Annotated in this window: 43 protein-coding genes and 4 pseudogenes; 15 read left to right on the top strand and 32 right to left on the bottom strand. The window is 69.9% G+C overall.

Features of this window, described 5'->3' with window-relative positions; translation table 11 throughout:
* Positions 1-54 precede the first annotated feature (54 nt).
* The 5 genes from AB0J04_RS25285 to AB0J04_RS25265 form a co-directional block, all read right to left on the bottom strand.
* The gene (locus AB0J04_RS25285; RefSeq protein WP_363170823.1) at positions 55-3,708 is read right to left on the bottom strand and encodes a molybdopterin-dependent oxidoreductase; all 3,654 of its coding nucleotides are present in this window, start codon (positions 3,706-3,708) and stop codon (positions 55-57) included.
* A 559-nt stretch (positions 3,709-4,267) separates the two neighbouring features.
* On the bottom strand, positions 4,268-4,777 hold the full coding sequence (locus AB0J04_RS25280; protein ID WP_363170822.1) for an O-acetyl-ADP-ribose deacetylase: 510 nt from the start codon (positions 4,775-4,777) through the stop codon (positions 4,268-4,270).
* 34 nt (positions 4,778-4,811) lie between these two features.
* Positions 4,812-6,224 carry an NAD(P)/FAD-dependent oxidoreductase gene (locus tag AB0J04_RS25275; protein ID WP_363170821.1) on the bottom strand — a complete coding sequence of 471 codons (1,413 nt, stop codon included), beginning with the start codon at positions 6,222-6,224 and terminating at the stop codon, positions 4,812-4,814.
* A 227-nt stretch (positions 6,225-6,451) separates the two neighbouring features.
* Positions 6,452-7,315, bottom strand: a complete 864-nt coding sequence (locus AB0J04_RS25270; RefSeq protein WP_363170820.1) for an inositol monophosphatase family protein — start codon at positions 7,313-7,315, stop codon at positions 6,452-6,454.
* 89 nt (positions 7,316-7,404) lie between these two features.
* Positions 7,405-9,240, bottom strand: a complete 1,836-nt coding sequence (locus AB0J04_RS25265; protein ID WP_363170819.1) for a gamma-glutamyltransferase — start codon at positions 9,238-9,240, stop codon at positions 7,405-7,407.
* A 248-nt stretch (positions 9,241-9,488) separates the two neighbouring features.
* Here AB0J04_RS25265 and AB0J04_RS25260 point away from each other — a divergent pair, with 248 nt between their 5' ends.
* A complete protein-coding gene (locus AB0J04_RS25260) occupies positions 9,489-10,157 on the top strand; it encodes a hypothetical protein (protein WP_363170818.1) in 669 nt (222 codons plus the stop codon).
* Between the two features lie 57 nt (positions 10,158-10,214).
* On the opposite strand, the gene AB0J04_RS25255 is transcribed toward AB0J04_RS25260, so the two are convergent.
* From AB0J04_RS25255 to AB0J04_RS25215, 9 genes are all read right to left on the bottom strand, one after another.
* Positions 10,215-11,732 (bottom strand): NCS1 family nucleobase:cation symporter-1, encoded by a 1,518-nt coding sequence (locus AB0J04_RS25255; protein WP_363170817.1) that lies wholly within the window; start codon positions 11,730-11,732, stop codon positions 10,215-10,217.
* Positions 11,733-11,857: 125 nt separating this feature from the next.
* On the bottom strand, positions 11,858-12,877 hold the full coding sequence (locus AB0J04_RS25250) for a TIGR03842 family LLM class F420-dependent oxidoreductase (protein ID WP_363170816.1): 1,020 nt from the start codon (positions 12,875-12,877) through the stop codon (positions 11,858-11,860).
* An 11-nt stretch (positions 12,878-12,888) separates the two neighbouring features.
* On the bottom strand, positions 12,889-14,292 hold the full coding sequence (gene hydA, locus AB0J04_RS25245) for a dihydropyrimidinase (protein ID WP_363170815.1): 1,404 nt from the start codon (positions 14,290-14,292) through the stop codon (positions 12,889-12,891).
* Positions 14,293-14,394: 102 nt separating this feature from the next.
* On the bottom strand, positions 14,395-15,237 hold the full coding sequence (locus tag AB0J04_RS25240; RefSeq protein WP_363170814.1) for a nitrilase-related carbon-nitrogen hydrolase: 843 nt from the start codon (positions 15,235-15,237) through the stop codon (positions 14,395-14,397).
* Positions 15,238-15,392: 155 nt separating this feature from the next.
* Positions 15,393-16,976 carry a PucR family transcriptional regulator gene (locus tag AB0J04_RS25235; protein WP_363170813.1) on the bottom strand — a complete coding sequence of 528 codons (1,584 nt, stop codon included), beginning with the start codon at positions 16,974-16,976 and terminating at the stop codon, positions 15,393-15,395.
* Between the two features lie 31 nt (positions 16,977-17,007).
* Complete coding sequence (locus AB0J04_RS25230) at positions 17,008-18,291, bottom strand: aspartate aminotransferase family protein (protein ID WP_363170812.1); 1,284 nt, start codon at positions 18,289-18,291, stop codon at positions 17,008-17,010.
* On the bottom strand, positions 18,288-19,130 hold the full coding sequence (locus AB0J04_RS25225; RefSeq protein WP_363170811.1) for a nitrilase-related carbon-nitrogen hydrolase: 843 nt from the start codon (positions 19,128-19,130) through the stop codon (positions 18,288-18,290). Before AB0J04_RS25225 ends, AB0J04_RS25230 begins: the two co-directional genes overlap by 4 nt.
* A 210-nt stretch (positions 19,131-19,340) precedes the next feature.
* Positions 19,341-20,735: a hypothetical protein gene (locus AB0J04_RS25220; protein WP_363170810.1), complete on the bottom strand. Its 1,395-nt coding sequence runs from the start codon at positions 20,733-20,735 to the stop codon at positions 19,341-19,343.
* 102 nt (positions 20,736-20,837) lie between these two features.
* Positions 20,838-21,131 carry a helix-turn-helix transcriptional regulator gene (locus AB0J04_RS25215; RefSeq protein ID WP_363170809.1) on the bottom strand — a complete coding sequence of 98 codons (294 nt, stop codon included), beginning with the start codon at positions 21,129-21,131 and terminating at the stop codon, positions 20,838-20,840.
* Between the two features lie 32 nt (positions 21,132-21,163).
* Between AB0J04_RS25215 and map the strand changes: the two genes are divergently transcribed.
* The gene (map, locus tag AB0J04_RS25210; RefSeq protein ID WP_363170808.1) at positions 21,164-21,934 is read left to right on the top strand and encodes a type I methionyl aminopeptidase; all 771 of its coding nucleotides are present in this window, start codon (positions 21,164-21,166) and stop codon (positions 21,932-21,934) included.
* A 387-nt stretch (positions 21,935-22,321) separates the two neighbouring features.
* Positions 22,322-24,880, top strand: coding sequence for an ATP-dependent Clp protease ATP-binding subunit (locus AB0J04_RS25205; RefSeq protein ID WP_363170807.1), 2,559 nt, complete (start codon positions 22,322-22,324; stop codon positions 24,878-24,880).
* Positions 24,881-24,889: 9 nt separating this feature from the next.
* Here the strand turns inward: AB0J04_RS25205 and ggt are convergent, their stop codons facing one another.
* The gene (ggt, locus tag AB0J04_RS25200) at positions 24,890-26,701 is read right to left on the bottom strand and encodes a gamma-glutamyltransferase (RefSeq protein ID WP_363170806.1); all 1,812 of its coding nucleotides are present in this window, start codon (positions 26,699-26,701) and stop codon (positions 24,890-24,892) included.
* A gap of 143 nt (positions 26,702-26,844) precedes the next feature.
* Between ggt and AB0J04_RS25195 the strand changes: the two genes are divergently transcribed.
* Both AB0J04_RS25195 and AB0J04_RS25190 read left to right on the top strand, forming a co-directional pair.
* Positions 26,845-27,609, top strand: a complete 765-nt coding sequence (locus AB0J04_RS25195) for a hypothetical protein (protein WP_363170805.1) — start codon at positions 26,845-26,847, stop codon at positions 27,607-27,609.
* Between the two features lie 37 nt (positions 27,610-27,646).
* Positions 27,647-27,834: pseudogene (locus AB0J04_RS25190) on the top strand (CocE/NonD family hydrolase C-terminal non-catalytic domain-containing protein); the annotation flags it as partial.
* Between the two features lie 48 nt (positions 27,835-27,882).
* Here AB0J04_RS25190 and AB0J04_RS25185 read toward each other — a convergent pair.
* From AB0J04_RS25185 to AB0J04_RS25140, 10 genes and pseudogenes are all read right to left on the bottom strand, one after another.
* A complete protein-coding gene (locus AB0J04_RS25185) occupies positions 27,883-28,626 on the bottom strand; it encodes an amino acid ABC transporter ATP-binding protein (RefSeq protein ID WP_363170804.1) in 744 nt (247 codons plus the stop codon).
* Positions 28,627-28,739: 113 nt separating this feature from the next.
* Positions 28,740-29,159: a DUF6278 family protein gene (locus AB0J04_RS25180; protein ID WP_363170803.1), complete on the bottom strand. Its 420-nt coding sequence runs from the start codon at positions 29,157-29,159 to the stop codon at positions 28,740-28,742.
* Positions 29,160-29,270: 111 nt separating this feature from the next.
* Positions 29,271-30,050, bottom strand: a complete 780-nt coding sequence (locus tag AB0J04_RS25175; protein ID WP_363170802.1) for an exodeoxyribonuclease III — start codon at positions 30,048-30,050, stop codon at positions 29,271-29,273.
* Between the two features lie 30 nt (positions 30,051-30,080).
* A complete protein-coding gene (locus tag AB0J04_RS25170) occupies positions 30,081-30,716 on the bottom strand; it encodes an MBL fold metallo-hydrolase (protein ID WP_363170826.1) in 636 nt (211 codons plus the stop codon).
* A gap of 43 nt (positions 30,717-30,759) precedes the next feature.
* Positions 30,760-32,067 carry a 4-carboxymuconolactone decarboxylase gene (gene pcaC, locus AB0J04_RS25165; RefSeq protein ID WP_363170801.1) on the bottom strand — a complete coding sequence of 436 codons (1,308 nt, stop codon included), beginning with the start codon at positions 32,065-32,067 and terminating at the stop codon, positions 30,760-30,762.
* A gap of 32 nt (positions 32,068-32,099) precedes the next feature.
* Positions 32,100-33,128, bottom strand: a complete 1,029-nt coding sequence (locus AB0J04_RS25160; RefSeq protein ID WP_363170800.1) for an IS110 family transposase — start codon at positions 33,126-33,128, stop codon at positions 32,100-32,102.
* 497 nt (positions 33,129-33,625) lie between these two features.
* Positions 33,626-33,928: a hypothetical protein gene (locus tag AB0J04_RS25155; RefSeq protein ID WP_363170799.1), complete on the bottom strand. Its 303-nt coding sequence runs from the start codon at positions 33,926-33,928 to the stop codon at positions 33,626-33,628.
* Positions 33,876-35,501 (bottom strand): serine/threonine-protein kinase, encoded by a 1,626-nt coding sequence (locus AB0J04_RS25150; protein WP_363170798.1) that lies wholly within the window; start codon positions 35,499-35,501, stop codon positions 33,876-33,878. Before AB0J04_RS25150 ends, AB0J04_RS25155 begins: the two co-directional genes overlap by 53 nt.
* A gap of 271 nt (positions 35,502-35,772) precedes the next feature.
* Positions 35,773-35,906 (bottom strand): annotated as a pseudogene (locus AB0J04_RS25145) (IS481 family transposase); the annotation flags it as partial.
* A gap of 13 nt (positions 35,907-35,919) precedes the next feature.
* Complete coding sequence (locus AB0J04_RS25140) at positions 35,920-36,903, bottom strand: NAD(P)-dependent oxidoreductase (protein ID WP_319669812.1); 984 nt, start codon at positions 36,901-36,903, stop codon at positions 35,920-35,922.
* 312 nt (positions 36,904-37,215) lie between these two features.
* Here AB0J04_RS25140 and AB0J04_RS25135 point away from each other — a divergent pair, with 312 nt between their 5' ends.
* Positions 37,216-38,013, top strand: a complete 798-nt coding sequence (locus AB0J04_RS25135) for a VOC family protein (protein WP_363170797.1) — start codon at positions 37,216-37,218, stop codon at positions 38,011-38,013.
* A 322-nt stretch (positions 38,014-38,335) separates the two neighbouring features.
* Here AB0J04_RS25135 and AB0J04_RS25130 read toward each other — a convergent pair whose 3' ends face one another.
* Positions 38,336-39,751 carry a hypothetical protein gene (locus tag AB0J04_RS25130; protein WP_363170796.1) on the bottom strand — a complete coding sequence of 472 codons (1,416 nt, stop codon included), beginning with the start codon at positions 39,749-39,751 and terminating at the stop codon, positions 38,336-38,338.
* 184 nt (positions 39,752-39,935) lie between these two features.
* Between AB0J04_RS25130 and AB0J04_RS25125 the strand changes: the two genes are divergently transcribed.
* On the top strand, positions 39,936-41,879 hold the full coding sequence (locus AB0J04_RS25125; RefSeq protein WP_363170795.1) for a hypothetical protein: 1,944 nt from the start codon (positions 39,936-39,938) through the stop codon (positions 41,877-41,879).
* Here AB0J04_RS25125 and AB0J04_RS25120 read toward each other — a convergent pair.
* The 3 genes from AB0J04_RS25120 to AB0J04_RS25110 form a co-directional block, all read right to left on the bottom strand.
* Positions 41,827-42,345, bottom strand: a complete 519-nt coding sequence (locus AB0J04_RS25120) for a transposase (protein ID WP_363170794.1) — start codon at positions 42,343-42,345, stop codon at positions 41,827-41,829. The genes AB0J04_RS25125 and AB0J04_RS25120 overlap by 53 nt on opposite strands.
* A gap of 451 nt (positions 42,346-42,796) precedes the next feature.
* The gene (locus tag AB0J04_RS25115) at positions 42,797-44,137 is read right to left on the bottom strand and encodes an endonuclease domain-containing protein (RefSeq protein ID WP_363170793.1); all 1,341 of its coding nucleotides are present in this window, start codon (positions 44,135-44,137) and stop codon (positions 42,797-42,799) included.
* Positions 44,138-44,233: 96 nt separating this feature from the next.
* Positions 44,234-44,722, bottom strand: a complete 489-nt coding sequence (locus tag AB0J04_RS25110; protein WP_363170792.1) for a hypothetical protein — start codon at positions 44,720-44,722, stop codon at positions 44,234-44,236.
* A 4-nt stretch (positions 44,723-44,726) separates the two neighbouring features.
* Here AB0J04_RS25110 and AB0J04_RS25105 point away from each other — a divergent pair.
* The 3 genes and pseudogenes from AB0J04_RS25105 to AB0J04_RS25095 form a co-directional block, all read left to right on the top strand.
* A pseudogene (locus AB0J04_RS25105) lies at positions 44,727-45,030 on the top strand (IS5/IS1182 family transposase); the annotation flags it as partial.
* A gap of 33 nt (positions 45,031-45,063) precedes the next feature.
* Complete coding sequence (locus tag AB0J04_RS25100; protein ID WP_363170791.1) at positions 45,064-45,405, top strand: hypothetical protein; 342 nt, start codon at positions 45,064-45,066, stop codon at positions 45,403-45,405.
* Between the two features lie 761 nt (positions 45,406-46,166).
* The gene (locus tag AB0J04_RS25095) at positions 46,167-47,249 is read left to right on the top strand and encodes a hypothetical protein (RefSeq protein ID WP_363170790.1); all 1,083 of its coding nucleotides are present in this window, start codon (positions 46,167-46,169) and stop codon (positions 47,247-47,249) included.
* A gap of 3 nt (positions 47,250-47,252) precedes the next feature.
* Here AB0J04_RS25095 and AB0J04_RS25090 read toward each other — a convergent pair.
* A pseudogene (locus AB0J04_RS25090) lies at positions 47,253-47,450 on the bottom strand (VapC toxin family PIN domain ribonuclease); the annotation flags it as partial.
* A gap of 263 nt (positions 47,451-47,713) precedes the next feature.
* Here AB0J04_RS25090 and AB0J04_RS25085 point away from each other — a divergent pair.
* Positions 47,714-51,091, top strand: a complete 3,378-nt coding sequence (locus AB0J04_RS25085) for a type ISP restriction/modification enzyme (RefSeq protein WP_363170789.1) — start codon at positions 47,714-47,716, stop codon at positions 51,089-51,091.
* A 35-nt stretch (positions 51,092-51,126) separates the two neighbouring features.
* Here AB0J04_RS25085 and AB0J04_RS25080 read toward each other — a convergent pair whose 3' ends face one another.
* Positions 51,127-51,357: a hypothetical protein gene (locus tag AB0J04_RS25080; RefSeq protein WP_363170825.1), complete on the bottom strand. Its 231-nt coding sequence runs from the start codon at positions 51,355-51,357 to the stop codon at positions 51,127-51,129.
* A gap of 228 nt (positions 51,358-51,585) precedes the next feature.
* Here AB0J04_RS25080 and AB0J04_RS25075 point away from each other — a divergent pair, with 228 nt between their 5' ends.
* The 4 genes from AB0J04_RS25075 (at position 51,586) to AB0J04_RS25060 (ending at position 54,512) form a co-directional block, all read left to right on the top strand.
* Positions 51,586-52,158 carry a winged helix-turn-helix domain-containing protein gene (locus AB0J04_RS25075; RefSeq protein ID WP_363170788.1) on the top strand — a complete coding sequence of 191 codons (573 nt, stop codon included), beginning with the start codon at positions 51,586-51,588 and terminating at the stop codon, positions 52,156-52,158.
* Positions 52,074-52,640: a transposase gene (locus AB0J04_RS25070; protein ID WP_363170824.1), complete on the top strand. Its 567-nt coding sequence runs from the start codon at positions 52,074-52,076 to the stop codon at positions 52,638-52,640. Before AB0J04_RS25075 ends, AB0J04_RS25070 begins: the two co-directional genes overlap by 85 nt.
* A 56-nt stretch (positions 52,641-52,696) precedes the next feature.
* On the top strand, positions 52,697-53,467 hold the full coding sequence (locus tag AB0J04_RS25065) for an aminoglycoside adenylyltransferase family protein (RefSeq protein WP_363170787.1): 771 nt from the start codon (positions 52,697-52,699) through the stop codon (positions 53,465-53,467).
* Between the two features lie 91 nt (positions 53,468-53,558).
* Positions 53,559-54,512, top strand: coding sequence for an aminoglycoside phosphotransferase family protein (locus tag AB0J04_RS25060; RefSeq protein ID WP_363170786.1), 954 nt, complete (start codon positions 53,559-53,561; stop codon positions 54,510-54,512).
* 789 nt (positions 54,513-55,301) lie between these two features.
* Here the strand turns inward: AB0J04_RS25060 and AB0J04_RS25055 are convergent.
* A complete protein-coding gene (locus AB0J04_RS25055) occupies positions 55,302-56,438 on the bottom strand; it encodes a tyrosine-type recombinase/integrase (protein ID WP_363170785.1) in 1,137 nt (378 codons plus the stop codon).
* Positions 56,439-56,754 lie beyond the last annotated feature (316 nt).

Raw genomic sequence — 56,754 nt, 5'->3', positions numbered from 1 at the left:
CACCCGGACAGAGTGCCGGACACGCGCCGCCCGGCACAGCACCCGGACGACGCGTCACATCACAACAGGGCAAACATTCCCTGCTACGGCACTAGACGATATGGAGTACAGGCGAGGCTGCAGCCGTCCCAGCACCTCGGCCCACTCCTGCGCGTCGGCACGGACGCCCGACCCGGCCGCCACGTCGACGGCCTGGCGGCCCCAGGACCACTTCGCGAGCTCGTCCTTGTTGTCGGGGCGCAGCAGTTTGCGCAGCTCGCGCGGGTCGCGGGTGCGGTCGGCGGTGAAGCGGAGCAGGGCCGGGGTGATCCGGGTGATGTCGAGGTGGCGCAGCAGGGCCTCGCCGAGGGCGATCTCGCCGACGCCGTTCACCTGCACGCGCGCGTGCGCGTCGAGTCGGGTGACGGTCAGCCACTCCGCCACCAGGTCCGGGGAGTTGAGGGGCCGGACGCCGAGCGCGTCGCCGGCCTCGTAGACGAGCGGGGTCTCGCTGTCGCGGGTGTCGAAGGTGAACCGCCGGACCTCCTTGCCGGAACCCGGCAGGCTCAGCAGCCGGTTGCCGGTGAGGCGCGCCGTGACGGGGGCGGGGCGGCGGGAGCGGGGAGGGGCGGCGGGAGCAGCCTCGGTGACGACGACGGAAGCGGTGTCCGGCACGTCGTCGGGTTCCGGAGCGGGGGCCTCGACGAGGGCCTCGGGCACCAGTTCCGTGGCTTCCTTCAGGGCCGTGACCACCTGGTCGAGCCAGGCCTCCGCCTCCGTCTCGTAGTCCGGTTCGCAGTCGGTGCGCGGGGCCAGCCGGACCGCGCCGAGCTCGTCCAGCCGGTCGTCCAGGCGGCGGCCGTGTCCGCAGAAGTCGTCGTAGGAGGAGTCCCCGAACGCGAGGACGGCATAGCGGCGGCCTTCCAGGCGGCCGGTGCCCAGCTCGGCGAGGCCGTCCCAGAAGCCGGCGCCGTTGTCCGGGGCGTCGCCGTCGCCGAAGGTGCTGGTGATCAGCAGCAGGTCGGCGCCTGCCGGCAGGGCGGCGGGGTCGGCCTCGTCCATGGCGACGAGGGAGGCCGTGTGGCCGCCCGCGGTGAGCCGCTCGGCGGTGGCGGCGGCGAAGTCCTCGGCGTTGCCGGTCTGCGAGGCCCACAGGATCACGACCCGCCGGGTCGGGGTCGGGTCCGGGGCCTGCGAGGGCGGCGCGGCGGCGGTCCGGGAGTACATGCCGGCGAGGGTGCCGTTGACCCACAGGGCGTGCTCGGGGCTGAACGGCGCGTCCGGCGGCAGGACGGGTACGCCCGGGGCGCCGGCCGGGATGCCGGCGAGGAAGCCGACCAGGTAGCGCCGTTCCAGCTCGGTCAGGACCGGCGGCGGGCTGGGCTCCAGGCCGAAGACGGCGACCGCCGAGGACTGGAGGGAGGCGGATCGGAGCGAGGCGGACTGGAGCGAGGCGGACTGGAGCGAGGCAGGCTGGACGGCGGTGGGGACGAGAGCCGCCGAGGACTGTGCGGCCCGGGTCTGTCCGGCCGGGGTCTCGGCGGTCGGAGCATGGACGGTAACCGGTGTCGACACCTTCGTCAGCGAGACCGCGCACACCTTCAGCTCGGGCTGGAAGGACAGCGGGTCGACGGCGTCGCTGGTGACCGCGTTGACGCTGAGGTACTCGCCGAAGAGGTCGTTCCAGTGGAACGGCGCGAAACAGGAACCGGGCAGAACGCGGTCGGTGACGACCGTCGGCAGCACGGCCCGCCCGCGTCGTGAGGCGACCTCGACGGAGTCGCCGTCGGCCAGGCCGAGCGCGGCCGCGTCCTCGGGGTGCACCTCGACGAACGGTCCGGGATCGAGCTTGTTGAGTTTGGCGACCTTGGCGGTCTTCGTCAGGGTGTGCCACTGGTGCTGGAGGCGGCCGGTGTTCAGGACGAACGGATAGTCGTCGTCCGGCATCTCGGCGGGCGGAACGTGCGGACGCGCGTGGAACACGGCGCGGCCGGAAGCCGTGGGAAACGTGAGGGAACCGTCTTCGTTCACGTAGCGGATCAGGTTGCGGTCGGGCCCGTCGGCGGTGGCGGACGGCCACTGCACCGGGGTGTCGCGCAGCCGCTCGTATGTCACTCCGCGCAGGTCGTAGCCGGTCTGCGGGTTGTGGGCGCGCTTGATCTCCTCGAAGATCTGCTCGGCGCTGTCGTAGGAGAAACCGTTCTCGTAACCCATCGCGCGGGCGACGGCCGCGATGAGCCGCCAGTCGGCTAGGGCCTCGCCCGGCGGGTCTGCGGCGGGTCGGGCGAGGGTGAGGTTGCGCTCGCTGTTGATGAGGACGCCTTCGGTCTCCGTCCACAGGGCGCCGGGCAGCACGACGTCGGCGTAGGCGTTGGTCTCGGTGTCGGCGAAGACGTCCTGGGTGACGACGAACTCGGCGGCCTCCAGGCCCTCGATGACGGTCCTGCGGTTGGCGACGGAGGCGACCGGGTTGGTGCAGATGATCCAGCAGGCCTTGATCTCGCCGTCGGCCATCTTCCGGAACATCTCGACGGTGCCCTTGCCGACGCCGTCCGCCCGGATGGCGCCCGGCTCGAGGCCCCACAGCCGCTCGACGAAGGCGCGGTCGGCGTCGACGAGGACGGAGCGCTGGCCGGGGAGTCCCGGCCCCATGTAACCCATTTCCCGGCCGCCCATGGCGTTGGGCTGGCCGGTGAGGGAGAAGGGACCGCTGCCGGGGCGGCAGATCGCGCCGGTGGCGAGATGCAGGTTCACCAGGGCGTTGGTGTTCCAGGTGCCGTGCGTGGACTGGTTGAGGCCCATGGTCCAGCAGCTGGTCCACTCCCCCGCCTCGCCGATCAGCCGGGCGGCCTCGCGCAGGTCGGTCTCCGGGATGCCGGTGAGCTCCGCGACGGTCGCGGGCGGGTAGTCGGCGAGGAACTCCGGCATCGCCTCCCAGCCCTGGGTGTACGCGGCGACGAAGTCGGGGTCGGTGTGGCCGTTCTCGTGCAGGAGATGCAGCAGACCGTTCAGGAGAGCGAGGTCGGTACCGGGCTTGACCTGGAGAAACAGATCGGCCTTCGCGGCCGTGGCGGTACGGCGCGGGTCGACGACGATCAGCTTGGCGCCCGCCTTCACCCGGTCCATCATCCGCAGGAACAGGATCGGATGGCAGTCGGCCATGTTGGAGCCGATGACGAGGAAGACGTCCGCCTTGTCGAGGTCCTCGTAGGAGCCGGGCGGGCCGTCGGCGCCGAGAGACAGCTTGTAACCGGTTCCGGCGCTTGCCATGCACAGCCGGGAGTTCGACTCGATCTGGTTGCTGCGGAGGTAACCCTTTACGAGCTTGTTCGCGAGGTACTGCGCTTCGAGGCTCATCTGGCCGGAGACGTAGAGGGCGACGGCGTCCGGGCCGTGCTCGTCGACGATCGCGCGCAGGCGTCGGGCCGTCTCGGCTACCGCCGCGTCCACGGGTGCGGGCTCGGGCTCCTCGCCGCGGTCCGGGCGGACGAGGGCGGTGGTCAGCCGACCGGGCGCGGCGAGCATGTCGGCGGTGGTCGCGCCCTTGGTGCACAGCCGGCCGAAGTTCGCCGGGTGCTGCTTGTCGCCGACGGCTTTCAGGACCGTGCGGCGGCCGTCCGGTCCGCGGCCGATGTCGAGGACCATGCCGCAGCCGACGCCGCAGTACGAGCAGACCGTGCGCACCTTCGTCTCGGTCGCGCTGTCGGTCCGCGGGTCCGGCACGGCCACGGGCGCCCCTTTCGTTCTGCCGTCCTGCTGACGATCGGCCTGGTGAGAGCCTCTGCAAGCCTCTGTGACGGTACGAACCGCGCATTACACAGGTGTCTCCCGGACCGGCCACCAGGAGTTAACCCCGGCGCACAGCGCGGCCCTGCCGAGTGTGAGCGGGCACGTTCCGCTCCGCAGACAGGAAGGCTACCTGGGCGGGGCGGACGGGGTTCGGGACCGAGGACGGGCCCGCCGGGGCCGCGCGGAGGGCCGGGGGCGGCGGGGCCGGGAGGGGCGGCTGCGCGTGGGCGGGGTTCGGGACTGGGGATGGGCGGGCGGCAGTCGTACGGGGCCGGGGCTGTGGGGCGGCGGGCGGGGCTGTGGGCGGGACTGTGGGGCTGCGCACGGGCGGGGGCTGGGCGGGGCGGGACTGTGAGCCGCACACGGGCGGGCTGCGGCCGAGCGGGACTGTGAGGGCCGCACATGGGCGGGCTGCGGCATGGCGGGACCGAAAGCGGCGGCGGCTGCGGTACCTGGGTACTACAGCCGCCTCGTCCTCCTGGCCGTCGTGCGCGTCCGGTCAGCCGATGCGCTCGGCGAACGCCGCGTAGGCCCCTTCGTCGAAGAGGACGAAGGTGACCTCCTCCACGGAGGTCCGCGTCGCCCGCACGGTCTCCACCGCGATCCGGGCGGCGTCGTCCATCGGCCACCCGTAGATGCCGGCGGAGACCGCGGGGAAGGCGACGGTGCGCGCGCCCAGTTCGTCCGCGACCCGCAGCGACTCCCGGAAGCAGGAGGCCAGCAGCTCCGAGCGGTCCTCGCCCGCGCTGTAGACCGGGCCCACGGTGTGGATCACCCAGCGCGCGTCCAGTTCGCCCGCCGTCGTGGCGACGGCCTGGCCGGTGGCGAGACCCTTGCCGTGGTGCGAGGCGCGGAGCCGACGGCAGTCGGCGAGGATCGCGGGGCCGCCCCGGCGGTGGATCGCGCCGTCCACGCCGCCTCCGCCGAGCAGTGAGGAGTTGGCCGCGTTGACGATGGCGTCCACCGACTGCCGGGTGATGTCGCCCTGGACGAGCGTGATCGTGGTCATGGCTGTGTGTATAGCAACGGGACCGGCCGACCGCTCAGCTTTGTCGCCGCAGTCTGCGCCATACGGCCTTCGCCGCGTTGTGGCCCGACATGCCGTGCACGCCCGGGCCGGGCGGGGTGGCCGAGGAGCAGATGAAGACGGCCGGGTGCGGGGTGGCGTACGGGAAGGCGGTCAGCTTGGGGCGCAGCAGGATCTGGAGCCCGGAGGCCGCGCCGGAGGCGATGTCCCCGCCGACGTAGTTGGCGTTGCGGGCGGCGAGTTCGGCGGGTCCCGCGGTGGCGCGGGCCAGCACGCGGTCGCGGAAACCCGGGGCGAAACGCTCCAGTTGGCGTTCCATGGCGTCGGTGAGGTCGCCCGTCCAGCCGTTGGGCACATGGCCGTACGCCCAGAAGACGTGCTTGCCCGCCGGGGCCCGGGTGGGGTCGACGACGCTGGGCTGCACCGTGATCAGGAAGGGCCTGTCGGGTGCCCGGCCTTCCCGGGAGGGGGCGCGCAGGGCGGCGCCGATCTCCGCGCTGTCCGCGCCGATCTGCACGGTGCCGGCGGTGCGGGCCTGCCTCGCGGTCCACGGGACCGGGCCGTCGAGCGCGTAGTCGATCTTGAAGACGCCCGGTCCGTACTTGTATCCCGCGTAGTGGTCGCCGAAGCCGGCGATGCGGGCGAGGGCTGTGGGCGAGGTGTCGAAGACGTAGGCGCGGGCCGGCGGCAGGTCGTCGAGGCGCTTGACCTCGTAGTCGGTGTGGATACTGCCGCCGAGATCCTCCAGGTAGGCGGCCAGGGCGTCCGAGATGGACTGGGAGCCGCCGCGGGCCACCGGCCAGCCGCGGGCGTGTGCGGCGAGGGCGAAGACCAGGCCGACGGCACCGGTGGCGAACCCGCTGAGCGGGGCCATCACATGGGCGACGAGTCCGGCGAAGAGGGTCTTGGCCGGTTCGTCGTGGAAGCGGCGGGTGAGCCAGCTGGAGGGGGGAAGGCCGACCAGGCCGAACCGGGCCAGGGTGACCGGGTCGCGCGGGAGCGCGGTGAGCGGCAGCGACATGAAGTCGCGGGCCAGGGTGTCCCACTTGGGCAGGAAGGGCTCGACCAGTCGGCGGTACGCGCCCGCGTCCCGGGGCCCGAAGGAGGCGGCCGTCTCGGCGACCGACCTGGACAGCACGGCGGCGCTGCCGTCGGGGAAGGGGTGCGCCATGGGCAGCTCGGGGTGCAGCCACTCCAGGCCGTAGCGCTCCAGGGGCAGGGCGCGGAACGCGGGCGAGTTGATGCCGAGGGGGTGCGCGGCGGAGCACGGGTCGTGGCGGAAGCCCGGCAGGGTGAGTTCCTCGGTGCGGGCTCCTCCGCCCACGGTGTCCCGCGCCTCGAAGAGCGCCACGGAGAAGCCGCGTCGGGCCAGCTCCACCGCCGCGGTCAGCCCGTTGGGCCCCGCTCCCACCACGACCGCATCGAGCATCGACGGCACTTCGACCCCTTCGTCAGCCGGTGACCTCCGTAGACCGGTGGCCCCCGCAGTCAGGATATGCCGGGGGTACGACAACGCCTGCGGCGCGGGGCCGGGAACCGGCCGGTCCGCCCGCGGCGCTCAGCCTCGATGCCCGCATCGCCCGGCACGATGCCCGCACGACACCGCACCTCATCGGATCACATCCGATCACAGCGCAGCGCATCGCATCGCATGGCTCAGGCGATGTCGCGAAGCCGCTCGGCGCCCGAGAGGAGTCCCGACACCCTTCGGGCCGTCGCCGCGTCCCGGGCCGCCGTGAAGGGCAGGACGTTGCCGCCCGTGATGCGGAACGGCTCGCCGGTGAGGGTGAGGTGGGCGCCGCCCGCCTCCTCGACCAGCAGCAGTCCGGCCGCGTGGTCCCAGGCCAGGTCCCAGGAGAAGGCCGTGGCGTCCAACTCACCCCGGGCGACGGCGAGATACTCGAGCCCGGCGGATCCGCACGCGCGCGGTGCGACTCCGTCCGTCCACAGCGCCAGCAGGGCGCGCTTCTCCGCTTCGGTCGTGTAGTCGGGGTGCGAGGTGGCCACCGTCAGGCCGCGGCCCGGCTCGGGCGGGCCGGCGAACAGCCGCTCGCCGTCCAGGAAGGCGCCGCCGCCGCGGACGGCCGTGGCCAGTTGGTCGCGGGCCGGAGCGTACGTCCAGGAGGCGAGCAGGACTCCGTGGCGGACGAGCGCGACCAGGGTGCAGAAGCCGTCGTCACCGTGCACGAACTGCCGTGTCCCGTCGACCGGGTCGACGATCCAGACCGGCGCGTCGCCCTGTATCGCCTCGTACGTGGCCGGGTCGGCGTCCACCGCCTCCTCGCCTACGACGACCGAGCCGGGCAGGAGGGCGGCGAGGGCATTGGTGAGGAACAGCTCTGCGCCCCGGTCGGCGTCCGTCACCAGGTCGTGCGGGCCGCTCTTCTGGCCGACCTCGTGCGCGGCGAGCTGCCGGAAGCGGGGCATGATCTCGGCCGCGGCGGCCCCGCGGACCGCCTCCTCCACGTCGACCGAGCGGCGGGCGAGAAACTCGTCGATGGTTTCCTTGTCTTCGATCATGCCTCCATGAGAGCACGCCCCACTGACAATCCCCACCCGCCGGGTGCATCACGGGTGGAATCGGGATGAAGAACCGGAACTCGCACCCGTCAGCGGCCCACCGCGTATCCCTGCATCCCGCGCGGGTTCGCGGCCGCGAGCAGGATCCCGGTCTCCGGGTCGCGGGCGACCGCGCACAGCCGGCCCTCGGACCACGGGTCGCCGACGGTGACGTCATGGCCGCGCCGCCGCAGCTCCTCCACCGTCTCCGCCGGCATGCGGGACTCCACGGTGACGCTGCCCGGCCGCATCCCGCGCGGGTAGAAGGAACCGGGGAAGGAGTCGTTGTGCCAGTTCGGGGCGTCGATCGCGCCCTGGAGGTCGAGGCCGCCACGCACCCGCGCGCGGAGGGCGACGGCGAGGAGGAAGTGCAGCTGCCACTGGTCCTGCTGGTCGCCGCCGGGGGTGCCGAAGGCCAGCACCGGCACCCCGTCGCGCAGCGCGATCGAGGGGGTGAGGGTGGTGCGGGGGCGCCGGCCCGGCGTCAGCGAGTTCGGCAGGCCCTCCTCCAGCCACGTCATCTGCAGCCTGGTGCCGAGCGGGAAGCCCAGCTCGGGCACGACCGGGTTGGACTGGAGCCAGCCGCCGCTGGGCGTCGCCGCGACCATGTTGCCCCAGCGGTCGACGACGTCGAGGTGGCAGGTGTCGCCCCGGGTGACCCCGTTCGCGCCGACCTCCGGCTCGCCCGGCCCGAAGGACGCCGGGCCCCGGGCGACCGTCGGCTCGCCCGCGCCCATGGGGCTGAAGCCGAGGTCGTCGGCAACCGCCACGCACGCGTGCGTGCTCAGCCGCGGGGCGCGCCCGCCGGGGCTGCCGGGCCGCACCTCGTACGAGGCCTTGTCGCCGATCAGCCGCCGCCGGTCCGCGTTGTAGCCGGCGGCGAGCAGCTCGCCGAGCGGGACCTCGGCCGCGTCGCCGTACCAGGCCTCGCGGTCGGCCATGGCGAGCTTGCAGCCCTCGACGAGAAGATGGACGTAGTCGGCGGAGCCGTACGCGGGCAGCTCGGCCGGGAGCAGCGCGAGCTGCTGGAGGAGGGCGGGGCCCTGACTCCAGGCGCCCGCCTTGCACACGGTCCAGCCGTTCCAGTCGTACGTCGCGGGCGCCTCGTAGGACGCGGACCAGGCGGCGAGGTCGGCGGCCGTGAGGGTGCCGGTGTGCCGCTCGCCGCTGGTGTCCAGGGTCGGCCGGGCGGCCTGCCGGACGAGCGCCTCGGCGACGAACCCGGTCCGCCACACCTGGCGCGCGGCCTCGATCTCCGCCTCCCGGCCGCCGGCCCCGCCCGCCCCTGCGCTCTCGGCGAGCAGCCGCCGCCAGGTGGCGGCGAGGGCCGGGTTGCGCAGCAGCTCGCCGGGGCGGGGCGACCGCCCGCCCGGCAGGTACACCTCCGCCGAGGAGGTCCACTCCGTCTCGAACAGTTCCCGTACGGCCTCGACGGTCGCGCCGACGTTCTCCACGGGCGCGTGCCCGTGCTCGGCGTACCCGATGGCGTACTTCAGCACGTCGCCGAGGGACTTGGTGCCGTGGTCGCGCAGCAGGAGCATCCAGGCGTCGAACGCGCCTGGCACGGCGGCGGCGAGGGGTCCGGTGCCGGGGACGAGGTCCAGGCCCAGCCCCCGGTAGTGCGCGACCGTCGCGCCCGCCGGCGCCACGCCCTGTCCGCACAGCACCCGCACCTCGCCGCCGGCCGGGGCGAGCAGGATCGGGACCTCGCCGGCCGGCCCGTTGAGGTGCGGTTCGACTACGTGCAGCACGAAGGCGCCGGCCACGGCCGCGTCGTAGGCGTTGCCGCCGTCCTCCAGGACGGCCATCGCCGACTGGGAGGCCAGCCAGTGTGTGGAGGACACCATGCCGAACGTTCCCTGGAGGGTGGGTCGGGTGGTGAACAAGGCGGGCTCCTCACTGCGCGGCGGCCGATCTCGTGATCGTACGTACCTACCCGCTCCCCTTGCCATGGCGCCTCTCGTCCGCTCTATGTCCGGTGAAGAACCCTGATGTCCCGGTAGGTTCAGGCCCCTTCGTCACCGCGCCGCCACGGAGCGAGTTCACACTTCCGCCCCACAGGGAGTCGTGTGACACTGGCGTCTCCTGTCCGCACTGCGGACTCCGTCCGCACCGTCCCCCACGAAAGTGCGCCGTGCGCTCTCTCCCACTGCCGCTCGCCCTCACCGCGCGTCTGACCCCGGTGGTCGTGCTCGCCTGTGCGGGCTGGGCGATGTCGTCCGGCCCGCTGACCGACAAGCAGGACACCGCGGCCAAGGACACCCAGAAGACCCAGACCGAGAAGTCGTCCGGCCCGTCCTCCACGGCCGTCTCCAAGACCTATGCCGCCGCGCCCGCCCCCTGCACCGGCGTGGCCGCGAAGACGATCGCCTCGCTCGTGCCGGGCGCCAAGGCGGCCGGCAAGGAGATCCCGTCCACGGACACCGAGCTTCGCCGCACCTGCTCGTGGAACGCGCTCAAGGGCTACGACTACCGCTGGCTCGACATCTCCTTCGAGATCGCCGAGTCGGACGACGCGGCGACGAGTTCGTACAAGGAGCGCACCGGGGAGAAGAGCGGCGGCGGTGCGGTGCCGGGGCTCGGCGACGCGGCCTACTCCGTGGTGAACCTGACCACGGAGGACAAGCAGCAGACCCGTGAGGGCGTCGTCATCGCCCGGGTGTCCAACGCGCTGGTGGTCGTCAACTACAACGGCAGCGACTTCGAGACGAAGAAGGCGCCCACCACCGACGAGATCAACAAGGGTGCGATCAAGGCCGCGAAGGAAGCGGTGGCCGCACTGCAGAACAGCCGGAAGAGCTGACGGCCGGGACACGAAACGGCCGGAGGAGCGCTGTTGCTCCTCCGGCCGTTTCCCGCGTCACGTGTCCGAACGTGTCAGACGCATCAGGACGAGGTACAGCGCCATCGAGGTGCCGAGGCCGACGGCCCAGCCGTAGTCGGCGAGGGGTTCCAGCGCCGGGATGGGCCGGCCGTCGATCAGCGGCTTGAAGGTGGCGCCGCCGACGGCGAGGACACCGCCGGTGACGAAGGCGACCACGGCCCGCCAGTTCCAGCCGCCGTCGTACCAGTAACGGCCGCCCTCGCGATACAGGTCGGTCAGGTCGAGCTTGCCGCGGCGCAGGATCCAGTAGTCGGCGATGAGGATGCCGGCGACCGTGCCCAGCAGACCGCCGACCAGGCCGAGCCAGGTGAAGATGTAGCCCTGCGGGTCGGAGTACAGCTTCCACGGGAAGATCACCACGCCGAGCACGCAGGTGACGAGTGCGCCGGCACGGAAACTGATCTTCCGCGGCGCGATGTTGGAGAAGTCGAAGGCCGGCGAGACGAGGTTGGCCGCGATGTTCACCGACAGGGTCGCCACCAGCACGGTCACCAGCGCGAACAGCAGGCCGAAGACGTTGTCCGTCTTCGCGGCGAGCTGTACCGGGTCCCAGATCGTCTCGCCGTACACGGCCTGCGATCCGGAGGTGACCATCACCGAGAGCAGCGCGAAGAGCGTCATGGTCGTGGGGAGACCGAGAGCCTGTCCCCAGGTCTGCGCTTTCTGCGACTTTCCGTACCGGGTGAAGTCCGGGATGTTCAGCGACAGCGTCGACCAGAAACCGATCATGCCCATGAGAGACGGCCAGAAAAGTTTCCAGAAGTCGCCGCCCCAGCCCAGCTTGGAGGGCTGGTCGAGCAACGGGCCGAAACCGCCTGCCTTGTTGCTCATCCAGATCAGCATGACGACCGCGCCGACGAGGACGAAGGGCGCCGCCCAGTTCTCGAAGCGGCGGATGGTCTCCATGCCCCGGTAGATGATCGCGACCTGGATCGCCCAGAAGATCGCGAACGACAGCCACATCGTCCAGGCGTAGCCGCCGATCTTCCCGGCGTCGCTCCAGCCGTTGCCGATCAGCTTGCCGGCGAGGAAGTAGATCGCCTCACCGCCGATCCAGGTCTGGATGCCGAACCAGCCGCAGGCCACCAACGCCCGTACGACGGCGGGGAGGTTGGCACCTCGGATACCGAAGGAGGCCCGGGCGAAGACCGGGAAGGGGATGCCGTACTTCGGTCCGGCGTGCCCGGTGAGCAGCATCGGGACCAGCACGATCAGGTTGGCCAGGGCGATGGTGAGCACCGCCTGCTTCCAGTCCATGCCGACGGCTATCAGACCGGAGGCCAGGGTCCACGACGCCGTGTTGTGGGCCATGCCGACCCACAGCGCGGAGAAGTTGTACGTGGTCCAGGTGCGCTTCTCCACGGGGACGGGAAGCAGGTCCTCGTTGGCGTAGGGGCCGCTGGGCTGCGGCGAACCAGGGGCGATCTCCACCCGGCCGTCGGCGAGGGTGACTTGGGAGGTCGGCGGTATGGCCGTGGGAGCGGTGTCGGTCATGGGCAGGCCAATCAAACGAGGGGCGGATCCGGAAAGGCCGTGCGGGGTCTCCGGCCCCCTCCCCCGGGACACCGGGAGAGAGGAGAACTGGAGTGGGGGGATGGGGAGTCGATCCGGGGGACGGGTCAGCCGTTGACGGCGGGGATCACCGTGGTGCCGTACGCGTCGATGACCTTCTCCTGCGCGTCGTGCATGTCGTAGACGGCGAACTGGTCGACGCCCAGCTCACGCAGGGCGTTCAGTTTCTCGATGTGCTTCTCGACCGGTCCGATGAGGCAGAACCGGTCGACGATCTCGTCGGGCACGAAGGCGGTGTCGGGGTTGTCGCTGCGCCCGTGGTGGGAGTAGTCGTAGCCCTCGCGTGCCTTGATGTAGTCGGTGAGTTCGTCGGGCACGGCGGCGGAGTGCTCGCCGTACTTGGACACGAGGTCGGCGACGTGGTTGCCGACCATCCCGCCGAACCAGCGGCACTGCTCACGCGCGTGGGCGATCGCCTCGGGCGAGTCGTCCTCGGTGACGTACGCGGGGGCGGCGACGCAGATCTTCACCTCGGACGGGTCGCGGCCGGCGGCGACGGCGGCGTCCTTGACGGCCTTCACCATGTACTCGGTGAGGTACAGGTCGGCGAGCTGGAGGATGAAGCCGTCGGCCTCCTCGCCGGTCATCTTGAGCGCCTTGGGGCCGTACGCGGCCATCCAGACGGGAAGCTTCGCGTCCTCCTTGATCCAGGGGAACTTGACGACCGTGCCGCCGAGGTCGGCCTCCTGGCCCGAGCCGAGCGCCCTGATGACCTTCATGGCCTCGCTGATCCGGGCGAGCGTGTTCGGGGCGCGGCCCGCGACGCGCATCGCGGAGTCGCCGCGGCCGATGCCGCAGACCGTGCGGTTGCCGAACATGTCGTTGAGGGTGGCGAAGGTGGAGGCGGTGACCTCCCAGGTGCGGGTGCCCGGGTTCGTCACCATCGGGCCCACCGTCAGCTTGCTGGTGTTGGCGAGGATCTGGCTGTAGATCACAAACGGTTCCTGCCAGAGCACCGCGGAGTCGAAGGTCCAGCCGTAGGTGAAGCCGCTCCGCTCGGCGCGCTTCATCAGGCTGACGACCTTCGAGGCCGGCGGGTCGGTCTGCAGGACGAGTCCGAAGTCCATGAGCGCTGCTCCTAGTTGAGGTACTGACAGGTGGAGCGCGGGGTGTAGATGCCGTGGCCGGCGTGGCCGGTGTACTCCCGCTCGGTGATGACGAGTTCGCCGCGCGAGAGGACCGTCTCGACGCGGCCGGTGAGCCGCTTGCCCTCGTACGCCGAGTAGTCGACGTTCATGTGGTGGGTCTCGGCGGAGACGATCTGCTCGGCGTGCGGGTCGTAGATGACGACGTCGGCGTCGGCGCCGGGGGCGATGGTGCCCTTCTTCGGGTACATGCCGAACATCCGGGCCGGGGTGGCGCAGGCGATCTCGATCCAGCGGCGGCGGCTGATGTGTCCGTCGACGACGGCCTGGTGGAGCAGGTCCATCCGGTTCTCGACGCCGGGAAGGCCGTTGGGGATCTTCGAGAAGTCGCCCCGGCCGAGCTCCTTCTGGCCCACGAAGCAGAAGGGGCAGTGGTCGGTGGAGACGACCTGGAGGTCGTTCGTCCTGAGCCCCTGCCACAGCTTGGCCTGGTGCTCCTTCGGTCGCAGCGGTGTGCTGCACACGTACTTCGAGCCCTCGAAGTCGGGCTCGGCGAGGTTGTCCGTCGACAGGAACAGATACTGCGGGCAGGTCTCGCCGAAGACGTTCAGCCCCTCGTCGCGCGCCCGCGCCAGTTCCGCAACCGCTTCCATCGCCGATACATGCACCACGTACAGCGGCGCCCCGGCGACCTGCGCGAGCTTGATGGCGCGGTGGGTGGCCTCCGCCTCGAGCAGCGCCTTGCGCACCTCGCCGTGATAGCGGGGATCGGTCTCGCCGCGCGCCAGCGCCTGTTCGACCAGGACGTCGATGGCGATACCGTTTTCCGCGTGCATCATGATCAGTCCGCCGTTGTCGGCGGAACGCTGCATGGCGCGCAGGATCTGACCGTCGTCGCTGTAGAAGACGCCCGGGTAGGCCATGAACTGCTTGAAGGAGGTCACGCCCTCCTCCACCAGCAGGTCCATCTCCTTGAGCGTGTCCTGGTTCACGTCGGAGACGATCATGTGGAAGGCGTAGTCGATCGCGCAGTTGCCCTCGGCCTTGGCGTGCCAGGCGTCCAGTCCCTCGCGCAGGCTGTGTCCGACGCTCTGCACGGCGAAGTCGACGATGGTCGTCGTACCGCCCCAGGCGGCCGCCCGGGTCCCGGTCTCGAAGGTGTCGGAGGCGAAGGTGCCGCCGAACGGCAGCTCCATGTGGGTGTGGGCGTCGACCCCGCCCGGGATCACGTACTTCCCGGTCGCGTCGATGACCTGCTCGGCGCTCCAGGCCTCGGCGGCCGAGGTGCCGGAGGCGGCGAGGGCGGCGATACGGCCGTCCTCGATCAGGACGTCGGCGTGGATCTCGTCGGACGCGGTGATGACGAGACCGCCGCGGATGATTTTACGGCTGCTCATGTTCCGGCTCCGGAGAGGTAGTTGGTCGGGTGCGGGGGGGTGGGGGCTGGTCGCGCAGTTCCCCGCGCCCCTGGGTCGGTCGAGTGCGGGGAACTGCGTTCATCACGGAGCCGTGAGCGGGCCGTACGCCTCCGGGCGGCGGTCGCGGTAGAACTGCCAGCGGTCGCGGACCTCGCGCAGCTTGGCCATGTCGAGGTCGCGGACGACGAGTTCGGTCTCCTTGTCGCTCGCCACCTCGCCGACGAACTGAGCCTCCGGGTCCACGAAGTACGAGGTCCCGTAGAAGTCGTTGTCGCCGAGTTCCTCGACGCCGACCCGGTTGATCGCGCCGACGAAGTACTCGTTGGCGACCGCCGCGGCCGGCTGTTCCAGCTGCCACAGGTACGCGGACAGGCCGCGCGAGGTCGCCGACGGGTTGAAGACGATCTCGGCGCCCTCCAGTCCCAGCGCGCGCCAGCCCTCCGGGAAGTGGCGGTCGTAGCAGATGTAGACGCCGATCTTTCCGACAGCGGTATCGAAGATCGGCCAGCCGACGTTCCCCGGGCGGAAGTAGAACTTCTCCCAGAAACCCTTTACCTGCGGGATGTGATGCTTGCGGTACTTGCCGAGGTACGAGCCGTCCGCGTCGATCACGGCGGCGGTGTTGTAGAGGACGCCCGGCTGCTCCTCCTCGTACATCGGCAGCACCAGGACGATGCCGTGCTCCCTGGCCAGCGCCTGGAAACGCTTGACGATCGGGCCGTCGGGAACCTGCTCCGCGTACTCGTAGAACTGCGGGTCCTGGACCTGGCAGAAGTACGGCCCGTAGAACAGCTCCTGGAAACACAGGACCTGAGCACCCTGCGCGGCCGCGTCGCGGACCGCCTGCTCGTGCACCTGGATCATCGATTCCTTGTCGCCGGTCCAGGCCGTCTGGAAGACGGCGGCACGGATCACTCTGCTCATCGGGACCTCCGGTCACTCGGTGTGCGAGAAGACTAGGAAGTCCGAAAACCGGCTTTGAGTTGCAGCGTGTCACGTCTGCGGGCCTTGCGCGTGCCACGGTGTCACCCTGTCGTGGACCCATGTTTCACCGCCGTTTTCCCAGGTCGTCGCATGTTTCAGGCCTGTTGCGCATCGTGCGCGAGGAGTGCGATGTGCACCGAGGCGGCCTGTTCGAAGTCGTCGAGGTCCACGCCCAGCCGCCCTTGTATCGCCTCCAGCCGGCGGTACAGCGCGGGCCGCGAGACGTGGTGGAGCTGGGCGGTGCGGGACTTGTTGCGGCCGGTGGCCAGATAGGTCCGCAGCACGGCGAGCAGATCCTCGCCGGCCGCGCACAGCAACCCGTTCAGCTCGCGCTCGGCGAAGGACTGCACATGCGGGTCGTCCCGCAGCAGCCGGATCAGGCCGCGCAGATGGACGTCCCGCAGGCGGACGACGGCCGGGAGGTCGAGGGCGGCCGAGGAGTCGGCCACGGCGTCGGCGACGTGCTGGGCCTCGCGCAGCCCGGCGGGCACGTCGTCCCAGACGATGCGCGGGTCGGCCGCCGCGACGACCGTGCGGGCCCGGCCCGACTCGGTCCGCAGCCGGGCGGCGAAGTGGGCGGCGAGCGCCTCGGTGTCCTGGTCGCGGGCGAGGCTGAGCAGTACGGCGGTGGCCCCGTCGGCGAGCTCGGCGACCAATCCGGGCAGCCCCAACAGCCGGAGCATCCGGTCGAGTTGAGCGGGGTCGCCATCGCGTACGACGAGCGGGACGAAGGTGCGCCGGTTGACGGGGAGGCCGGCCGCACGGGCCCGGGGCAGCAGTTGCCGGGCCGGCACGACCCCGGAGATCAGATCGGTGAGCAGGCTCTGTGCGGACTGCTCCTCCCAGGTGTGGGCGGAGGCGCCGCCGAGCATGCGGTGCAGGACGAGGGCCTCGGCGGCCCGGTCGGCGAGCAGCCGCCCGCCCGCGGTGTCGCCGCGGTAACCGCACAGCATGATCTGTCCCCACCGCTCGCCGCGGCCGCCCAGTTCGGCGCGGATCCAGCCGTCGCCCTCGCTGCCGCCGGCCTGCCGGGCGATGCGCTCCCAGTCCCGCAGCACGTCGTCGACCGCCGACCGCTCCCCCGCCGTCGCCAGCACGCGGTGGGCGAGGTTGGTGACGACGACGGGGCAACCGGTGTGGTGGGCGATCTCGTCGAGCAGGAGTTGCAGCGGGGCGCCCGCGGTGATGAGTCCCGTGAGCGCGGTCCGTACGGCCTCCGACAGGCTGACGGCGGCGAACTTCCGCTGGACCAGCCGGGACTGGACCTCCTCGGTCAACTCGGCGAAGGGGAACGGCCGATGGAGCACGACCATCGGCAGCCCGCACCGCTCGGCGGCCCGCCGCATCACGTCCGGCGGAGTGGGGAAGGCCCGCCCGAGACCCAGCACCACGGCGGCGGCCTCCGCCCGGTGCAGGGAGTGGATGTACTCGGTCTGCGCGCTCTCGTCACCGGCCAGCAGCACACCGGTGGTGAGGACCATCTCGCCGCCGCTGAGCATCACTCCGACGTCCGCGGCCTCGGCGACGTGCACCCAGCGCACCGGCCGGTCGAGCTGGCCGGCGCCGGCCACCACCTCGGGCTCACCCGCCAACACCCGCTCCAGAGCCAGGACCTGACGGACCGACAGGGCTGGTTCCAGAGGCTCCACGGGGCCCCAGGGCTCCAAGGCGATGGTCATGGCGATGTGTTTCCCTTGGCTCAGGCCGGCGCTACCGGGTGCTGCGCAGCGCGCTCTCGAGGATCGCGGCGCCCTCCTCGGCCTCCGCCACGGTCAGGGACAGCGGCGGGGCGATGCGCAGGGCGCTGGTGTCGTGGCCGCCGCCCTTGCCGATCAGCAGCCCGTCGGCGCGGGCCGCCTCCAGTACGGCGGACGCCCGGTCCGGGTCGGCCCGGTCGGTGCCGGGCCTGATCAGCTCGACGCCGATCATCAGCCCGCGCCCGCGCACCTCCCGTACCCCCGGATCCTGGGCGACGGCGGCCCGCAGCCGTTCGATGAGCAGGCCGCCGACCCGACGGGCGTTGCCCTGGAGGTCGTGTTCCAGCAGGTAGGAAAGGTTGGCGAGGCCGGCCGCCATGGTGATCTGGGTGCCGCCGAAGGTGGAGATGCTGTTGGCGTCCAGGCAGTTCATGATCTCGGAGCGGGCGATGACGCCGCCGATGGACATGCCGTTGCCGATGCCCTTGGCGAAGGTGACGATGTCCGGCGGACCGTTCTGGCCGTGTGCCTGCCAGCCCCAGAAGTGCTCGCCGGTGCGCCCCCAGCCGGTCTGCACCTCGTCGGCGATCCACAGGATCCCGTATTCGTTCAGCACTTCACGGAATGCCGCATACAGTCCGTCCGGCGGTGAGGTGAATCCGCCGACGCCCTGGATGGGCTCGGCGATCAGGGCCGCGGGCGGGCGGGTGTGGCCGAGCAGGTCCCGCAGGTCCGCGACGCAGACGTCGATGAACTCGGCGTCACTGAGATCGGCGAACGGGCCGCGCCCGCGTACCCCGCCGTGCACGTACAGCGTCTGGAGCGGGGACAGCGAGGTCGGCGACCAGCCGCGGTTGCCGGTGATGCCGACCGCGCTGAAGGATCGGCCGTGGTAACTGTTGCGCATCGCCAGGACGGTGTTGCTGCGCCGGTAGGTCGTGGCGAGCAGCAGCGCCGTGTCGTTGGCCTCGGTGCCCGAGGTGGTGAAGAAGACGCGGGCGTCGGGGATGCCGCTGATGTGCGCGACGCGCTCGGCGAGCTCGACCATGGGCCGGTTGAGGTAGAGCGTCGAGGAGTGCACGATCCGCCCGGCCTGTTCGCTCACCGCCTTGGTGATCTCGGGCAGCGCGTGCGCGGTCATCGTCGTGAGGATGCCGCCGAAGAAGTCGAGGTACTTGGCGCCCCGGGCGTCCCAGACGTGGCGGCCCTCGCCGTGGGTGATCTCCAGCGGCTCCTCGTAGTACAGCGCGAGCCAGTCCGGCAGGACGTTGCGATGGCGGGCGTAGAGATCACTCACGGCTGCACCAGCCCTTGGTAGGCGTCGGGACGGCGGTCACGGTAGAAGGCCCACTGCTGGCGGACCTCCTCGACCAGGTCGAAGTCGAGGTCGCGGATGAGGAGTTCCTCGTCCTTGTCGCTCGCGACGTCGCCGACGAACTGTCCGCGCGGGTCGACGAAGTAGGACGTCCCGTAGAAATCGTTGTCGCCGTACTCCTCCACCCCGACCCGGTTGATCGCGGCGATGAAGTACTCGTTGGCGACCGCGGCGGCGGGCTGCTCCAGCTGCCAGAGGTGGGCGGAGAGGCCGCGGTGGGTGGCGGACGGGTTGTAGACCAACTGGGCGCCACCCAGCCCCAGTTGCCGCCAGCCCTCCGGGAAGTGGCGGTCGTAGCAGATGTAGACGCCGACCTTGCCGACGGCCGTGTCGAAGACCGGCCAGCCGAGGTTGCCGGGCTTGAAGTAGTACTTCTCCCAGAAACCCTTTACCTGCGGGATGTGGTGCTTGCGGTACTTGCCGAGGTACGAGCCGTCGGCGTCGATCACGGCGGCGGTGTTGTAGTAGAAGCCGGACTGCTCGACCTCGAAGACCGGGACGACGACCACCATGCCGGTCTCGCGCGCGAGCTCCTGCATACGACGCACGGTCGGCCCGTCGGGCACCGGCTCGGCCCAGCGGTAGTGCTCCGGCTCCTGGACCTGGCAGAAGTAGGGAGCGTTGAAGACCTCCTGGAACCCGATGATCTTCGCGCCCCGGCGGGCCGCCTCACGGGCGTGCTCCTCGTGTTTCGCCACCATGGACTCGGTGTCGCCGGTCCAGGTGGCCTGGACCAGTGCGGCACGTACGACGTTGGCCATGAGCTGCTCCTTCGACGGTTCCGTCAGAGCCTCTACGCCCGTAGACGAAGGCCGTAGAGGGACGAAGGTAAGCCTCCGGGACAGGCTTGCCAAGACCATCGTCGTTAACCCGCGAAGTCGATCGCGTTTCACACTCTCGTGGGTTAAGTCGCGGTGCCGTACGGCCGAAGGCGTGACCCTGGTCGGATGTGCGACCGGACGTGGGGTCGGTCAGGCGGTGAAGCCGGCGACCCTGAGCGCGTGCACCAGGTCCCAGTGGCGTTCCTCCGAGACCGTGCGGGCGGCGGTCAGCAGGAGCGGGACGAGCGTCTGCGGGTCCGGGGCGACGCTGCGGGCGGCCTCCTCGGGGGTGCGGACCCGGACGTAGGCGTCGAGCAGCGCGCGGGCCTCGCGCTGGCGGCCGCCCCGGACGAGGCCGAGGACGGCCTGCCCGATCTCGACGGCCGGCCGGGCGACGCCCTGCCGCAGGATCTGCTCGCCGTCGGCCGCGCGCCCCACCGCGACCAGCGCGTCGGCCGCGGCGACGAGCCGATCGGCGGGGAGGGAGGCGGCCTCCCAGAGCAGGGTGGTCCAGTCGGCGACGAGCCCGGCGCGCTGCAGTTCGGCCGCGAGCAGCGGGATGCGGGCGGCCGGCCAGTACGCGAGCTCGACGAGCAGGGCGTGCGCCTCCCCGCTGCGGCCTTCGCCGCGCAGCCGCACCAGCCGCTCCACGACCTCGACGGTCTCCTCCCGGGCCGCCGCGTCCAGCGGCTCGCGCTGCGGCTCGGAGCGCCCCTCGGGGCGGTCGGCGGCGGCTCCGGCGAAGCGGGCGCCACGCGGGGTGCGGCGGGCGGCCGGGGCGGGCACGGGCGCCGCCGGTTCGGCGGCGGTCGGCTGGACGACGGGTGCGTCGACTTCGTCCTCCTCGGCCATGCCGGCGAACCGGGCGCTGCCGCGGCGCCGTTTGCGCTGCTTGGGCGCGGGGGCCGGGGCGGGAACCGGGGCGGGCGTCTCCTCGACGGGGGCCTCGGCGTCGACGGGGGCCGCCGCGTCCTGGACGTCGTACGCGGGGCCGGCGGCGGTGTGCGGGGCGCGCCCGGGGATCGTGGCGGACGTCGGGAGACGGTCCGACTCGGCTATCCGGTACCGGAGTTCGGCGCACCGCGCGGTGGCCCGTTCATGGTCGTCGTGGGCCCAGGCGAGGTCGAGGCGGACGGCGTCGGCCTGCTCCCGGGTGCCCGCGGAGGCGAGCCGGCGGCCCAGTTCGGCCAGCCGTTCGGCGGCGTAGCGCTGCTCGCGGAGCATGACGTCGAGCCGGTCCCCGAGGGCGTCGCGGCCGCCGGGGCGGGCGTCGTGGGCGGCGAGCGCGGCGGCGTGCAGCGGCCGGACCCGTTCCGCCTCCCGCACGGCGACCTCGGTGCCGTACTCGGCGGCGAGGTCCTGGAGCACCGCCTCCACCACGTCCCAGGGCGGTATCTCCCGTCCGTCGAGGCAGGCCTGCATACCGTCGGGATCGCGCTGCCAGAACACGGCGCACCAGCCGGCGCCCTGATCGAGGCGCGCCAGCAGTCCGTTCAGGTGGTTCGCGAACTCCCGCACCCGGCCCGGGAGTTGATCCACTGTCATCGCCCAACTCCCGCCCGACCGGAACACTCCGGCTTCGTAGAAAACACCAGTTGTGTTACAGCTGGGCTACGACGAGTTTTCAAAGCGGACGCGACGAGTTCATTACGCGATCTTGACCGAGGCAAGGACGGCGGCCTCCGGGATCGCCGCGGGCACGGGCGTGCACAGCTCCGCCAGCTCGTCCATCGACAGCCCGAGCACGCGGGAGAGCGCGGCGACGGTGAAGAACGCCGGGGTGGGCGCGCGGCCGGTCTCGATCTTGCGGAGGGTCTCGGCGGAGACGCCGGCGCCCGCCGCGATCTCGGTCATGCTCCGGCCGCCGCGCGCCGTGCGCAGCAGGCGCCCGAGCCGCTCGCCGCGTTCACGCTCTTCGGGGGTCAGTGGGGTACGCACCATGCCGTCATTCTAATACCGGTATAGTAATTGGCATGGTGGAACTGAAGACAGACGCGTCGATCGACGCCATGTACGAGGCGGGACAGGTCGTCGCACAAGCCCTGACAGCTGTGCGCGAGGCCGCCGCCGTGGGCGTCTCCCTGCTGGAGCTGGACGAACTGGCGCATGCCGTGCTGCGGGAGGCGGGGGCGACGTCACCGTTCCTCGGCTACCGCCCCTCCTTCGCGCCGACGCCCTTCCCAGCGGTGCTCTGCGCCTCCGTGAACGACGCGATCGTGCACGGCATCCCCACCGGCTACCGGCTGCGCGACGGCGACCTGCTCTCGGCCGACTTCGGCGCGCAGCTGAACGGCTGGGCCGGCGACTCCGCGATCAGCCTCACCGTGGGCAGGGCGCGCCCCGCCGACGTCCGGCTGATCGAGACCGCCGAGCGCGCCCTCGCGGCCGGCATCGAGGCGGCGGTCGTCGGCAACCGCGTCGGCGACATCGCGCACGCGATCGGCACCGTGTGCCGGGCGGCCGGCTACGGCATCCCGGACGGCTTCGGCGGCCACGGCATCGGCCGCCACATGCACGAGGACCCGGGGATCCCCAACGAGGGCCGCCCGGGCCGCGGTCTCCCGCTGCGCCACGGCATGGTCATCGCGATCGAACCGATGCTGATCGCCGGCGGCGAGGACGGCTACCACGCGGCCCCCGACGGCTGGACCCTGCGAACGAACGACGGCTCCAGGGCAGCCCACGCGGAACACACGGTGGCCATCACGGAGAACGGACCGAGGGTCCTTACAGAGCGACGCTAGTGCCGCGGCAGGCAACGTTCGCCCCGTCGCGACGCCCGGCACGCACTCTCGCCGCACCGGCCGAAAGCCCAAGTACGTCCAGTACGAGGACTTCCGGCCGGCACACCGAGAGCACCCACCGGACGCCGCTCCTTGACGGGCGAACGTTGCCTGCCGCGGCACTAGAGAAGTCCCCTTCAGGGGCGCGGGGCTGTCTCCATGTGCGGCTCCGCCGCGTGGGCGCGACCAGCCACAACGGACCCGCAGCCGCCGAACAACACCAAGCCCGAGCCCGTGCCGCGCCAACCTGCAGGACATGCCGCCCATCCCCGGGCATGCCATGGTGGTCTAAGCCCCGCAGGGACGGGCACCCGCGTTCGATCCGGTGCCCCGATCGAACGGAACGCCATGACCAACGGCTTCACCGGCCCGGAGGGCTACGGCGACCCCTTCGGTGAATTCCTGGCCCGCTTCTTCGGCGGGCCCCGCCCCGGCCCCCGCCAGATCAACATAGGCCAGCTGCTCAGCCGCCCCGCGAGGGATCTCGTCCGCGGCGCGGCCCAGTACGCCGCCGAGCACGGCAGCCGGGACCTGGACACCGAGCACCTGCTGCGGGCGGCTCTCACCGCGGAGCCGACCCGCGGTCTGCTCAGCCGGGCGGGCGCCGACCCCGACTCGCTCGCGACGGAGATCGACGAGCGGTCGGGGCCGGTGCGGCACCCGCCGGGCGAGGCGCCGCCGCCGACCTCGCTGTCCCTGACCCCGGCCGCGAAACGCGCCCTGCTGGACGCGCACGATCTGGCCCGCTCCCGGGGCGCGGGCCACATCGGCCCGGAGCATGTGCTGAGCGCCCTCGCCTCGAACCCCGACTCGGCGGCCGGACACATCCTGAACGCGGCCCGTTTCGCCGCCGCGGCGCTGCCGCCCGAGCCGCCGGACACCGCGCAGCCGGCCCGCGCCACGGACCGGCAGCGGTCCACCGGCACGCCCACCCTCGACAAGTACGGCCGCGATCTCACCGAGTCGGCCCGCCAGGGCCGGATCGACCCGGTGATCGGCCGGGACGACGAGATCGAGCAGACCATCGAGGTGCTGTCCCGGCGCGGCAAGAACAACCCGGTGCTGATCGGCGACGCGGGAGTGGGCAAGACCGCCATCGTGGAGGGGCTGGCCCAGCGGATCGTGGACGGCGACGTGCCGGACGTCCTCGTCGCCCGGCGCGTGATCGCGCTGGACCTGGCGGGCGTGGTCGCGGGCACCCGCTTCCGCGGCGACTTCGAGGAACGGCTGAACACCATCGTCGACGAGATCCGCGCGCACTCCGACCAGCTGATCGTCTTCATCGACGAGCTGCACACGGTGGTCGGCGCCGGCGGGGGCGGCGAGGGCGGGTCGATGGACGCCGGCAACATCCTCAAGCCGGCCCTGGCCCGCGGCGAGCTGCACGTCGTGGGCGCGACGACGCTGGAGGAGTTCCGGCGGATCGAGAAGGACGCGGCGCTCGCCCGCCGCTTCCAGCCGATCCTCGTGCCGGAGCCGTCCGTCCCGGACGCCCTGGAGATCCTGCGCGGGCTGCGCGACCGCTACGAGGCCCATCACCAGGTCCGCTACACCGACGAGGCGCTCGTCGCGGCCGTGGAGCTGTCCGACCGCTACCTCACCGACCGCCGCCTCCCGGACAAGGCGATCGACCTGATCGACCAGGCCGGCGCCCGGGTGCGGCTCGGCGCCCGCTCCAAGGGCACGGACGTGCGGGCGATGGAGCGCGAGGTCGAGCAGCTGGCCCGCGACAAGGACCAGGCGGCCGCCGACGAACAGTACGAGCAGGCAACCCAACTGCGGGACCGCATCGTCGAGTTGAAGCAGCGCATCGCGGCGGCGACCGGCGAGGAGGCGGCCGACGAGGGCCTCGATCTGGAGGTGACCGCGGAGGCCGTCGCCAAGGTGGTGTCCCGGCAGACCGGCATTCCGGTCGCCAGTCTCACCCAGGAGGAGAAGGACCGGCTGCTCGGCCTTGCCGACCACCTGCACGAGCGGGTCGTCGGCCAGGAGGAGGCCGTCCGGGTCGTCGCCGACGCCGTGCTGCGCTCCCGCGCGGGCCTCGCCAGCCCCGACCGGCCGATCGGCAGCTTCCTGTTCCTCGGCCCGACCGGGGTCGGCAAGACGGAACTGGCCCGTGCGCTCGCCGAGTCGCTGTTCGGCAGCGAGGAGCGCATGGTCCGGCTCGACATGAGCGAGTACCAGGAGCGCCACACGGTCAGCCGGCTGGTCGGCGCCCCGCCCGGCTATGTCGGGCACGAGGAGGCCGGGCAGCTCACGGAGGTCGTCCGCCGCCACCCGTACTCGCTGCTCCTGCTGGACGAGGTGGAGAAGGCACATCCGGACGTCTTCAACATCCTCCTCCAGGTCCTCGACGACGGCCGGCTCACCGACTCCCAGGGCCGCACGGTCGACTTCACCAACACCGTCATCGTGATGACCAGCAACCTGGGTTCGGAGGCGATCACCCGGCGCGGCGCCGGCATCGGCTTCGGGGCGGGCGGCACGGACGCCGACGAGGAGGCGCGGCGCGAGCAGATCCTGCGGCCGCTGCGCGAGCACTTCCGCCCGGAGTTCCTCAACCGGATCGACGAGATCGTCGTCTTCCGCCAGCTCACCGGTGAGCAACTGCGGCAGATCACGGACCTGTTGCTGGAGAAGACGCGTCGGCTGGTGCACGCGCGGGGCGTCACGGTCGAGTTCGGCGACGCGGCCGTGGACTGGCTGGCCCGGCGCGGCTACCAGCCCGAGTACGGCGCCCGTCCGCTGCGCCGCACCATCCAGCGGGAGGTCGACAACGAGCTGTCGCGGCTGCTGCTCGACGGGCGGGTCAAGGACGGCGACCGGGTGACGGTCGAGGTCGAGGACGGACGGCTCGCGTTCCGTACCGGCGCTGACACCGGCGAGCCGCCCGCCCCCGAACCCTGATCCGATCCGCTACGGAGCCGGATACACCACCTGCGCCGAGCCCCCGCCGCGTCGCACGGTCTCGGCGGCGGCCAGCCACTTGCCGCCTGGCAGCCGCTGGACGCCGGTCGCGGCGCCGATCTCGGGGTTGAGCTTGAACGAGTGCCCGATGGCCTCCAGTCGGGCCCTGAGGCCGCTCGGGCTCGTGTCGTTGAAGAGCGCGGGCTCCAACTCCGTCTGGGCCGCGTTGCGCTGGCTGGCACGCGGTGCGGCGATCGCGTCGACGAGCGGCAGGCCGCGGTCGAGGAACTGGGTCAGGGTCTGGAGCACGGTGGTGATGATGGTCGCGCCGCCGGGCGAACCGAGGGCCACCACGGGCTTGTCGTGCTTGTCCAGCACGATCGTCGGCGACAGCGACGACCGCGGCCGCTTGCCGGGACCGGGCAGGTTCGGGTCGTGGACGGCCGGGTTGGCGGGGGCGAAGGAGAAGTCCGTCAGCTCGTTGTTGAGGAGGAAGCCGCGGCCGGGGACGGTGATGGCGCTGCCGCCGGTCTGCTCGATGGTGAGCGTGTAGGAGACGACGTTCCCCCACTTGTCGGCGACGGTCAGGTGCGAGGTGTTCTCGCCCTCGTACGTCGTCGGCGCCGCCGTGCCGCCCGTGTTGCAGGCCGCCGGGTTGCGCGGGTCGCCGGGCGCCACCGGGCTGGTGAGGACCGCGTCGTCCTTGATGAGGCACGCCCGCGAGTCGGCGTAACTCTGCGACAGCAGCTGCTTGGTGGGGACGTCCTCGAAGGCGGGGTCGCCGACCCAGCGCCCGCGGTCGGCGAACGAGATCCGGCTGGCCTCGATGTAGCGGTGCAGGTACTGGACCTCGCTCGCCTTCGAAAGGTCCGTGTTCTCAAGGATGTTGAGGGCCTCGCCCACCGTGGTGCCACCCGAGGAGGAGGGCGCGATGGAGTAGACGCCCAGGCCCCGGTAGGAGGTCTTCGTGGGCGCCTGGACCTTGGCGCGGTAGGCCGCGAGGTCCTGAGCGGTCAGTTTGCCCGGCCGGGCGTTCCAGCCCGAACTCGGGTCCACCGGCGGGTGGTTGACGGTGGAGACGATGTCCTTGCCGAGGTCGCCCCGGTAGATCGCGTCGACGCCCTTTCGGCCCAGTTCCGCGTAGGTCTTCGCGAGGTCGGGGTTCTTGAACGTCGAGCCCACGACGGGGAGTCGGCCGCCGGGCAGGAAGAGCTTCGCGGTGTCCGGGAAGTAGCGGAAGCGGGTCTCGTTGCCGGCGGTCTGGGAGCGGAAGGTGTCGTCGACGGTGAAGCCGTCGCGGGCGATGCGCTCGGCGGGCTTCAGGACCGTGCCGAGCTTCTGGCTGCCCCACTGCTTCAGCGCCGTCGCCCAGGTGGCGGGCGCGCCCGGGGTGCCGACGCTGAGGCCGCTGCTGACGGCGTCCGCGAAGGCGAGCGGTGCGCCGTTCTCCAGGAAGAGCCCGGAGTCGGCGGTGAGCGGGGCGGTCTCCCGGCCGTCGATGCTGTGCACCGTACGGGACCTGGCGTCGTAGTAGACGAAGTAGCCGCCTCCGCCGATGCCGGCGGAGTAGGGCTCGGTGACACCGAGGGCGGCGGCGGTGGCGACGGCCGCGTCGACGGCGTTGCCGCCCTTCCTGAGCACCTCGATGCCGGCGGCGGAGGCGTCCGCGTCGACGCTGGCCACGGCGCCGCCGTAGCCGACGGCGACCGGGACCTTCTCAACTGTCGTTCCCTCGGCGGCGGGTGGCGCCGCCGCCCCCACCGTGACCACGGCGGCCGAGACCGCCAGGACGAGCAGTTTTCGCGCGACAGAGCGACCCATCCATGCCTCCAGTCCGGGACCGTCCGCGCAGCGTAACCACATTCGCGGGGCCTCGACAGCCTCCTTCCGGGCAGTGTCATACGACTGCCACACCTCGAACACGGGTACGTACCGGTCATGCTCGCCCGCTACCATGCGCGCCCATGAACGACGACGTGCGCAACATCGCCCTCGGGGTCGTCGCGGCCGGTATCAGCGCCGCGTTCGGCTGGCTCGCCCGTACCTACCTCTGGAAGCGCAGGCTCCGGCGCAAGCAGACGTTCTTCGGGCTGCCGGAGAACTCGGAGACGCTGCTCGTCGTCAACCGCGACCCGGCGTCCTCCGAGCCGGCGGTGCACCGGTTCGACGTGTTCGCGCTGCTGGAGCTCTCGGCGCTGATCAAGGACTGCGGCGCGAACGTCCAGGTGGTCACGCAGGACACGGCGCAGCAGGGTTTCGGCGAGCGCACCGAGTTCTGTGTGGGCGGCCCGTCCTCCAACCGGCGCATGATGGCGCACATGTCGGCGATGCTGCCCGGTGTGCGGGTCAACATCGACCCCGAACCGGGGCCGGACCGGGGCGCGTTCCAGATCGGCGCGGAGCGCTACCGGCTGGACCCGGGTATCACCGAATACGTGCTGCTGGCCCGGCTCACCGCAGGCCAGCGGCGCGAGGCGCGGCCGGTGTTCCTGTTCTGCGGCCAGCGGGCGATCAACAACCAGGCGGCCACCCGCTATCTGGCCCGCAACCACGAGCGGCTGGCGCGAAAGCACGGCAACGGCTCGTTCGTGCTGCTGCTGAAGGTCGTCAACTCGCAGGCCTACGGCCCGGATGTGGTGGAGCTGGTCGCCGACGTGACCCGGGCGGCCCAGGCTCCGCTGCCGCCCGCCCAGGAGGTCTCCGCCCGTTCCTCGCATCGCGCCTCCTGAGTCGCCCCGGATCCTCGTCGCCCATCGTTACGACGTGAGGCCGTTCGGTCACGACCCGGAGCTGCTCTCCACGGCCTACGACGTCCCGGCAGGGCATCGGCTCGCCCTGGTCGTCGACACGTCGACCCGCTCTGCGTGGAGCACAACCCGTCCGGCGCTCGGCTGACCTTCTCCTCGCCGGCGAACGACCCGTCGTACGTGTCGATTCCGCTGCGCGAGCAGTGATCTCCGGCCGCCGCCGGGGCGGGTGGGCTCCGTGGCCGGCACCGTCGTTCAGTGCTTGAGGATCTTGGACAGGAAGTCCTTGGCGCGGTCGCTGCGCGGGTCGGTGAAGAACTCCTCGGGGGTGCGGTCCTCGACGATACGGCCGTCGGCCATGAAGACCACACGGTTGGCCGCCGATCGCGCGAATCCCATCTCATGGGTGACGACGACCATCGTCATGCCCTCGCGTGCCAGTTGCTGCATCACCTCGAGGACCTCGTTGATCATCTCGGGGTCGAGGGCGGAGGTGGGCTCGTCGAAGAGGAGCGCCTTGGGGTCCATGGCGAGGGCGCGCGCGATGGCAACGCGCTGCTGCTGGCCGCCGGAGAGCTGCGCGGGGTACTTGTCCGCCTGGTCGGCGAGGCCCACGCGGTCGAGGAGCTCGCGCGAGCGTCTGTCCGCGTCGCCCTTCTTGCGCTTGCGAACCTTCACCTGGCCCAGCGAGATGTTCTGCAGGACGGTCTTGTGGGCGAAGAGGTTGAAGGACTGGAAGACCATGCCGACCTCGGACCGCAGGTGCGCCAGCTCCTTGCCCTCCTCGGGCAGCGGCTGTCCGTCGAGCGTGATCGTGCCGGACCGGATGGGCTCCAGCCGGTTGATCGCGCGGCACAGTGTCGACTTCCCCGACCCCGAAGGGCCGATCACGACGACCACCTCCCCCCTGCCGACGACGAGATCGACGTCCTGGAGGACATGCAGCTCCCCGAAGTACTTGTTGACGTCACGCAGCTCGATCAACGGATCGACGGCCATGCGCAGCCCTACTCACTCTCAGCTGTGTCGTGATTGCCGCAAACTATCCACATAAGGTCGGCGTTAAGGTACGACACGCACTTTTCAGTCATTAGCCTTATTTAAGACTTCTCCTAGTTCTCGGCCACCTCGGCGTACAGCTGCGACAGCTCGGGAGTCCCGGTCGCGGACCATTCCCGCCCGGCCGTGACGACGTCCACCTCCCGGCCGGACACCAGCCGGACGACCGCCTCCCCGTCGGACCGGATCGCCCAGGCCGCGCCGGGCACCGTGCGCACGACGACCGTGCCCAGGTAGAGCCCGGCGTCATGGCCGAACCAGGGCAGGCTCTCCTCGTCGTCGCGCCAGCGCGGCGGAAGCTGGTCCAACGCCTCCAACGACGCGGCCGTGTCGTCCAGTCCGATCCCCTCGCGGGCCGCGTGGGAACGCAACAGCTCGCATTCGGAGAGGAGTTCGGCGATCCCCTCGGGGTCCTCGGCCAGCACCGCCGCACGGTACTTCTTGCTCCTGTTGCCCAGGAAAGGGATGTTCATAGCTCCAGCGTGACACTCGCACCGGTGCCCGCACCACAGGCGCGCTGGCCCGCGCCGAGGGTCGAATTCCCGCCCCGGCACACGCGCCGCACCACCCGACGCGGCGAGGAGCTACACCTCCAGGTCGACCACGACCGGGGCGTGGTCCGAGGCTCCCTTGCCCTTGCGTTCCTCGCGGTCCACGTAGGCGTCCTTCACCGACTTGGCGAAAGGCTCGTTGCCGTACACCAGGTCGATGCGCATGCCGCGGTTCTTGGGGAAGCAGAGCTGGCGGTAGTCCCAGTACGTGAAGGGGTGGTCGTACTTCAGGGGGCGCGGGACCACGTCCGACAGGCCGGCCTCTCGCAGGGAGGCCAGGGCGGCGCGCTCGGCGGGGGTGACGTGGGTGAGGCCCTCGAAGGCGGCCACGTCGTAGACGTCGTCGTCGGTCGGCGCCACGTTGTAGTCGCCCATCACCGCGAAGGGCCTGCCGCCCGCCGCGTCCCCCGCGACGGCGGCCTTGAGGGCCTCGAACCACTGGAGCTTGTAGGCGTAGTGCGGGTGGTCGACCTCCCGGCCGTTCGGCACGTACACCGACCAGACGCGGACCGGACCGCAGGTCGCCGAGATCGCGCGGGGCTCGGTGACGCCCTCGTAGCCGGGGTCGCCTGGCAGGCCCCTGACCACGTCCTCGATGCCGACGCGGGAGATCACCGCCACGCCGTTCCACCGGCCCGTGGCGTGCACCGCCGCCTCGTAGCCCAGCTCGCGCAGCTGGTCGAGCGGGAACTGCGCCTCGGCGACCTTGGCCTCCTGGAGGCACAGCACGTCGGTGCCGCTGCTCTCCAGCCAGGCCAGGAGCCTCGGCAGGCGGGCGGTGATCGAGTTCACGTTCCAGGTCGCGATGCGCATGCCTCACAACCTACCGGGCGCCACTGACACTCACAGCGCCGTGCTCTCCCCCGGCGCCAGCCGCAGGTGCCGCGCCCCGCCGAGGGCGCCGATCTGGTTGTCGTAGATCGGGCGGGCGAGGTCGGTGAGGAGCGCGTCGTGGATGTCGTAGGCGCGCTGCGGCCGCACCTCGCGGACGTAGTCGATCACCTCGGAGATCTTGCTCCAGGGGGCCATCACCGGGAGCATCAGCGTCTCGACGGCCCGGTCGGGGACGGTGAGCGCGTCGCCGGGATGGAAGACCCGGCCGCCGTCGACGAGATAGCCGACGTTGGTGATGCGCGGGAGGTCCGGGTGGATGACGGCGTGCAGCTCGCCGTGGACCTGGACGTCGAAGCCCGCCGCGGTGAACGTGTCGCCGTGGCCGACGGTGTGGACGCGGCCGGGGAAGACGGCGGAGAGCTTCCCCGCGACCGACTTCAGGGTCCAGATCTCGGTGGCCGGATCGGCCTCCAGGGCCGCCCGCAGGCGCTCCTCGTCGAAGTGGTCGGGGTGCTCGTGCGTGACGAGGATCGCCTCCGCGCCGAGCGCGGCGTCCGCCTCGCTGAACCCGCCGGGGTCGAGGACGAGCGTGCGGCCGTCCTTCTCCAGGCGGACACAGGCATGCGACATCTTCGTGAGTTTCAGAGCCGTCATGGATTCCATCCTGCCCCCGCGCCGCCGGCGGGGCTCACTCGGTGGGGGTGGTCTCCTCGCGGATGATCTGCTGCGCCACCTTGAACGCGCTGTTCGCCGCGGGTACGCCGCAGTAGACGGCCGCCTGGAGCAGCACCTCCTTGATCTCGTCCGGGGTGAGGCCGTTGCGCAGCGCGGCGCGGGTGTGGAAGGCGAGCTCCTCCAGGTGGCCGCCGGCGACCAGCGCGGTGAGCGTGACGCAGGACCGGGAGCGCCGGTCGAGGCCGGGACGGTCCCAGATCTCGCCCCAGGCGTAGCGGGTGATGAACTCCTGGAAGTCGCCGGAGAAGTCGTCCGCCTGCGACAGCGCCCGGTCGACATGGGCGTCGCCGAGCACCTCCCGACGCACCTTCAGCCCCGCGTCGTACGGATCGGGGCGGCCCATGACCTGCGGCGGTTCGAGGACGGGGGCGGGCGCGATCTCCGCGATCGCCACGGGCTGCAGCGGCTGGGGCGCGGTCATGACCGCGCGGACGGGGATGCCGGGGACGGCCGCCTGCCCGGTGGTGGAGTCGTAGGCGGGCTGCCAGGCCGTGGAGAAGTGGCGGACCAGCAGGTCGGTGACGGCCGCGGGCTGCTCCACCGGAACCAGGTGGGAGGCGCTCGGTACGACGGCCAGGCGGGCGTCCGGGATGCCGGCGACCAGGGTGCGCGCCTCCGCGGGGCCGGTGACCTGGTCGTCCGAGCCGACGAGGACCAGCGTCGGCACGCCCACGAGACCGACCTCGGACCGTACGTCGAACGCGGCGAGCGCCTCGCAGGCCGCTATGTAGCAGCCGGGGTCGGTGGTGCGCACCATCTGCACCGCCCACTCGGTGATGGCGGGCTGCGCGGCCGCGAAGCCGCTGGTGAACCAGCGGTCGGGCGATGTGCGGGCGATGGGATCGAGGCCGTTCGTGCGCACTATCACGCCCCGCTGCCGGAACTCGTCGGCCGTGCCGAACCGGGGCGAGGCCGCGATCAGTGCGAGCGAGGCGACGCGCTCCGGGTACCGCAGGGCGAGTTCCACGCCGACCGCGCCGCCCAGGGCGCAGCCCGCGTAGCCGAAGCGCTGCACGCCGAGCCCGTCCAGCGTGGCGAGCAGCCGCGCGGCGAGGTCGGAGACCGAGCCCACCGGGTAGGCCGGGGCGCCGCCGTGGCCGGGCAGGTCGAAGCGGAACACCCGCCACTGTTGTGCGAGTTCGGGAACCTGGCGGTCCCACATGTGCCATGTGGTACCCAGTGAGGGACCCAAGATCAGGACCGGAGCGTCTTCTGGCCCGTCAAAGCGGTATTGCAGGGGGTTCGGTGGTGTCTCACTCACGCCCCAGACCCTCTCACGTCTCACGGACGCCCCTATAACGGGGGATGGGTGGATACCGTCCTGACCAGGTTGAAGACCTCGCGGGCGGCATATCTCTTGAGGCATCGGATGATCTCACGCCGGGTCTTGCCCTCCTGGGTGCGGCGTTCGTAGTACGCCTGGGTGCGCGGGTCGTGGCGCAGGCGGGTGAAGACGATGCGGTGCAGGGCGGCATTGGCCTGGCGATCACCGCCGTGGTTGAGCCGGCGCGTGCTCCGACGGCCGGAAGAGTACTCGATGGGGCTGACTCCGCAAAGGGCAGCAAACGACGCCTCGGTGTTCAGTCGCTCGGGGTTGTCTCCCATGGTGATCAGGAGCGTGACGGCGCTGTCCGGGCCGATGCCCACAGGTTCGAGCAGCTGTGGGGCGTGGCGTTCGACGAGCCGGGTCAGGCGTTGGTTCAGCTCGTCGATCTGAGCGGTGAGTTGCTCGATGCGCTCGGCGAGCATGCGCAACGTCAGGTGGGTGGCCTGGCCCACCGCGTCCTCGTCTGCCCCAACGTCGTACGGGGCGAGGCGCGCGCAGGTACGGAACAGCTCGGCATTGCCCAGGCTCGACAGCCGTTCCCGGAGGGCGGGGTCGGCGATGACCAGGACGGCCTTGAGCTGGTTGATCGCCTGGGTGCGGGCCTTGACTGCGGAGTCCTTGGCGAGCTTGAAGATCCGGGCACTGTGCACCGGGCCGTCGCCGGACTTGGCCCGGGCCCAGGCGCGACCGCTGAGCACGGCTCGAGCGGCGGCCTGCGCGTCGAACGGGTCCGACTTGACCAGCAGCCGGCGGGCCGAGCGGTCGGGTCGGTTCACCTCATATACCTCGACCCGCTGGGCCAGCAGGTAGCGGGACAGGCCCGCGCCGAAGGTGCCAGTGCCCTCCACGCCGGCCCGGCGCACTGTCCCCCGCTTACGGGCCCACACCAGCAGCTGCCGGTAGCCGGCCGCCGTCGCCGGAAAGGACTCGGTCCCCAAGATCTTCCCGAGCGGGGAGACCACGGCGGCGACATGCACCTCGCCGTGCGTATCCACGCCCAGGACGACCTCGCGCCGAACGGGAGGATCCGTGCTTGAGGAAGTACTGCGCTGTCGGCTCGTCATGATGGTTCGCCTCCCACGTGATGACGTGCTCCTGGGTGGATGGCACCGGCCCGCTCGGGCGGTCTGAACCGTGATGGCGCCTGGAACGCGGCAAGGCCCCTATTGGGACACGCCCGGTGGCTCGGTACCGGCAGTCGCCATCCCGCAACGGCAGTCGACAAGCCTGTGACTGGACACTTCGGTCATAGATCTCATGAGTCAGACCCCCGTCCGGGACGGCACCGCGCAACCGTCCCACTGATCCCGATACAACGGCCTGACCCGACCACAGTCGGATGGCTTCGTCCGAACCGGCGCTCAACCTGGCCTGGACGGGCTGACAATGAGATGACTCGTCGTTCACTTGCGACCGGCATTGACGGGCAGCCGTGTGGCCCGCCTTACAGGACGGTGGACACCGCTGACGGTGAGCCGAAATGTGAGGAGGCTCAGCTCGCGCAACTGCCGACGGAACCCCAGCGAAGAAAGTCCGTACCGCCGGTGCCGTCGAGGACCGCCACCGCGTACTGGGCGTAGCCCCATTCCGGCCGGGCGCGGGATTCGGTGAGGATTGACCGGCAGGCCACACCTGCGGCTATCTGCCCCCAGTCCTCCCGCGTGCTCTGGTCCCATTCGGGCTTGGTCGCCCACACGTACATCACGCCTTCGTGGGGTGCGAAGCCGATGCTGGTGTTCTCGTCACTGATGTAGCGGGGGTCGTGGAACAGCCGGGAATTGCCGTTCCACTCCACGAAAAGCTGGTGGACCGCCTCGGTTGCCACTCGGATCTCGTCCTTGTCGACACTCGGGATCTGCGCCGCCCTCAGGCCGGCTTCGCTGGGCTGCCAGTTCGGGTCCTGCCCCTGGTCGGAGGTGCTGCGTTCGACGGTCTGTGTGACGCAGCCGGTGTTTGGTGCGGAAGTCGTCTTCCCACACGATCGCGGGTGCCGTGGGGGTGGTGTTGTCCACCAGGACATACTCGTCGTACGGAAGGTCCTTGTAGATGTCCGCCATCATGCGCAGGGTGAGACAGGCATCCTTGGCCGCTCCCTGAACGACGCGTGACTCGACAGTCGGGCCGCTGATGGCGATGTAGATCTCTTTCCTCGGCTGGGCGTAGCTCACGTCGTACTGGCCGCTGTAGTCGTACTCCTCGCCGACTCCCAGAGCGACATCGTGGCCGATCGCGGCCTCGGTCTCTATCTCAGCCTCTCCCTTGGCGCGGCGGGCCGCACGCCATGTGGCGGTCGTGGCTTCGTCGGCGTCCACCGGTGGTGTCGTGCCCGGCGCCCGGGGACTTACCGTCGATGAAGCGGAAGAGGACAGATCGGTGATCGCCGAGGAGGACGCGCTGACGTGGCTGCGGGAACTCGACGGCAGTGTCTCCGTCCCGCCGGACTGAAGGGCAAGCGCTCCACCCGTCAGTCCACCGACGACAACGCCCACGGCCACAGCGATGCCCACCATGCGCCTTCTCGAACGGGCGGGAGACTGCCAGGCCAGGTCTTCCGCGGCGGGCACGTCCCACTCAGCCTCGACGAGATCACCGACCAGCGTCGGTTCCCCACCGGCCGGGATGACCTGTGTGGCCTGAGCCGCAAGAAGACCAGCGCATTCCTCTGCGGCCTCACTCGCGGTGGTTCGGCTGCCCGGCTCCTTGGCCAGGGCGCTCGCCACGATGGTGCGAAGTTCGTCGGGCAGGCCAAGAAGGTCGGGTTCCTCGGACAGGACGCGATAGGCGACCACGTCAGGAGCTCCCGTGCCGAAGGGCAGGCGTCCGGTGGCAGCGTAGGCGACGAGCGCACCCCAGGCGAACAAGTCGCCTTCGGGGCCGGCGGTGCCGGCGCGGTAATGCTCTGGGCTGATCCAGCCGGGGGTGCCGGTCATGATGCCGGTGCGGGTCACGGACGTACCGTCGGCGGCGTGGGCGATACCGAAGTCGAGGACGCGGGGGCCGGCAGGGGTGAGTATGACGTTCTGCGGCTTGACATCCCGATGGACGACACCAGCAGCGTGGATGGCCGCGAGAGCCTGGGCGGTGCCTGTCGCGAAGGCGTACAAGGTGCTCTCGGCAAGCGGCCCGTAGGTCGCGAGATGCCGGTCGAGGGTGAGCCCTGGGACGTACGCAGTGGCCAGCCACGGCAAATCGGCATCCGGGTCAGCGGCGAGCAGAGGTATGAGAAACGGCCCCTGCACACGCGCGGAGAGCTGAACTTCACGGCGGAACCGGGCCCGAAACTCGGGATCCTCGGCTTGCGCGGAATGAACGACCTTCACCGCGACGCGGAGGCCGGCGGCGTCGAGGCCGACGTGAACTGTGCCCATACCGCCCGAGCCGAGACGACCGATGATCCGGTACGGACCGACCCGCCTCGGGTCACCAGAGCGGGCGGGCAACACCCGCCCGCCAGAGCGAGAACTGCTCACAGGGGCTTCCGTTCTCCTTCACCGGCAGGGCGTGAAAGGCCGGACGCACGCAGAAGGGATACACCCATGCCTGGAAGCTGGATGTTATCTGTGCATCATCACAGCGCGGTTGGGGTGTGGCTCACCTTCTGAACTTTTTCGCGCTCCTCGTTCTCGCTTCCGCCCCGACCCGCTGGGCGCGGGTGAGCTTGCCGACCGCGCCGGGGTCTGCAAGGGCCAGCTCTTGCGGTAGGGCCAGGCGTTGTCGATCAGGACCCGCTCGACGCGGTCGATGCCCGTGGTCTGGAAGAAGGCCGCGGCCCGGTGTCCTGCGATCTCACTCAGCCGCCGGTCCGAAACTCCTCGGTCCGGGGCACGCCGGCACCTCCTTTCGCGCCAGCTCTTCCTTGAAGCCCTGGCGCCACGAGGGGTGGCGCAGCTCCCAACCGAGTTCGCGCTTTGCCTTGGCGTTGGAGAAGCCGCGCCCCTCGCTCATCATCGTCACCACCAACTCCCCGGCCAGCAGCCGTGCCAGCCACTTGGGAACCCGCAACGGCCGTTTCGCCCCCGCGCACGCAGCCAGATACGGCAGCCACTCGCGGGCCGGGGCAGGATCGTCGTCGACGATGTTGAACACGCCCTTCGCCCGCTGCTCCACGGCAAGCACGGTTGCGCTCGCCGCGTCGTCGAGATGCACCCACGACATATAGCCTTTGCCGCCCCCGACGAGCGGGAACTGCCGCTTGCGCACAAGCTCGACCATGTCGTCGGTGGCACCCGGCCCGTAGAGCCCGCCGTAGCGCAGGGCCGCGCCGCCGGCCCTGACGACCACGTCCTCGAGGTGGCCGATCGCCTCCGCCGTCGCGCGGAACTTCCCCGTCTCCCGCGGCAGCGGGTCCGCCTCGGTCTTCACCCATCCGCCCTCGCGGATGCCGTTCCAGATGCCGGCGCTCTGCACGACGACGTGGGACACGCCGGTCGCCTCGGCGGCGGCCAGCAGATGGTCCGTCCCCTCGGAGCGCAGCCGATTGGTGGTGGCGAAGAACCGATCGAAGTGCCTCATGTCGGGCTTGCCGGCGTGCGCCGCGGAAATAGCGGTCATCTGGTTCACGATGGCGTCCGGCCGGGCTGCCGCCACCGCTTCGCCGACCGACATCGCATCCAGCCCGTCCATCACGACGCCCTGCGCGCCCAGCTGCGCCAGCAAGCCCAGCTTGGCCTCGCTCGTCGTCGTAGCCGTCACCTGGTGCCCACGGGCTACGAGCTGCGGCACCAGCCGCCGCCCCAGGACCCCGCTGCCGCCTGCCACGAACACCCGCATGACCATCACCTTCCTGACTCCACCAGTCTGTCTCCCAACCGGAGACGAGGCAGCCCGGCCGTCTGTGACACGGGAACGAATGACAATCGGGACAAGATCATCAGCGGCCGTGGAGGAAGGCCCGGGCTTTCACCAACAGCCGTTCCGTACTCATCCCCGCCGGCCCTGCGGAAGTCACGCCGGGGGCGGTGACCGCCCCGCGCGGGCTCACCCCTCCATGCCATATCGCCCACGGAGGGCGGTCGGCGCGCGACGGTCACTGCCCGGTGACACGCTGGATTCATCAGGGATCCACCGAAGGGAATCATCGCCATGATCACCACGGACTTCGCCCCCGGCTCCCCCTGCATGCTCGACCTCGGCGCCCCCGACGTCCGCGCCACCGCGTCCTTCTACAGCACCGTGCTCGGCTGGGACTACGAGCCCATGGGCGAGAGTGAGGACATGGAAGGCGGCATGTTCCGCAAGGACGGCAAGATCGTCGCCGGGCTCGGCAAGCTCACCGAGGAAGGTGCACGCTCGGCCTGGATGATCTACTTCAGCGTCACCGACGCGGTCGCCACGACCCAGGCCGTCGAGCGTGCCGGCGGCACGGTGCGGGTGGCGCCGATGGACCTCGACGAATGGGGCCGGATGGCGCAGTACAGCGATCCGCTGGGCGGCCAGTTCGCCGTCTGGCAACCGGGGACGAACAAGGGCGTCGAACTGGTGGACCAGCCCGGCTCACTGTCCTGGACAGAGCTCTACACCAGCGACGCCTCAGCCTCCAAGGAATTCTACGGCGGCATCTTCGGCTGGCAGTTCAGTGACATGGAGCTGCCGGGCGGCGCAGGCGTGTACTCCCTCATCACTCCCGCCGGACTTCCCGAGGAACGCATGCACGGCGGCCTCATGGAGATATCCAAGGAGAACCTCGCCCTGGCGGACGGGCGGCCGTACTGGCACCCGGTCTTCAACGTCACCGACTGCGACGCCGCGGTAGCCAGGGTCACCGAGAACGGCGGCGGCGTGCAGATGGGGCCCACTGACGCGGAGGGCGTCGGCCGACTGGCCGTCTGCCTCGACCCGTCAAACGCCGACTTCGTGGTGCTCACCCCGCCGCGGAGCTGAGTCGGCGGTGATGGTGAGGCCGGTGTGCACGGCGATGACCTCCGCGTCGTGGGCCTCCTCGGTGGAGACTCTGGCTCCTCCGCTGAGCGCGCGGTGAACAAGTCCAAGCAGTTCCGGGCGACGGCAACCCGTTACGACCAGCGGATGACGGTGGAAGGTGTTCGTGATCGCGTGAACCGAATTGGGCACCACGATGCTTCCTTTCGCCAGGAAAATTGCGTAAATCGAGTCTTCGGCGAGAGGTCGCGCGGTGGCGCATAAAGTTGGGAAACCTCTTCTCGTGTGTTCTCCACCAGTCAGGCTGGAGACCCTCGTGCCCGGGTCAACGCCGGTCACCCCAGCCATACCGCTTCTCATCCGCCCCGTATGGACTCCAGCCTTTCAGGAACGGCTTCAGCTCCTCCGGTCCCGGATCCTTGGGGGCCGGCATATCGGGCAGTCGATGCAACGGATCAACGGACCGCGCATATCGGCGCGCCCAGGCCAGCCATTGGCGCGCTGAAACAAGTTGAAGCTCGTCGGCGTCGGTTTCCTCCGCGATTCGGTGTTCCAAGGCATCGCAGTACGCACGCAGCGCCGTCGCCTCCTGCCACCTGCCGACCTCTTCGAGAAGGATTCCGGCGAACTGGGCCTGTGCCGCCCGTTCCTTCGCCTCCTCCATGGCCGCTCGCCAGCGGACCTCCCGCTCCGCCTTGGCAAGCGCCTCAGCCTGCCTGCGCAGCCCGTCTTCCACAGCCCGGGCCTCGATCTCCTTGAACACCGCGCCGAGGACGTCCTCCAATACCCACCGCTTGCGGTCTCCCCACCTGCTCTGCCGGGCCGAGCGGGGGTATCCGAGTTCGATGACCAGCTTCCTGGACCGTTCCGGATCAGTGGACTGCGGGAACTCCTGCTGGATGGTGACAGCACAGGCGTAGCCGCCGATGACCACGTCGACCTCGCCGACGCGCCAACTGCAGCCTGGTCTGTCGCGGATCTCGTGTCCTCGCCGTACGGCTTCGGCGGCCAGGCCCTGAAGCAGCAGGAGAGCCCGGCGGCGGAGCACCGACGGCATCGCCAGCCGCCCCTCGTCGTCCCGCAGCGCCAGCACGACCGGGTGCGCCGCACGTAACTGCGCGGGGACTGTGACACGCGGCGTCTCATCCGGTTCCTGCTCTCGCGAGTTCGGGTGCGGGCCAGTCGCCAAGTACAACTCCAGCCCGCGACGGCCGTAGCTCCGTTTCTCGATGCGCTTCCCGGGAGGCTCGAGTCCATGCCGTTTCGCATAGTTGACGGCACGCCGCCACTCCGCCGCCTCTGCCTCGTCCGGATCCCTGACGACGACACTCCCCTCCGCGACGAGCCGCTCGACGAGGTCCGTCGCCTTCGCGCGCCGCGCCCGGGCCACGGGTCTCTCGCTGTACGGCACGCGGCTCCGTCGCCGAGCCGCCGGCCGCGTCCCCTCACCATCCGGTCCGGCGGTCTCGGGCTCTCCCGGGCCCGAAGCAGCACCCACAGCCGCCTCAAGCGCCGACGCGGGGCGGTCCGGATGGTGGCCGTGCTGGAGGTAGAAGTGTCCGGCCGGCGTGACCCTGACCTCGACAGCATCGCCTCCACGGGTGACCGTCACCAACCCGCGGTCCCGCATTGCGTATACCGAACGCCACCCACTCGCGCCCTGTGCGTCGAAGGTCACACCCGCCGCGAGACGACCGAGGAGTGCCTGCTGCCGCTCGTTCAGAGGGGACCACCGATGCATGGGCCCAGCCCACACCGGCCCCCTGTCGCTCCGCAATGACTCGTACGGGTGACGGCCTCCCCAACGCGCCGGCACGCGCGGACCAGAACACCCACTGTGAGCCGAACTCTGTTCATCACCTCCGAAGTGTCAGAGGCATGGGCCACCATAGGCACCGCAGCTATGACGAAACGTGGGGGACTGCATGACCACTGATGAGCCGCGCTCCGGGCTGCCCATCGAATTCCTGCTCGCCATCGTCGCGGAGGCGGGCCCTGGCTCCCCGCCGATCGGTATGGCGCTGGAGAAGGCCCGAGAGCTGCCGGAAGGAACCCATCGCGACGATCTCCTGCTGGCGCTGCTCAGTGGCGCACTCAGCGCCTCCGCTCCGCAGTGGATACTCGAGGCTGCCGTCGACAGCGGTCTGAAGGAGGAAGCCCAGCCGTACGAGGGCTCGCCTCTGCTCCTGGCCCGTGCAGCGCTCGCACACCCCTCGTGCCCACGTTCACTGCGCCAGGAGGCACTGCGCAGTTGCTCCGCCGCGCAACTGGGCGCTCTCGGTCGCGAAGGCTGTGGTGACGCACTGGCCTCAGCTGTGGTGTCCGAGTTGAAGGACCGTTGCCCGCAGAGGCAGCCGATGAGTCCTGAGCTGGTGAAGGAGCCCGGAGTCCCCCAGCTGATCCTGCGCGAATCCCGTCTCCACGACGCCGTGTTCTTCGCCGCGCTCGACCACCTCCCGGAGTTTCCTCGGCTCCGCGCCAAGGACGAATCCGACGAGGACGGCGCCCTCACGCGCTTCGACAGCTTCTGGGCCGCCCGGGAAGCCTGGAACGGCATGTGGGAACACATCGTTACCGTGCAGACCAGCCGGCACCGTCAGCTGATCGACTGGGCGCAGGACAACCGCTCCCGGACCACCATTCGAGATCACCTCCTCGGAACTGTCCCGTGGCACGTGGAACCGTCCTTGCTGGAAGAGATGGCCACCGAGGACCTTGCCAGCTTTGCCGTCAGCGACCTCATCACTCGCGTGTGCCAGATGCTGCGGGACGGAATCTCCGAGGACGAGGTGCGTGCGCGGCTCGCCGTCGAGCTCGACACCCTGAAGCCCGAGGTGCGCGACCGCATTGAGGACTACTTCGACAACTCTGCCGACATCCGCACGTTCGGCCTGCATGCAGCAGTCTCCTGGGCCTCGTCCAGCGCGAACGGCTCCTGGCGCTACATCCTGACCCCCTCGGAAGCGAAGACTCGCTACGGCAGGCCGCACGCCTGGCTGGCATCCGAGGAACTCCTCGCCACGCTCGGCCGGCGCTTCGCAGCCGCGGCCGTGAAGGCCCTGCACCTGTGGGAGCCCGACCCGGACTCCGTCCGCCCGAGCCCCCGCGACCTGCGCTGGCTGCATGCGGCACTGCTGCATCTACCGCACGTGACGGAGGAAGTGAAAGAGAAAGCCCGTGCCGTGGTCAGGCACATGCGTCCCCGCTCACGCAGCCCCTGGGAACGCGTCGACTACGAGACACAACAGGAAGACCGTCGGCTCGACGAGCTTCGCACGGCCATCGAACGCATCCTGGGTGACCCTGCCGCACCGTCACCCGGATCGGCACTCGGAGACCCCCACCAAGTCACCGTCCGCGACCTGGCACGCGCCTCCGAGGAGGCCCTCAGCGACTACCTGACCCGGCATGCCGGAGACGACGCTCTCGTGGAACTGGCACTGCTATCCTTCGCCAGTTCCACGTACCGGTCGAAGCTGTCCTTCTCCGAAATCCTGGCACGCCACTCCTCCCCGGGGGGAGCCCTGGCCCAGATCACCACAGAACTCCGCAAGCGCCTGGGCGGCGGACCCAACTTGAGGGAGGCGTGGACCCGTCAGGTGCTGGCGCTGCCGGACCTCACACCCGAGGTGATTCGAGCCCTGCCGGCGTGGACGGCCCTGACCGTCGGTAGCCCCCGCTACAGAACAGCCCACAAGGCCGTGGCAGCGGTGGTACTGGACGCGCTCGGTGACAGCGATGAGGCATGGTCCCGCTTCGCCACCAGTCCGGCGTCATACTCCGGACCCACGGCATGGCTCCGACTCGGCGACGTCCTCAACGCCGCCGTACAGGGAACGGACTGGCCGACTCCGCCGAACTCGAAGTGACTGCCTGACGCAAACACCTTCCGGGGATACGAGAAGATGTTCTTCGATCAGACGGCGAAGCATCCTCCTGAGTGCGGCGTTCGTAGTACGCCTGGGTGCGGGCGTCGACGCGCAGCCGGGTGAACACGATACGGTGCAGGGCGGCGTTGGTCTGGCAGTCGCCGCCACGGTTGAGTCGGCGCGAGGTCCAACGGCCCGAGGAGTACTCGATGGGGCTGACTCCGCACAAAGCGGCGAAGGACGCCTCGGTGTTCAGCCGCTCTGGGTTGTCTCCCATGGTGATCAGGAGAGTGACGGCGCTGTCCGGGCCGATGCCCACCGGTACGAGCAGCTGCGCGGCGTGGGGGTCGACGAGCCGGGTCAGGCGCCGGTTCAACTCGTCGATCTGTGCGGTGAGTTGCTCGAACGGCTGGGCCAGCAGGCTCAGGGTGATGAGCAGCCGCGGAAGACCGCATGACGGCCACACTGCGCGTCGACGGACTCAATGGCCTCGGGCAGGCGCTGCGGACCGTGCAGGTCGACCGGCAGCGCAGCATTGCGGACACCGCACACATCTTCGCCATCGGCAAGGACAGAGGGCGACGGCTATCGGCCGAGTGCGTAGGACTCCCGAGGTGATCCTTTAGGTCGCAAACCACCAGACAGGACTGATGCGTTCCCAGTGGGCGAGATGAGTTGATCGCCTACGTATGCATCGCCGTGACCGGTTCGCCCGCTTCAGCAACGAGAGCGCGAGCCCCTGATGATCAAGGTTCTCGAAGCCTTTGATCACGCACGCTGTCCAGGCCATGGAGATCAAGCGTCGCCGTACCCACCGCAAGGACTCTGCTGCGCATTTCGCTGGGGCGTGCGGGGTGACCGCGTCGGGGCCAGCCGCTGCGAGGTGACAGTGGAATCTCAGGTCCCCCGGTGCCCGCTCAAAACAGTTCTAGGTCCTCGCCGCTGGTGTCCGCGATGACTGGCCGGGGCTGGGTGGGGAGGCCGTCCAGGCGGTCGGGACCGGCCGCGGCGGCGACGGCGGGGGCCGTCTCGGCCAACCAGACGCGAAACCGCTCGGCGGCTTCGCGGTAGGGGACTCGCGCAAGGACACGGTGCTCGCCGGAGGGACAGAAGTCGACGGCGACAGTGAGCAGGCAGGAACGGGGCGCGTTCTGACTGCCCGTCCAGGACACGCGCAGGACACCGCAGGGCTTGCGACCGCGCGCGGCGCGGTGGGTCGGGCGCAGCGATCGGCAGGCTATGTGGGCGGTCCATGCGGCGAGGTGCGGCAGGGGCAGGGTGGTGCGTGCGCGGCAGCCGGGGCAGCGGTGCCAGTGGCGGAGCCAGTCGTCGGTATCGGTGCGGAAGAGGCGTGTGTAGCGGTTCGCCACGCGGATGTCGTTGCAGTACAGGTGGTCGGGGCGTTCCAGTGTGTTGCAGGACTGGCAGACGGGGGCGCGGACGTAGCCGTGTTCGTGGCAGTGGTCGAGCACGGTGGCGGGTGCAGTGCGGCAGACGGCGCACGCCCACCCGGCCACCCTGCGGGAGGTACCGGGCTTCCTGCTGAGCACCGAGTACAGCTGGCCTTCCAGCTCTCTGTTGTACGGGCGCAGTGAGGCGGTGGGGCCCTCGGGGCGCGTCTGCCGACCGTCGGCGTCTCGGGCCTGCCGGGGATGGGAGGGCGGCTCGGTGACGGCTGCGTTTGCCTGGCGGGTCCGCGCGGCTCGCACCCACTGGGTTTCGGTGTGCTCGGCCGCGTCCAGCAGCCTGACCACAGAGCGCGGCAGCCACCACGTACGCTGCGTCCCGTCGCGGGTCTGCTCCACGAGTATCTGTCGCCAGTCGATCCCTGCCAGATGGTACGGCTGGCCGACTTCACGTCGTGCTGCCCGCTCGGGGCCGCCCAGCTCCTGCAGTTCCCCCGTGATGCGCCGGCGCCAACGCAGCGGCGTTTCCTCGTCGCACTCCTGCCTCGGCACCCCACGAAAGGGACCGATGCGGACGAGGTCCTGCCGATCCATCCCCACCGTGTTCAGTTCCGCGGCCGCCCGGCGCACCTCAGCCTCCGCAACACTCCACTGACCGCCGCTCGCCCGCACCGTCGCCACTGCACGGCTGCCGAGCAGGACGTACCCCAACCGGGCACGGGCAGGAGAGCAGGTGAACGCCCCGGGAGCCGTCGGCACAGCACTGTCGGCCGTCAAATCCACCCACAGGGTGTCCGCGGCAACCAGGGTGATCAGGCCGTTCGTGCGACCGGGCAGGACACGCTCTGACATAGCCACAGGCTAACGGCGCCAACCCGGCAACGGTCTCCAATCGCCCGGTCAGCCGAGCCGCCGTCCGCAACTCCACATTCCCCAGCATCTGGTTCGTCAGCGCCTCCCGTGCGCGTGGGAGTCCTCCCGCATGGGGCCTTCGTCGAAGCCGGTCAGGTCCTCAACCTCGCGTCCGTGGCCGGCCATGAGCAGGCGGCGCACGCCTGACCACATCGCGGCGCAGTAACACATGACGCAGGTCCGCCGATTGACGACGCGGTCCAGGGCGGGTCCTCCGGGGGCACCCAGGTCCCAGCTGTCGAGGCCGGCCTGCGCGAGCGGCAGGGCGACGACTTCGGCGCGGGTGGAGGAGAGATCGAAGGCCGGAACCAGGTCGACGCCCGCTGATCGGATGCGGCCGGTCTCGGTCTCGACGACGAGAGCGGCGAACGGACCGACGGTGCCTTCCTGGTGGTTGCGTGCGGCGAGGCGGTTGATGAGGAGAATACGGTCTTCGTCGATGGGAGGGTGTCGGGAACGTCGGCGAGTCCGGATGTCACACAGGCGGGGAGCTGGACGCCGAAGGGTGGGCAGGGCAGAGGGCATGGCCGTCCGGGCAGCCCGCTCCCATCGTCTGCTCGACGCCGTCAACACCGGCGGCATCCGATGCCGGGCCGACAAGTCGTACCAGGGCTCCGGCCCCGCCGTCCGTATCCCCTTCCGCGGCCGCTGGAACAAGCTCTCCGCCGCGAAGAAGGCCGTCAACCCCGCCGCCGGAAGATCCGCGCACTCGGCGAACAGGCCATGCCACCCTCAAGTCCCGGCGCCTACTGCGGAAGCTCCGCTGCGGCACCACCCGTATCACCGACCTCGTCAAGGCCGTCCCCACCCTGGAGCCGACCGCCTCAGTCTGAGGAGGAAGCCTCACTGCCTCCTATACTTCTGACGTGTTTGATACGTCGAACCTCTTCGACGTTTCGTCCGTGCTCAATCGGCAGTCGATCGCACAGCATGGCCTGGATTGGACCCGGATGGGCGCCGCACGGGGCATCGCCGGCAGCCGCCGCCCTGAGGTGGAGGGGATCTTCGTCTGTCTGGGCGAGGAGACAGCAGAGTTCTTCCTCCAGATCAACAACACTGGCGGGCCGGTTGACATCTGGTCCGTGGACGGCATCGATGAGGGGCTGCTCCTCGACAACGGCAACGGATTCGTCTACCTGCCCGGCCGCATACCAGCCGCGCAAGTCCGCCTCGTGCGATCAGACGTTCCTCCGCAGCCTGGTTTTTGACTTCGCGCGGCGACACGACTGGGGGCAGGCCCACGCGGAATCTGGCCGCGAGCTCGGCAAAGGTGTGGTTGCAGCGCAGGCGGGCCAGGGTCGTCAGCGCCTGGCGGCTGCAGGTCAGCCGCCGCCGGGTGCCGATCTGTCGCTGGCGAGCGGCCAACCCCCGCCGCAGCAGCCCGCAGCACGGAAGTGGACAGATGCAGCCCGGATGGGTGGGCAATGACTCGGGGCTCTACGCGGAGAAGGTTGCTGTTAGCCCATCTACCTGGGGCTTCGTTGTTCCGTCACCGCAACCCCTCGATCTCACAGCCAGGTTGAAGGGGCCCACAGCCACGTCAGCCTTCGCTCGTTCGAGCGAATTGTTTCGAACCACCCGCCGCTGACAAGCGGAACTGACACCATGCCGCCGTCGTACGTCAACCTCGAGCGAAGGCGGGCCATTGGAACGGCAGGTCAATGAGCGGCAACTCTTGGTGCTGAAGTGGGTGGAAGACGGGTGCCCTGCCGGCGTTTGGGAAACCAGCTCCTACAAGACCACCTGTCAGGCACTGCAGAACCGCGGCCTGGTCCTGGTCTCCCGCAAGGGTGGGCAGTGGAACGTCGCCCTGACAAGCGCCGGCCGGCACTACCTGGCGCACGGCACATACCCTCCCCGTGGATCGCGCCCGCGGAAGACCCAGGTCTCCCCTCCGCAACCCCCGTCCCCCCGAGCGCAGGAAACTCCGGCCTCCGCGCGAAAGCCAAGCCCTCCTCCAGAGCGTCGCGTGACGTTCACGGAGCAGCTGCTGCAAGAGCTCGCGGAGGCAGGCGGCCGGATCGTCAAGCCCGGCAGCGGTCCGGACCTGGAGAAGTGGCCGTCCCGCGTCGCCGCGGCGCGCAGATCCGGAAGGATTCCGGAGACGAAGGAGCTGTACGGGGGTTGGTGCAGTGGCGGGTATGAGATCAAGCTCGTCGACATCCCCGCCTGGCGCCTTGCCGTCCTCGAACCCGTCCCCGTGCCCGCCCGGCTCACCCGCCCGCACACCGTGGTCCGGGCTATGCAGAACGAACGACAGCCGCTGGGCCTGACCAGGCCCGTCCAAGGACGTGCTCTCCGGCTCATCCAGGCGCTGATCACCGCTGCCGAGGCCGAAGGACACTCCTGTTCGGCGGGAGCGACGGGCTTCGCGCCCCCGTCTCATCGCCGCCGCAGAGCGTCTCCCCACTTCACCATCACCGCACAGGGCCAGACCGTGGGGTTCCTCGTCCTCCAGGAACAGGACCGGACCGAGCACGTCGCCACCGAGAAGGAACTCGCCGACGCCAAGAAGAACTCCTGGATCAGGATCCCCCGCTTCGACCACACCCCTTCCGAACGCCTCCGCTTCGTCCTCAGCGGCGGCCAACCGCACCGGGCGAGCGAATGGGCCGACGCACCCGGCCACCCCCTCGAAGACCAGCTCGCCGAGATCGCACAGGAGGTCACCCTCCGCGGCGAAGCCGCCGAACGCAGACGTCTCGAGGAGATCGAAGCCGCACGCCAGAAGCGCATCCGCTGGGAAGCCGCCATGGAAGACGCCCACATCCGGTACGCCGAGGCATACCGCTTCAGACACTTTGAAGCGCAGGAAGTGGCATGGCGCCACGCCACCGGACTGACGGAGTACTTGAGCGCCGTACGCACGCGAGTCGAGGCCATGCCACCGGGGCAGACCAGAACCGAAGCCGAAGCATGGATCAGCTGGGCAGCATCCACCGTCGAGCGCCTCGACCCATTGCACACACCACCCCGACTGCCCGACATCCCCGAACCACGAGCCGACGACCTCAGGCCCTTCCTCGGACACTGGAGCCCCTACGGCCCCTGAGCCGCGATAGCGGGCGCGCACCGACTGGGTGACACCCAGATGATCATCCGTGATCTCGGACAGAACGGCACGCCCTCGTCGCACCCAATACCGGATGTCGTCGACCGCGCCGAGCGCCGCTGCACGGCCGAGCTCGCGGGTGGCGACGTGGTCGATCTCCGAGAGCAGCAGCGGGGACATCACCAGGAGCCCCGCTGCCATGATGGCTTCGTTTGACGCACGCACGCTGTCCCCCGCGATCGCCCCAGCGTGCCTGCAAGATCGCCGTACGTCCGCCGATTGCGCTCCGCACGTTGATGCATGCCCGGGACGCACTCCCGGCTCACGCCCCAACCGACCTTCGTACGCGGGGCTTTGGCGGCTTGTCACCAATCAACCTACATGCACTGGTGTTTGCTGCTTGAGATGTCATGGGCATTCTGTATGGGTCTGATCGTCGGCGTGGGTGCAACCTTGGGGGGCCGATGGCAAGAGGAGAAGTCTGGGCGGGAAAGGGCACGACCGGATCGGTCGCGGACCTCGTCGCCCAGTTCGGCGAGGAGGTCAGGGCCAAGCTGCAAGGTCCCGCAGGGGCGGTAAGCAGTAAGGAGGACAGCCTGACCGCGCCGGTGGAGCATCTGCTGCGCGGCATGGCCTTGCGGCAACGCCTCAAGCTCATCGTCCACGGTCAGAGTCGCATCAAGGAACTCGGGATCCGGCCCGACTTCGCCATCGCCAGCGGAGGCAGGACCATAGGGCACGTCGAACTGAAGCAGCCGGGCTCGGGGGCCGATCCGGAGAAGTGGTCGGTGAAGAGCCACGACCGCAAGCAGTGGGAGAAGATCAAGGCACTCCACAATGTGCTGTACACCGACGGATACCAGTGGGCGGTCTACCGTTTCGGCGTACAGGTCGGCCCGACCGGGACCCTCGTCGGAGATCTTGATTCCGGTAGCCGGCAACTCGTCGTCGCGGACACCGGGTTCGAGCGTGCCCTCACGCACTTCTTCCTGCCGGCGCCCATCGTCCACGACAGCATCAACGAACTGGTCAAGCGCATCGCGGGAATCTGCGCCCTGCTGCGCGACGAAGTCACCGAACGCCTCACCCGCGAGGAGCACGGGGAAGCTGACGCTGCGTTCTCGATCCTGGCCGACAACTGGAAGGACCTGCTCTTCCCCGACGCTCGCCCGGAGGAGTTCGCAGACCAGTACAGTCAGACGCTGACGTTTGCCATGCTGCTGGCTCGCCTTGAGCACATTGATCTGGGCAGGCTCACGCTCCCCGAGGTCGCGATCCGACTGGGCAAGCGGCATTCCTTGATGGGCAAGGCGCTGGCTGTGCTGACGGACGACGCCCTCGACGATCTGCGGGGCATCATCGACCCGCTGATCGACGTCTTGTCGGCCGTCGACCCCGAGATGTTCAAGGACGAGACCGGAGACGCCTACCTCCACCTGTACGAGGGCTTTCTGAGCGCCTACGACCCGGAACTGCGACGGCGGACGGGTACGTACTACACGGCTGGCGAGGTCGTCCGCTTCATGGTCGGCTTCACCGACGAGGTGCTGCGTGACCGGCTCGGCCAGGAGGACGGGTACGGAAGCGAGGACGTCACCGTCGTCGATCCGGCCATGGGCACCGGGACCTTCCTCATCAACATCATCGACCATGTCGCCAAGTCCCTGTCACTGAAGTACGGCAGGGCGCTCAAGTCCGGGCTTCTCCGGGAACTCTCGGGCCGACTGGTCGGGCTGGAGAAACAGACCGGGCCGTACGCCGTCGCCGAACTCCGTGTGCACCACGCCTTCCGGTCCCACGACGCCGACATCACGCGCCGCCCGCCGAGGCTTCTGGTGGCCGACACCCTCGACGATCCCGCCGTCGAGCACCACCTGGGCTTCATGTACGAGGCGATCGCCCGCCACCGCCGAATGGCGAACAAGATCAAGGCGGACGAGAAGGTCATGGTGGTCATCGGCAATCCGCCCTACCTGCGGGGTGCGAGACAGTCGGGCGTCGGACGCTGGGTCACCGAGGGCAACCCGAACGGCCAGGGCCCGATCCTCGCCCGCTTCCACCCAGAGGACAACGGACGCGTCGGATACGCCCTCGACAACCTCTACGTCTACTTCTGGGCGTGGTCCACCTGGAAGGTCTTCGACCAGTTGACCGCCTCGGGAGCGCCGAAGGCCCCCAGCGGGATCGTCGCCCTCATCACCAACTCCGGATACCTGGACAGCGAGGGCTCGGCCGGCATGCGCCACTACCTGCGCGAGGTCGCCGACGAGGGCTGGGTCATCGGTCTCTCCCCCGAGGGTGCCTACTCCGACACGCGCACCCGTGTCTTCCAGGACGTTAAGCGGGAGATCTGCATCGCCGTCTTCGTCCGCCATGGCGCCCCGGACACGGGTACACCGGCGCGGGTCTGGCGACTCGACGTCCCCGCCGGCACACGCGAGGAGAAATTCAACTGGCTGGAGGGGCTTGGCCTGGACGGTCATCGCGACGGGACCTCCTGGCAACTATGCCCCACACAGTGGACCGCGCCTTTTCACGTCCTGTCCGACTCCGAGTGGTCGGCAATGCCACCGGTGGACGCCCTGCTGCCCTGGACGAGCTCCGGCAACAAGAACAACCGCAGCTGGCCCGTCTCACCCAGCCGGGACGTCCTGGAGAGCCGGTGGCGCAGGCTCGTCCAAGCCCCGGCGGAGGACAAGGCCGCACTGCTGAAAACCACCAGAGACCGCCGTCCGGATAAGCCGGAACCGCCACTGCCCGGGCAGCAGGAAAGGGACGCCCTTGCCGCGGAGAAGGAGACGTTGCCGGTCACTGTTCCCTACGGCCGGATGACCTTCGACAGGCAGTACATCATCGCGGACAGGCGAGTGATCGACTTTCCGCGACCGGCCTTGTGGTTCGCCCACAACGACCAGCGTCAGATCTACCTGTCCGAACTCCACACGGAATCAGGCCGTCCAGGCCCGGCGGTGAGTTTCACCGCCCTGCTGCCCGACATGCACCACTTCAAAGGCACCGAAGGCGGCCGCGTCGCCCCTCTCTACCGCCACCCTCACCAGGCTGAACCGAACGTCACCCCTGGCCTGCTGCGGCTGCTCACCAAGACGCACGGCGTGACGGTCACCGCCGAGGACCTCTTCGCGTACATCGCGGGAACAGCCGGCCACAGCGGCTACACCCGCCGCTTCGCCGCGAACCTCGCCGAGCGCGGTGCCCGTATCCCTATGACACGCGACCCGGCTCTATGGGCGGAGCTCGTGGAAGTGGGCAGGCGCACGGTGTGGATCCACACGTACGGCCAGCGCTTCGCCTCCCACCACGACAGTTCACCTGGGTCGTCCCCGAGGCTTCCCCCGGAGGAACAACCGGAATGCGTCGTCGTGATCGGAGAGCGCGACGGGTTACCTGAGGACATCTCCTACGACTCATCCACGCGAACCCTCACGGTGGGCAAGGGCTGCATACGTCCGGTGGCGCCGGAAGTCTGGGACTATCGGATCGGCGGGGTGCAGGTGATCCGCAAGTGGTTCAGCTTCCGCAAGCGCAAGCCAGATGTGGAACGACAGACCCCGTTGAACGACATCCTGCCCCCAACCTGGCCTGCTCGGTGGACCGTTGACCTGCTCGACCTCATCAACGCGCTCGGGCTCCTCGTAGCCCTCGAACCCCGACAGGCCCAGCTGCTGGACGCCGTGAGCAGCGGCCCGCTCATCAGCACCGACGACCTACGGGGCGAGGGCATCCTGCCCGTACCTGCCTACGCAACCAAAGAACCGAAACCGCCGCGGAAGTCTCGACGCACCCCCGGCCATGGTCAGGAGAGCCTCGACTTCTCGGACTGACACCCCTGCGGCCTGAGTGCCCGACGCCCGCAACTTCAACGGAACATCTGCACGACGGCGCCCAGCCGCAACAAGCCAGCGCGGCGTCGTTGTATCAGGTCCCCGTCTACGCAGGTCCCCGCCGGCGCGATCCCACGGGAAGCAGTCGCTGCCATGGTTGAGCCTGCGCGTGCTCCGCCGGCCACGGATGAGTACTCGATGGGGCTGGCTCCGCAAAGGGCAGCCGAGGACGCCTCGGTGTTCAGCCGAGCGGGGTTGTCTCCCATGGTGATCAGGAGCGTGACGGCGCTGTCCGGACCGATGCCCACCCGCTCGAGCAGCTGCTGTGCATGGCGTACGACGAGCCGGGTCAGGCGCTGGTTCAGCTCATCGATCTGCCCGGTGAGGCTGCCGCCGGAGAGGATTCGTTGCCCATGGCCTTCCCCAGCCGGGGGACCGGGGCGGCGACGTGAACTTCGCCGTGCGTGTCCACACCCAGGTCGACCTCAGGCGGGTTGACCCCTGCGGGACGTCGCCGCCGGGAGTCGGTACGAATGCAGGCGGCCGAGTTGTACGAGCAGGAGACCAAGCCGTCGGAGGTCGCACGGCGGCTGCGGGTGAGCGTGAAGTCGGCTTGCCACTGGCACCAGTTGTGGCGGGACGGCGGTCGTGAGGCTCTGGCTTCCCGCGGCCCGAGTGGATCCCGTTGCCGGCTGTCCCCGCGCTGTCTGGAGAAACTGCCCGCGTACCTCGATGAGGGCCCGGCCGCCCACGGCTGGGTGGAGGACCAGGTGTGGACCGCATCGAGGGTGGCCACGCTGATCGGCAGGAAGTTCCACATCTCCTACAGCGTCTCCGGCGCCACGCGGCTGATGCACCGGCTCGGCTTCAGCCCGCAGGTCCCCGCACGCAGGGTCGCCGAGCGCGACGAGCGGGCCGTGACCACGTGGAAGGAGGCGACCTGGGCGGAGGTAAAAGGGCCCGGGCGGCCTGCGGGGGCTACATCTGCTTCGAGGACGAAGCAGGGTTCACCCGGAAGCCGCCACGGGGACGAACCTGGGGCCGACGAGGGCGCACACCGGTCGTGACCGTCAGCGGGCGCCGCTCAGGGCGCCTGTCGGTGGCCGGGCTGATCGCGATACGGCCGGGCTCGCGCACCCGGCTGTGTCACCGGCTGCGCACCCACCGAGCGGGCAGCAGCGCACGCCGCAGCATGGGCGAGCGGAACTTCATCGCGCTCATCGACGGCGTCCACCAGCTCGTCAAGGCACCGATCGTGCTGGTCTGGGACCGTCTGAACACCCACGTCTCCCACGCCATGCGGGAGCTGACCGCCGAGCGGGAGTGGTTGATGGTGTTCCTGCTGCCCGCCTACTCGCCCGGTCTCAACCCCGTCGAGTGGGTATGGGCACACGTCAAGCGGAGCTTGGCCAACCTCTCCGTGGTCGTGCTCGACCGGCTCGAAGCCCTCGTCCGTAACCGGCTCAAGCGCCTTCAGTACCGGCCCGACCCCCTCGACGGCTTCATAGCCGGCACCGGCCTGACCCTCAACGAACCCACGTTGCCCTGACGAGCCGAAGTCAATAATGCTGTGCAGTCGGCTGGATGACAGGAGACCCTGGTGCAGTGAATCAGGTGCAGGAGATCGTGGGGCTGGTCGGCGGTGTGCTGGGCCAAGATGTCATCGGCACCTACCTCCACGGCTCCGCCGTGCTCGGTGGACTCAGGCCGGCCAGCGACGTGGACGTGTTGGTCGTCTCCCGGCGGCGAATGGACGAGCAAGATCGACGGACACTCTGCGGTGGACTGCTCCGGATCTCCGGCTCCGGAAACAAGGTCCGCCCGGTCGAGCTCACCGTGGTCGTCCAGTCCGAGGTCCGGCCGTGGCGGTACCCGCCGACCGGCGATTTCCTTTACGGCGAATGGCTGCGTGCGGAGTACGAGGCCGGGAAGGTCCCCCAGGCGGAGCCGATGCCCGATCTGGCCCTGCTGATCACTATGACGCTGACCGGCGACCACCCCCTCACCGGCCCGCGCCCGGCGCAGGTCCTCGACCCCGTTCCGCAGGCCGACCTGATCCGGGCGAGTGTGGCGGGTATCCCCGGCCTGCTCGACGACCTTCACAGCGACACCCGCAACGTCCTGCTGACCTTCGCCCGTATCTGGACCACGCTCGCCACTGGCCAGATCAAGTCGAAGGACGCCGCCGCCGACTGGACCCTTGCCCAGCTCCCGCCCGAGCACCGCGCCGCCCTCGGGTACGCCAGGCAGCTCTATCTCAACTGCCCCTACTCTGAGGAGAGATGGAGTGATGAATTGCAGGCGCAGGTGCGTCCGCATGTGGACCGCGTGCTTGCTGAGATCGACCGGCTGCGTGCCCGTGATAGGACTCTTTGAAATGCCCAACCCCTCGCTGTGGTGCGGACAGACCTGCTCGCCCCCACCTGCACGCAGACCGTGCCGCCGTCCGGGATGATGAGGTGGCACGGTGAGCATCCACGATGAAGCAGCGGCCGTCCGACCGTTGACGCTGGCTTGGGTGAGCCGGCACCTGGAAGTCGGCGAACGAATCGTCAGAACCGAGGCGCTGCACGGCGGCATCACTGCCGAAATGCAGAGGCTGACCATCGGCACGCGGGACGGAGAGACTCGTGACCTGGTGCTGCGGACCTTCGTCAACGCGGAGCACGCCGAGGACTGGCTGAGCAGGGAGACTGGCGCCCTCACCCTGCTCACGGGGACCGGAGTGCCGGCTCCTGGACTGATCGCGGCTGATCTGACCGCCGCGCATTGTGAGTATCCATCGCTCCTTATGACACATCTGACGGGCCGGACGGTCCTCGACGATGAGGGATTGGAGACGCGCCTCCCTCTGCTGGCCCGTCAACTCGTGGCGATCCACGCACTGCGACCCGCTGAGCGGCTCCGGAAATATGTGACGTTGACGACCGCCGACACCGTCTTGACTCCGAAGGGCGCCGACGGGGCGGTATGGGCCGCGGCGATCGACGTGATCCGCAAGCCCGCGCCGCCCTATGAAGGGCGATTCCTGCACCGGGACTTCCACCCCGGCAATGTGCTGTTCGACGTGCCGCCCCCGACGCGGGCAGGTGCCAGGATCACCGGCGTCGTCGACTGGGCATCGGCCTCCTGGGGCCCGGCGGATCTCGATGTGGCGCACTGCTCCGTCAATCTCGCGCTGCTGCACGGACCGGAGTGGGGTCTGCGGTTCCCTGAAGCGTATGAGGAGGCCGGCGGGGTGCTGGCCGCGACCGCGAGCGAGCGACTGTACTGGCTGGTGCGGGACGGGCTGGCCGCCTCAGAGGAAGTGCAATTGGTGTCGCAGCCATGGCGGGAGGCAGGGAGGACAGAGCTGACGACGCGAGCCGTGGAGGAGCGGCTGGATGCCTATGTCGTCGCCCTGATGGACACGCTGAGCTGAGCCAGGGCGGTTCGGGCCGGCCCCGGCGTCATCATTCACCGCTCAACCGAGTGAGGAATCGAGCAGACCCTGGGGAATTTCAGGCATTCCCATCACCCGAACCTCTCGAGTTGAGGGCCGCTGCCTGAAGTCCCAGGGTGTCAAACCTGACGCGGTGGTCCACTTGCGTCCTGCCGCGCCCTCCAGCAGGGGGTGAGCAGCTCGGCGGCGGCAAGGTTGCCCACCGCACGCGCCCAGGCTGCTCCAGCAACCATCGCAAGGCGCACCGCGGCCTGGCCGAGGCGAACTGAACGCAGCGCCAGGGGCGCCTCCCTCAGCCCACCATCGTCACCCTGAAGTGCCGAACTCAGTAAACGCATGTGCGAGTGCAATCGCAAAGTAGGCGCACCCCGAAAACGTCACAGGGACACGGGCCGCATGAGGCGCCGATCGCATCGTGCCCGACACCGCAGCCGATCTCATGACGAAGCCGCGCCGGAGCTCTCCGGTGCGGCCTTCGTCCCGCGGCTCCACGCAAAGCCCCCAGGCGGGGCCTCGCCGTATCACTCGTCTATCACACAGCCATCACCAACTGGGCGGACCCTCCCAGACCAGAGGGCCCTGACCTGCTATTTCATGCCCTCGCTGGACTGGCGTAGACGCCCCTGGACGGTCTCTACAACCTGTGCCATGTAGCACCGAGGGTGCATCCCATGACCAGGACCGGCGCCTGTTCTGGCCCGTCAAAGCGGTATTGCAGAGTTTCGACGTTCTTCTCACTCACCCACCCACGCTCCCACATCTCACACTCTATGCAGGAGCGGGGGTGGAGACGCTCGCCAGACCTCCCCACGTATCCGCCGCCGGCCGAAGGTCCTCGACACCCGGCTTCACATACCAGCGCTTCGTGGTCCTGACGTCGGTGTGCCCGGCCCACCGGGCCAGCAGGTGATCCGGCACGCCGTTGTTCGCCAGGTACGTGAAGCAACTCGCGCGAGCGTCGTACAAGCGGACCCGGCGCAGCCCGTGCTCGTCCATGACCTTGTACGCCCGCTCGCGCAGCTGCCGCCCGTTGAGCGCCCTGCCGAGTTCGTCCACGAGCACGTACCCGCTGTCCTCATACCTCTTCCCCGCCGCCAGCTCCTCGGCCACGTGCATGGCCCTGAGACGCGTCAGCGCCTCCCGAACCAGATCGGGCAGGGGAAGCTGCCGCTCACCGGCGAGGGACTTCGTGTCCTTCTCCACCACGGTCTTGTTCCCCATCAGCATCCGCGTGTGGGCAACAGTCAAGGTCGCCGCGCTCAGGTCGACATCGGCCCAGCGCATGCCACAGATCTCCGCCGGCCGCAGGCCCATCAGTGAGAGAAGGAGAGGCGCGTGGAGGCGGTCGTCCTTCACCGCGCGTACGAAGGCATGAACCTCCTCGGCGTTCCAGGGCTGCACGACAGCCTTGGCACTGCGTTCTGCCTTGCGCGCCTTCCGAGGGATCGTGACCTCCTGGGCAACGTTCGCGGCGATCAGGCGCCGGGCCACTGCCCGGTTCAGTGCCTCCTTCAGCCGCGCCAGGGACATCTCAACCGAGGTCACCCCCAGGCCCGCGCCCGCCTTGCCACCACGAACGCGGCCCTCCCCAAGCGCCCACCTCATCCACGCCTCGACGTGGTCCTCGGTCGGTTCCTGGAGCCGAATGTGCCCGAGCTTCCCCCGGACACGAGCCAGGGTCATCGTGTAGCTGTAGACGGTGCTCTCTTCCAGATCCTCCGCCTTCCTGCCGAGCCACTGATCCAGCCATTCGTTCACCGTGATCTCGTTGGGCTCGACGAACGTCCCTTCGTAGCGACGGTTCGTGATGCGCGCGTACTCGACCTTCGCCTCCCTCAGCGTGCCGAAGGTACGAGTCAACTGCTTGCGCTTCCCGGTAGAGGGATCGCTCCCTGCATCGACCACAAACCGATACCGGACCTGACCCTTGGCATTCGGCGGGAGCTTCTTGATCGGATTAGACAGGACTGCTCACTCTCCTCGAGGGCGTGGAACCCTTCCACGCAGGCACAGGCGCCGCTGCATTTCAGCGAAGGGAGCCGCGGTCACCTTGTCTGGTACGGGTCCCCCGCCGAGCTCAGCCGAATGGGACAACTTCAATGGTCGTCACCATCGCCGGTTTGGCCTGTCGGCGACGCCTGAAAACTGGCTCACGAACGGCGGATCAAAAGTGACCCACTCCGTGATCTTCTGACCATTCTGGCTCTGACAGGGAGTCAGG

Origin of the sequence: Streptomyces sp. NPDC050263, from assembly GCF_040655955.1 — a bacterium.
In the GTDB taxonomy this organism is placed as follows: domain Bacteria; phylum Actinomycetota; class Actinomycetes; order Streptomycetales; family Streptomycetaceae; genus Streptomyces.
This window is presented reverse-complemented; position numbering and strand designations above follow the sequence as displayed.

Excerpts from the sequence above, each read along its gene's own strand:
- AB0J04_RS25280 (WP_363170822.1), bottom strand. The coding sequence starts at position 4,777 with ATGACCACGATCACGCTCGTCCAGGGCGACATCACCCGGCAGTCGGTG.
- AB0J04_RS25275 (WP_363170821.1), bottom strand. The coding sequence starts at position 6,224 with ATGCTCGATGCGGTCGTGGTGGGAGCGGGGCCCAACGGGCTGACCGCG.
- AB0J04_RS25270 (WP_363170820.1), bottom strand. The coding sequence starts at position 7,315 with ATGATCGAAGACAAGGAAACCATCGACGAGTTTCTCGCCCGCCGCTCG.
- AB0J04_RS25255 (WP_363170817.1), bottom strand. The coding sequence starts at position 11,732 with ATGACCGACACCGCTCCCACGGCCATACCGCCGACCTCCCAAGTCACC.
- AB0J04_RS25250 (WP_363170816.1), bottom strand. The coding sequence starts at position 12,877 with ATGGACTTCGGACTCGTCCTGCAGACCGACCCGCCGGCCTCGAAGGTC.
- hydA (WP_363170815.1), bottom strand. The coding sequence starts at position 14,292 with ATGAGCAGCCGTAAAATCATCCGCGGCGGTCTCGTCATCACCGCGTCC.
- AB0J04_RS25240 (WP_363170814.1), bottom strand. The coding sequence starts at position 15,237 with ATGAGCAGAGTGATCCGTGCCGCCGTCTTCCAGACGGCCTGGACCGGC.
- AB0J04_RS25235 (WP_363170813.1), bottom strand. The coding sequence starts at position 16,976 with ATGACCATCGCCTTGGAGCCCTGGGGCCCCGTGGAGCCTCTGGAACCA.
- AB0J04_RS25225 (WP_363170811.1), bottom strand. The coding sequence starts at position 19,130 with ATGGCCAACGTCGTACGTGCCGCACTGGTCCAGGCCACCTGGACCGGC.
- AB0J04_RS25220 (WP_363170810.1), bottom strand. The coding sequence starts at position 20,735 with ATGACAGTGGATCAACTCCCGGGCCGGGTGCGGGAGTTCGCGAACCAC.
- AB0J04_RS25215 (WP_363170809.1), bottom strand. The coding sequence starts at position 21,131 with ATGGTGCGTACCCCACTGACCCCCGAAGAGCGTGAACGCGGCGAGCGG.
- map (WP_363170808.1), top strand. The coding sequence starts at position 21,164 with ATGGTGGAACTGAAGACAGACGCGTCGATCGACGCCATGTACGAGGCG.
- AB0J04_RS25205 (WP_363170807.1), top strand. The coding sequence starts at position 22,322 with ATGACCAACGGCTTCACCGGCCCGGAGGGCTACGGCGACCCCTTCGGT.
- ggt (WP_363170806.1), bottom strand. The coding sequence starts at position 26,701 with ATGGGTCGCTCTGTCGCGCGAAAACTGCTCGTCCTGGCGGTCTCGGCC.
- AB0J04_RS25195 (WP_363170805.1), top strand. The coding sequence starts at position 26,845 with ATGAACGACGACGTGCGCAACATCGCCCTCGGGGTCGTCGCGGCCGGT.
- AB0J04_RS25185 (WP_363170804.1), bottom strand. The coding sequence starts at position 28,626 with ATGGCCGTCGATCCGTTGATCGAGCTGCGTGACGTCAACAAGTACTTC.
- AB0J04_RS25180 (WP_363170803.1), bottom strand. The coding sequence starts at position 29,159 with ATGAACATCCCTTTCCTGGGCAACAGGAGCAAGAAGTACCGTGCGGCG.
- AB0J04_RS25175 (WP_363170802.1), bottom strand. The coding sequence starts at position 30,050 with ATGCGCATCGCGACCTGGAACGTGAACTCGATCACCGCCCGCCTGCCG.
- AB0J04_RS25150 (WP_363170798.1), bottom strand. The coding sequence starts at position 35,501 with ATGGGCACAGTTCACGTCGGCCTCGACGCCGCCGGCCTCCGCGTCGCG.
- AB0J04_RS25140 (WP_319669812.1), bottom strand. The coding sequence starts at position 36,903 with ATGCGGGTGTTCGTGGCAGGCGGCAGCGGGGTCCTGGGGCGGCGGCTG.
- AB0J04_RS25135 (WP_363170797.1), top strand. The coding sequence starts at position 37,216 with ATGATCACCACGGACTTCGCCCCCGGCTCCCCCTGCATGCTCGACCTC.
- AB0J04_RS25130 (WP_363170796.1), bottom strand. The coding sequence starts at position 39,751 with ATGCATCGGTGGTCCCCTCTGAACGAGCGGCAGCAGGCACTCCTCGGT.
- AB0J04_RS25125 (WP_363170795.1), top strand. The coding sequence starts at position 39,936 with ATGACCACTGATGAGCCGCGCTCCGGGCTGCCCATCGAATTCCTGCTC.
- AB0J04_RS25115 (WP_363170793.1), bottom strand. The coding sequence starts at position 44,137 with ATGTCAGAGCGTGTCCTGCCCGGTCGCACGAACGGCCTGATCACCCTG.
- AB0J04_RS25110 (WP_363170792.1), bottom strand. The coding sequence starts at position 44,722 with ATGCCCTCTGCCCTGCCCACCCTTCGGCGTCCAGCTCCCCGCCTGTGT.
- AB0J04_RS25085 (WP_363170789.1), top strand. The coding sequence starts at position 47,714 with ATGGCAAGAGGAGAAGTCTGGGCGGGAAAGGGCACGACCGGATCGGTC.
- AB0J04_RS25080 (WP_363170825.1), bottom strand. The coding sequence starts at position 51,357 with ATGGGAGACAACCCCGCTCGGCTGAACACCGAGGCGTCCTCGGCTGCC.